This window comes from Croceitalea sp. W27 (assembly GCF_055693185.1).
In genome coordinates this window covers 1881029-1938699 of the sequence record NZ_CM146327.1, presented here as the reverse complement: position 1 = coordinate 1938699, position 57671 = coordinate 1881029, and the positions used below count along the sequence as shown (strand labels likewise).

General features: G+C 36.7%; 55 protein-coding genes (2 of these 55 running past the window's edge). 33 read left to right on the top strand and 22 right to left on the bottom strand.

Translation table 11 applies throughout. The features are described 5' to 3' along the window. Positions 1 to 215, bottom strand: the 5' portion of a protein-coding gene (locus ACZ1GR_RS08765; protein ID WP_472611751.1) for a PAS domain-containing sensor histidine kinase. Its footprint begins 1990 nt before the window's first position; only the first 215 of its 2205 coding nucleotides appear in the window; its start codon is at positions 213 to 215; its stop codon lies off the left edge, out of view. 187 nt (positions 216 to 402) lie between these two features. Here ACZ1GR_RS08765 and ACZ1GR_RS08760 point away from each other — a divergent pair, with 187 nt between their 5' ends. After that, positions 403 to 882, top strand: a complete 480-nt coding sequence (locus ACZ1GR_RS08760) for an ankyrin repeat domain-containing protein (RefSeq protein WP_472611750.1) — start codon at positions 403 to 405, stop codon at positions 880 to 882. Between the two features lie 3 nt (positions 883 to 885). Beyond that, the gene (locus tag ACZ1GR_RS08755; protein ID WP_472611749.1) at positions 886 to 1662 is read left to right on the top strand and encodes an amidohydrolase; all 777 of its coding nucleotides are present in this window, start codon (positions 886 to 888) and stop codon (positions 1660 to 1662) included. Here the strand turns inward: ACZ1GR_RS08755 and ACZ1GR_RS08750 are convergent. After that, entirely contained in the window at positions 1649 to 3268 is a 1620-nt protein-coding gene (locus tag ACZ1GR_RS08750) for an Ig-like domain-containing domain (protein ID WP_472611748.1), read from the bottom strand. The two genes, ACZ1GR_RS08755 and ACZ1GR_RS08750, sit on opposite strands and share 14 nt — an antisense overlap. Before the next feature lie 88 nt (positions 3269 to 3356). Next, positions 3357 to 4019, bottom strand: a complete 663-nt coding sequence (locus tag ACZ1GR_RS08745; protein WP_472611747.1) for a ComF family protein — start codon at positions 4017 to 4019, stop codon at positions 3357 to 3359. Between the two features lie 83 nt (positions 4020 to 4102). Here ACZ1GR_RS08745 and ACZ1GR_RS08740 point away from each other — a divergent pair, with 83 nt between their 5' ends. The 4 genes from ACZ1GR_RS08740 to katG all read left to right on the top strand — a co-directional run bounded on the left by ACZ1GR_RS08740 (position 4103) and on the right by katG (position 10075). Continuing rightward, on the top strand, positions 4103 to 5005 hold the full coding sequence (locus ACZ1GR_RS08740) for a prefoldin domain-containing protein (RefSeq protein ID WP_377766151.1): 903 nt from the start codon (positions 4103 to 4105) through the stop codon (positions 5003 to 5005). A 37-nt stretch (positions 5006 to 5042) separates the two neighbouring features. After that, positions 5043 to 6584: a glycine--tRNA ligase gene (locus tag ACZ1GR_RS08735; RefSeq protein WP_472611746.1), complete on the top strand. Its 1542-nt coding sequence runs from the start codon at positions 5043 to 5045 to the stop codon at positions 6582 to 6584. Positions 6585 to 6601: 17 nt separating this feature from the next. After that, on the top strand, positions 6602 to 7249 hold the full coding sequence (locus tag ACZ1GR_RS08730) for a class I SAM-dependent methyltransferase (protein WP_472611745.1): 648 nt from the start codon (positions 6602 to 6604) through the stop codon (positions 7247 to 7249). 630 nt (positions 7250 to 7879) lie between these two features. Continuing rightward, positions 7880 to 10075: a catalase/peroxidase HPI gene (gene katG, locus ACZ1GR_RS08725; protein ID WP_472611744.1), complete on the top strand. Its 2196-nt coding sequence runs from the start codon at positions 7880 to 7882 to the stop codon at positions 10073 to 10075. A 255-nt stretch (positions 10076 to 10330) separates the two neighbouring features. Here the strand turns inward: katG and ACZ1GR_RS08720 are convergent, their stop codons facing one another. Continuing rightward, positions 10331 to 10471, bottom strand: coding sequence for a VOC family protein (locus ACZ1GR_RS08720; RefSeq protein WP_472611743.1), 141 nt, complete (start codon positions 10469 to 10471; stop codon positions 10331 to 10333). A 5-nt stretch (positions 10472 to 10476) separates the two neighbouring features. After that, positions 10477 to 12531: a TonB-dependent receptor domain-containing protein gene (locus ACZ1GR_RS08715; RefSeq protein WP_472611742.1), complete on the bottom strand. Its 2055-nt coding sequence runs from the start codon at positions 12529 to 12531 to the stop codon at positions 10477 to 10479. 51 nt (positions 12532 to 12582) lie between these two features. Here ACZ1GR_RS08715 and ACZ1GR_RS08710 point away from each other — a divergent pair, with 51 nt between their 5' ends. Then, complete coding sequence (locus ACZ1GR_RS08710; RefSeq protein ID WP_377766145.1) at positions 12583 to 13344, top strand: exodeoxyribonuclease III; 762 nt, start codon at positions 12583 to 12585, stop codon at positions 13342 to 13344. A 61-nt stretch (positions 13345 to 13405) separates the two neighbouring features. Next, entirely contained in the window at positions 13406 to 14446 is a 1041-nt protein-coding gene (locus ACZ1GR_RS08705; RefSeq protein WP_472611741.1) for an NADP(H)-dependent aldo-keto reductase, read from the top strand. A gap of 7 nt (positions 14447 to 14453) precedes the next feature. On the opposite strand, the gene radA is transcribed toward ACZ1GR_RS08705, so the two are convergent. Genes radA through panC form a run of 5 tightly spaced genes read right to left on the bottom strand, consistent with a single transcriptional unit; the run spans position 14454 to position 19210 of the window. Then, on the bottom strand, positions 14454 to 15815 hold the full coding sequence (gene radA / locus ACZ1GR_RS08700) for a DNA repair protein RadA (RefSeq protein ID WP_472611740.1): 1362 nt from the start codon (positions 15813 to 15815) through the stop codon (positions 14454 to 14456). A gap of 46 nt (positions 15816 to 15861) precedes the next feature. Then, complete coding sequence (locus ACZ1GR_RS08695; protein WP_472611739.1) at positions 15862 to 17004, bottom strand: alpha/beta hydrolase; 1143 nt, start codon at positions 17002 to 17004, stop codon at positions 15862 to 15864. Positions 17005 to 17028: 24 nt separating this feature from the next. Beyond that, positions 17029 to 17994 carry a lysylphosphatidylglycerol synthase transmembrane domain-containing protein gene (locus ACZ1GR_RS08690; RefSeq protein WP_472611738.1) on the bottom strand — a complete coding sequence of 322 codons (966 nt, stop codon included), beginning with the start codon at positions 17992 to 17994 and terminating at the stop codon, positions 17029 to 17031. Positions 17995 to 17996: 2 nt separating this feature from the next. Further along, the gene (panD, locus tag ACZ1GR_RS08685; RefSeq protein ID WP_472611737.1) at positions 17997 to 18347 is read right to left on the bottom strand and encodes an aspartate 1-decarboxylase; all 351 of its coding nucleotides are present in this window, start codon (positions 18345 to 18347) and stop codon (positions 17997 to 17999) included. Between the two features lie 17 nt (positions 18348 to 18364). Next, positions 18365 to 19210, bottom strand: a complete 846-nt coding sequence (panC, locus tag ACZ1GR_RS08680; RefSeq protein ID WP_472611736.1) for a pantoate--beta-alanine ligase — start codon at positions 19208 to 19210, stop codon at positions 18365 to 18367. Between the two features lie 102 nt (positions 19211 to 19312). Here panC and ACZ1GR_RS08675 point away from each other — a divergent pair, with 102 nt between their 5' ends. The 9 genes from ACZ1GR_RS08675 (at position 19313) to bioD (ending at position 31256) form a co-directional block, all read left to right on the top strand. Next, positions 19313 to 20122 carry a glycogen/starch synthase gene (locus ACZ1GR_RS08675; RefSeq protein WP_472611735.1) on the top strand — a complete coding sequence of 270 codons (810 nt, stop codon included), beginning with the start codon at positions 19313 to 19315 and terminating at the stop codon, positions 20120 to 20122. Between the two features lie 5 nt (positions 20123 to 20127). Then, a complete protein-coding gene (locus tag ACZ1GR_RS08670; RefSeq protein ID WP_472611734.1) occupies positions 20128 to 21981 on the top strand; it encodes a DUF4270 family protein in 1854 nt (617 codons plus the stop codon). Between the two features lie 126 nt (positions 21982 to 22107). Next, positions 22108 to 23955 (top strand): glutamine--fructose-6-phosphate transaminase (isomerizing), encoded by a 1848-nt coding sequence (gene glmS / locus ACZ1GR_RS08665; RefSeq protein WP_472611733.1) that lies wholly within the window; start codon positions 22108 to 22110, stop codon positions 23953 to 23955. A 208-nt stretch (positions 23956 to 24163) separates the two neighbouring features. After that, entirely contained in the window at positions 24164 to 26914 is a 2751-nt protein-coding gene (locus ACZ1GR_RS08660) for a TonB-dependent receptor (RefSeq protein WP_472611732.1), read from the top strand. Positions 26915 to 27080: 166 nt separating this feature from the next. Beyond that, the gene (atpD, locus tag ACZ1GR_RS08655) at positions 27081 to 28589 is read left to right on the top strand and encodes a F0F1 ATP synthase subunit beta (RefSeq protein ID WP_472611807.1); all 1509 of its coding nucleotides are present in this window, start codon (positions 27081 to 27083) and stop codon (positions 28587 to 28589) included. An 87-nt stretch (positions 28590 to 28676) separates the two neighbouring features. Further along, positions 28677 to 28955 carry a F0F1 ATP synthase subunit delta/epsilon gene (locus ACZ1GR_RS08650; protein ID WP_472611731.1) on the top strand — a complete coding sequence of 93 codons (279 nt, stop codon included), beginning with the start codon at positions 28677 to 28679 and terminating at the stop codon, positions 28953 to 28955. Between the two features lie 148 nt (positions 28956 to 29103). Then, the gene (locus tag ACZ1GR_RS08645; protein WP_472611730.1) at positions 29104 to 30258 is read left to right on the top strand and encodes an aminotransferase class I/II-fold pyridoxal phosphate-dependent enzyme; all 1155 of its coding nucleotides are present in this window, start codon (positions 29104 to 29106) and stop codon (positions 30256 to 30258) included. Continuing rightward, entirely contained in the window at positions 30259 to 30645 is a 387-nt protein-coding gene (locus ACZ1GR_RS08640) for a putative signal transducing protein (protein WP_472611729.1), read from the top strand. Further along, complete coding sequence (gene bioD / locus ACZ1GR_RS08635; RefSeq protein WP_472611728.1) at positions 30642 to 31256, top strand: dethiobiotin synthase; 615 nt, start codon at positions 30642 to 30644, stop codon at positions 31254 to 31256. The genes ACZ1GR_RS08640 and bioD overlap by 4 nt, the downstream gene beginning before the upstream one ends. On the opposite strand, the gene ACZ1GR_RS08630 is transcribed toward bioD, so the two are convergent. Further along, on the bottom strand, positions 31242 to 32720 hold the full coding sequence (locus ACZ1GR_RS08630) for an ArnT family glycosyltransferase (RefSeq protein ID WP_472611727.1): 1479 nt from the start codon (positions 32718 to 32720) through the stop codon (positions 31242 to 31244). The genes bioD and ACZ1GR_RS08630 overlap by 15 nt on opposite strands. Before the next feature lies 1 nt (position 32721). Beyond that, positions 32722 to 33462 carry a glycosyltransferase gene (locus ACZ1GR_RS08625; RefSeq protein ID WP_472611726.1) on the bottom strand — a complete coding sequence of 247 codons (741 nt, stop codon included), beginning with the start codon at positions 33460 to 33462 and terminating at the stop codon, positions 32722 to 32724. Positions 33463 to 33576: 114 nt separating this feature from the next. Between ACZ1GR_RS08625 and bioA the strand changes: the two genes are divergently transcribed. Continuing rightward, complete coding sequence (bioA, locus tag ACZ1GR_RS08620) at positions 33577 to 34860, top strand: adenosylmethionine--8-amino-7-oxononanoate transaminase (protein ID WP_472611725.1); 1284 nt, start codon at positions 33577 to 33579, stop codon at positions 34858 to 34860. Here bioA and ACZ1GR_RS08615 read toward each other — a convergent pair. Beyond that, positions 34857 to 35288, bottom strand: a complete 432-nt coding sequence (locus ACZ1GR_RS08615; RefSeq protein ID WP_472611724.1) for a cytochrome c oxidase assembly factor Coa1 family protein — start codon at positions 35286 to 35288, stop codon at positions 34857 to 34859. The genes bioA and ACZ1GR_RS08615 overlap by 4 nt on opposite strands. 67 nt (positions 35289 to 35355) lie before the next feature. Here ACZ1GR_RS08615 and ACZ1GR_RS08610 point away from each other — a divergent pair, with 67 nt between their 5' ends. The 3 genes from ACZ1GR_RS08610 to ACZ1GR_RS08600 all read left to right on the top strand — a co-directional run bounded on the left by ACZ1GR_RS08610 (position 35356) and on the right by ACZ1GR_RS08600 (position 38998). Then, positions 35356 to 36540 carry a beta-ketoacyl synthase N-terminal-like domain-containing protein gene (locus ACZ1GR_RS08610; protein ID WP_472611806.1) on the top strand — a complete coding sequence of 395 codons (1185 nt, stop codon included), beginning with the start codon at positions 35356 to 35358 and terminating at the stop codon, positions 36538 to 36540. Positions 36541 to 36976: 436 nt separating this feature from the next. Then, positions 36977 to 38077 carry a biotin synthase BioB gene (gene bioB / locus ACZ1GR_RS08605; RefSeq protein ID WP_472611723.1) on the top strand — a complete coding sequence of 367 codons (1101 nt, stop codon included), beginning with the start codon at positions 36977 to 36979 and terminating at the stop codon, positions 38075 to 38077. A gap of 54 nt (positions 38078 to 38131) precedes the next feature. After that, on the top strand, positions 38132 to 38998 hold the full coding sequence (locus tag ACZ1GR_RS08600) for a cupin-like domain-containing protein (RefSeq protein ID WP_472611722.1): 867 nt from the start codon (positions 38132 to 38134) through the stop codon (positions 38996 to 38998). Positions 38999 to 39065: 67 nt separating this feature from the next. On the opposite strand, the gene ACZ1GR_RS08595 is transcribed toward ACZ1GR_RS08600, so the two are convergent. From ACZ1GR_RS08595 to ACZ1GR_RS08580, 4 genes are all read right to left on the bottom strand, one after another. Beyond that, positions 39066 to 39542: a regulatory protein RecX gene (locus tag ACZ1GR_RS08595; protein ID WP_472611721.1), complete on the bottom strand. Its 477-nt coding sequence runs from the start codon at positions 39540 to 39542 to the stop codon at positions 39066 to 39068. A 2-nt stretch (positions 39543 to 39544) separates the two neighbouring features. Beyond that, positions 39545 to 40321, bottom strand: a complete 777-nt coding sequence (locus tag ACZ1GR_RS08590; RefSeq protein WP_472611720.1) for a DUF3667 domain-containing protein — start codon at positions 40319 to 40321, stop codon at positions 39545 to 39547. Between the two features lie 90 nt (positions 40322 to 40411). Continuing rightward, complete coding sequence (locus ACZ1GR_RS08585) at positions 40412 to 41959, bottom strand: Rne/Rng family ribonuclease (RefSeq protein ID WP_472611719.1); 1548 nt, start codon at positions 41957 to 41959, stop codon at positions 40412 to 40414. Between the two features lie 251 nt (positions 41960 to 42210). Next, the gene (locus ACZ1GR_RS08580) at positions 42211 to 42501 is read right to left on the bottom strand and encodes an HU family DNA-binding protein (protein ID WP_010516435.1); all 291 of its coding nucleotides are present in this window, start codon (positions 42499 to 42501) and stop codon (positions 42211 to 42213) included. Positions 42502 to 42612: 111 nt separating this feature from the next. Here ACZ1GR_RS08580 and mutY point away from each other — a divergent pair, with 111 nt between their 5' ends. From mutY to gldD, 4 genes are read left to right on the top strand one after another with little or no spacing between them, the layout of a single operon-like run. Continuing rightward, positions 42613 to 43650 (top strand): A/G-specific adenine glycosylase, encoded by a 1038-nt coding sequence (gene mutY, locus ACZ1GR_RS08575; RefSeq protein ID WP_472611718.1) that lies wholly within the window; start codon positions 42613 to 42615, stop codon positions 43648 to 43650. Between the two features lie 23 nt (positions 43651 to 43673). Further along, positions 43674 to 44138 carry a single-stranded DNA-binding protein gene (locus ACZ1GR_RS08570; RefSeq protein ID WP_472611717.1) on the top strand — a complete coding sequence of 155 codons (465 nt, stop codon included), beginning with the start codon at positions 43674 to 43676 and terminating at the stop codon, positions 44136 to 44138. 19 nt (positions 44139 to 44157) lie between these two features. Then, a complete protein-coding gene (locus tag ACZ1GR_RS08565; RefSeq protein WP_472611716.1) occupies positions 44158 to 45486 on the top strand; it encodes a gliding motility-associated protein GldE in 1329 nt (442 codons plus the stop codon). Then, on the top strand, positions 45476 to 46033 hold the full coding sequence (gene gldD / locus ACZ1GR_RS08560; RefSeq protein WP_472611715.1) for a gliding motility lipoprotein GldD: 558 nt from the start codon (positions 45476 to 45478) through the stop codon (positions 46031 to 46033). Before ACZ1GR_RS08565 ends, gldD begins: the two co-directional genes overlap by 11 nt. A gap of 1 nt (position 46034) precedes the next feature. On the opposite strand, the gene ACZ1GR_RS08555 is transcribed toward gldD, so the two are convergent. Next, a complete protein-coding gene (locus ACZ1GR_RS08555) occupies positions 46035 to 46454 on the bottom strand; it encodes a hypothetical protein (protein WP_472611714.1) in 420 nt (139 codons plus the stop codon). A 95-nt stretch (positions 46455 to 46549) separates the two neighbouring features. Between ACZ1GR_RS08555 and ACZ1GR_RS08550 the strand changes: the two genes are divergently transcribed. Continuing rightward, entirely contained in the window at positions 46550 to 47437 is an 888-nt protein-coding gene (locus tag ACZ1GR_RS08550) for a DMT family transporter (RefSeq protein ID WP_472611713.1), read from the top strand. A 25-nt stretch (positions 47438 to 47462) separates the two neighbouring features. Here ACZ1GR_RS08550 and ACZ1GR_RS08545 read toward each other — a convergent pair whose 3' ends face one another. After that, complete coding sequence (locus ACZ1GR_RS08545; RefSeq protein WP_472611712.1) at positions 47463 to 49535, bottom strand: M16 family metallopeptidase; 2073 nt, start codon at positions 49533 to 49535, stop codon at positions 47463 to 47465. A gap of 12 nt (positions 49536 to 49547) precedes the next feature. Continuing rightward, positions 49548 to 50870 carry a M16 family metallopeptidase gene (locus ACZ1GR_RS08540; protein WP_472611711.1) on the bottom strand — a complete coding sequence of 441 codons (1323 nt, stop codon included), beginning with the start codon at positions 50868 to 50870 and terminating at the stop codon, positions 49548 to 49550. A 166-nt stretch (positions 50871 to 51036) separates the two neighbouring features. Between ACZ1GR_RS08540 and ACZ1GR_RS08535 the strand changes: the two genes are divergently transcribed. From ACZ1GR_RS08535 to rpmA, 3 genes are all read left to right on the top strand, one after another. Then, a complete protein-coding gene (locus ACZ1GR_RS08535; protein WP_472611710.1) occupies positions 51037 to 51483 on the top strand; it encodes a DUF4199 domain-containing protein in 447 nt (148 codons plus the stop codon). 103 nt (positions 51484 to 51586) lie between these two features. Continuing rightward, a complete protein-coding gene (gene rplU, locus ACZ1GR_RS08530) occupies positions 51587 to 52261 on the top strand; it encodes a 50S ribosomal protein L21 (protein WP_472611709.1) in 675 nt (224 codons plus the stop codon). A 43-nt stretch (positions 52262 to 52304) separates the two neighbouring features. Beyond that, positions 52305 to 52565: a 50S ribosomal protein L27 gene (gene rpmA, locus ACZ1GR_RS08525; protein WP_377766105.1), complete on the top strand. Its 261-nt coding sequence runs from the start codon at positions 52305 to 52307 to the stop codon at positions 52563 to 52565. 71 nt (positions 52566 to 52636) lie between these two features. Here the strand turns inward: rpmA and ACZ1GR_RS08520 are convergent, their stop codons facing one another. Both ACZ1GR_RS08520 and ahcY read right to left on the bottom strand, forming a co-directional pair. Continuing rightward, positions 52637 to 53740 carry an SDR family oxidoreductase gene (locus ACZ1GR_RS08520; protein WP_472611708.1) on the bottom strand — a complete coding sequence of 368 codons (1104 nt, stop codon included), beginning with the start codon at positions 53738 to 53740 and terminating at the stop codon, positions 52637 to 52639. Between the two features lie 80 nt (positions 53741 to 53820). Further along, positions 53821 to 55137, bottom strand: a complete 1317-nt coding sequence (gene ahcY, locus ACZ1GR_RS08515; protein ID WP_472611707.1) for an adenosylhomocysteinase — start codon at positions 55135 to 55137, stop codon at positions 53821 to 53823. Between the two features lie 69 nt (positions 55138 to 55206). Between ahcY and ACZ1GR_RS08510 the strand changes: the two genes are divergently transcribed. The 4 genes in view from ACZ1GR_RS08510 to ACZ1GR_RS08495 are tightly spaced (at most 3 nt apart) and all read left to right on the top strand, a layout consistent with a single transcriptional unit that may run on beyond the window. Beyond that, a complete protein-coding gene (locus ACZ1GR_RS08510; protein ID WP_472611706.1) occupies positions 55207 to 55839 on the top strand; it encodes a 4'-phosphopantetheinyl transferase family protein in 633 nt (210 codons plus the stop codon). Between the two features lie 3 nt (positions 55840 to 55842). Continuing rightward, positions 55843 to 56103 carry a thiamine-binding protein gene (locus ACZ1GR_RS08505; RefSeq protein ID WP_472611705.1) on the top strand — a complete coding sequence of 87 codons (261 nt, stop codon included), beginning with the start codon at positions 55843 to 55845 and terminating at the stop codon, positions 56101 to 56103. Beyond that, positions 56087 to 56725 carry a nicotinamide riboside transporter PnuC gene (gene pnuC / locus ACZ1GR_RS08500; protein ID WP_472611704.1) on the top strand — a complete coding sequence of 213 codons (639 nt, stop codon included), beginning with the start codon at positions 56087 to 56089 and terminating at the stop codon, positions 56723 to 56725. Before ACZ1GR_RS08505 ends, pnuC begins: the two co-directional genes overlap by 17 nt. After that, positions 56680 to 57671, top strand: the start of a protein-coding gene (locus tag ACZ1GR_RS08495; RefSeq protein ID WP_472611703.1) for a DUF4301 family protein. Its footprint extends 1108 nt past the window's final position; only the first 992 of its 2100 coding nucleotides appear in the window; it begins with the start codon at positions 56680 to 56682; its stop codon lies off the right edge, out of view. Before pnuC ends, ACZ1GR_RS08495 begins: the two co-directional genes overlap by 46 nt.

The following is a 57671-nucleotide window of genomic DNA, read 5'->3' as shown; positions in this document are numbered from 1 at the left end:
CTTACCTTTCTGTCAAGTGCTCTTGAAATTTTATCTTTAAGAAGAGGAAGTACCTCAAAAATATTTTTACCCAGTAGTGTGCCTTTTTTCTTTCCAAATAGTTTTACCCATTTATCGGAACAATCAATGAAACAGTTTCTATCATCGAGCAATGCTACCGAGTGTGGTAAAAAAGGAATTAAAGAGGTATAGATATTAGATTCAGATTTTATCATAGGCCAAAAACTACGTGAATTTAAGAAAATTTCAATTAGTAGGAAATTACTTATACCTAAGACCTAAACGGCTTTTGGGCTTTAAATAGTATTGAGATTCACTTATTAGTCAATATTATGTTGAAAAGAAGGTAAAGTTGAATAAAATCGACAGTCATTATTTAGTTTTGTATAACTTTCGAAGAAGATGGATATTAAAGAAACATTTTTTAGCAATATACGAGAGGGTAATTTAAAGGCGGTCGAAGAACTCCTTGAAAGAAACCCCGAAGTTATAAATAGTAGAGACTCTAGAGGTTCGACCCCACTTATTTTGGCTTCATACTACAACCATGGGTCTTTGGTCGATTTTTTTCTTAGCAGAGGTACAGATGTAAACGAAAAAGATAGTTCTGGTAATACTGCCCTGATGGGAGTCTGTTTTAAAGGCTATTCAGGTATTGCGGAAAGCCTGATCAAAGCTGGTGCAGACATCAATTATAAAAACACTATGGGCGGCACCTGCCTTATTTATGCCGCGACCTTTAACCGTTTAGAGATAGCAGAACTATTACTAAAAAAAGGGGCAGATGTAACTGCTAAAGATGCTAGGGGCAGTAGTGCGTTGGACCACGCCAGAATTAAGGAATCAGAACCGATGATACAACTTCTCAAAAAATACATTTAGTCTATGGTTATGGATAAACTTGAGGTAGCGGTTGTGCAAGCACATTTATTTTGGGAAAATCCAGAGGCTAACAGAAAAGCTTTTTCTGAAAAATTCGATTCGATTTCTTCTGAAACCGATATCATCGTATTACCTGAGATGTTTACAACCGGGTTTACCATGAATCCAAAAAATATTGATGAACGCGAAGGAGAAAAAACCTTGGCGTGGATGAAGTTCGAAGCTTCAAAGCGAGAAGTAGTAATTGTTGGCAGTGTTGTTTTTAAAGAGGGCGCGCATTTTTATAACCGGCTATTTTTTGTTCAGCCAAACGGAAAAGTTCATAGGTACGACAAGAAGCACACATTTACATTGGCAGGGGAGCATAAGGTTTATAAAGCGGGAGAAAAAAAATTAATAGTGGATTACAAAGGATTTAAAATTTGCCCCCTAATTTGCTACGATCTTCGTTTTCCTGTTTGGGCAAGAAATACGGAAGACTATGATGTTTTGATCTATGTTGCCAACTGGCCCAAACCTAGAGTAGAAGCTTGGGACACCTTATTAAAAGCAAGGGCAATCGAAAACATGAGTTATTCTATTGGTGTCAATAGAATAGGTTTAGATGGTTTGGGGCATGAATATTCAGGCCATTCGAGTGCTTATGATGCATTGGGCAAGCAATTGGCGTTTTCCGAAAGGGAAGAAATTTTATATGTATCACTTTCAAAAGAACATTTAAAAACTAACCGGGATAAGTTAAAATTCCTTCAAGATAGGGATGACTTTAATTTGTTATAACAAAGGTTTCGTTCTTCTCCCAGTTTGCCCTTATTTCAATTAAATCAGGGTAGTATTTCACTACTTCTGGTTGCAACTTTTGCAGGTAGCTTCCGGTATCCCATTTGCCATTACCATTGTTATCAAGAATAATTCTGATTCGGTAATTTTTTGGTTCTAGATTATTAAACTCGAAGATTTGGGGTTGTTCGGCAAAAATTGACCGTTCTAACCCTCCTTTTTCATCGGTAAGTTCAACAATTAAGGGGTAAGTCGCCTCTCCAGAAAGATTTAATGTTAAATTACCATAGTCCGCATATCCTCCAGTGGAAAGATTGGTCACCAAAGTGTCGTTTTGCATACCAAAAAAATCTTCAATTGCACCAGGCAATAAAACGACGCTATATTTTTGATTGTCCACAATTTCAAAGTTAAATTCCAACTTGTTCTTTATGGTATCCAGTTTTAGCCTAAAAGGTGTCTGTATAGTGTCTTTATCTAAAATACCAATTTTACTTGTGTCAATCTTTATAATTGGGGTATTTGCCAAAACATGAAATTTATCGTAAAAATTCAGTTTGCCACTTTGGCTCGGCGTAATTTTTAGTGAATCTAGTCCGAGTTTCCTTGTTTTTACTGTAAAAGTGTCAATGAGGCCGATATTCTCATTTGTAACCGTGAAAATAATAGAGTCTAAATCTGTGGGCGTTAACCAGTAGTCGATAGTATCTTTTTCCCTATCCTTGGTCATTAAGGTTCTTACAGAATCAGGCAAAACGGTCAATGGTTTAATTTTAAAATCCCTTCTCAGACCTTGATAGCCAAAAATAATATGGTTTTTGGCCACATAACTGGGCACGGATATACTGTAGTCGGGAATTTCCTTAAACAGATTAAGTAAATAAATGCTATCGGTCGGTAGACTTATGGTATCTGTGACAAAACCAATTTTATCGCTTCGCTGATCAAAAACATTATTCTTTCCTTCATCTTTAATGGCCACCAATGCGTATTCGCCAGATTTTAGGTTTTTTAAAGAAAAAAGTGGTAGACTGTCTAGCGTATTGGTAATATAATTTGGCGGGTATTTGTATATGGTCGAATCGTTATAGATACTGTCTATTTCATAGAGCATAACACTTACAAATTGTTCTGCAGTGCGTTTATAAGCGTCTTTAATTGCACCTGAAAGCGAGAGCGAATCAATATAATCTCCTGTAGAAAACACATAGGTTAAAAAACTATTTGGGTTGCCTTCGTTATTATCGACTATGCTTTGCCCAAAATTGATGGTGTACGTAGTGTTTTCTCTTAAAGTGTCTTTAAAAGTTATCTCGATGAATTTGCTGGCAACACCTTGAGGCTTAATCTCGGGCACATTTTTTAATGGAGGGGAAACAACAAGTTGATTTTGAACATCTTCTAACTTAATATACTCATCAAAATAAAGTCGAATGCTCTTTTTCTTAAAGTTTATACTAAGGTTTTCTGGGTCTGAACGTAACAGTTTTGGTGGGGTAATATCTTTATCACCACCAGAAGGAGTTCCACGTCGGGCGCAGTGCCAAAGTGCCGTTGCTAGTAAAAGCAGAAAAAGGAAACTTAAAGTCTTTTTCAAAAAAAGCATAAACTCGTATTGATAGACAAATAAACAACATCTTGCAGTATTATAGAATTTAAGTCTTTCAATTTTAGAAAACTTTGGTATTTCATATTTAGGAATATTTTGGTACTACAGCCATTGTCGCTACATAAAGTTCGAGACCTTCAATTTTCAGAAGGGCCGAACCGCAAGCTTCTATAGTGGCACCTGTTGTAATAACGTCATCGATCAATAGCACCTTTTTATTTTTTAAAGATTCATAATCTGATATCTTATAGAGTTCTTTTGTGGTTTGCCATCGGTTAAAGCGATTCTTTTTGGTCAAAGTCTTGGTGTTGGCGGTTTTTATTAGAACGGATTTTAAAAAAGGTGCATTTAGATAATGTGATAAACGCTCACCAAAAAGGGCCACCTGATTATAGCCTCTTTTTTTAAGTTTTTTGTGGTGTAAGGGAACTGGTATTATGGCATCAATATCTTCTAGTCCGCCTTGTTCTTTTAAGATTTCGCCATACCAATCACCTAAAAATTCACCAATTTGTTCTTGATTTTTATATTTTAAATGGTGTAAAAGTTGTTTTACGATACCATTTTGTGAGAAGAAAAGGAGGGAACTTGCTTTTTTAACAGGAATTCTCCCATAAAAAATTCGGTCTACTGCGTTCTCTTTTAGGAAGTTATAATCGGTAATCGGCAAATCATTTCGACAAACGGTACACAGAATGTGCTCTCCTCCGTATAATTGTGTATTACATCCAAAACAGACCTGTGGCAATAGGACGTAGTTAATATCGTTTATTATCTTTGAAAGCCTGTAGTTTGTCAAATCTTATTACCTGCTGAATTTGCCTCTTATTGATGGAATCTCAAGATACTAAATTCAATTATAAAATAATTTCAACGGCATTAGTTGCGGTCATTATCGCTATTCTAATAGCCTTCTACTACAGCTATGCCCAATCTCAAACGCAATTAAGTTATCTAGAAGACCAAAAAGAGTTGCTTGTTAAAGACGTAACCTTAATGAAGGTCGAGGTCGATAGATTGTCTGGTCTTAATGAGATAAACGATATTGAATTACAAACTTCACAAACGCAAGTTCAAAAATTATTGGATTCTGTTGGCCGATTAAATTTCAGTATTACCAAGCTAAAAGAAAGTCAAAAAGTGCTAAGGGCGTTGGAATTGAAGTTTGATAGTTTGAAGGTTAAGAACAACTTTTTACGCTATAACAATAGCCTTTTGGCAGATAAATACGAAAAGACGCGTAAAGAAATACAAGAGTTAAGAGGTAAAACCAATAGTCTGGAAAGAGCCGAATCTCTTGTAAGACAAAAAAACAAGGAGCTTAGTAAAGAGCTGAAAGTGAAAAGCTATTTGCAAATGAGCGAAAATAGTGCAGAAGGTTCTGGGTTTCGCTTACGCGCCGGAAGACCCATACAAACCAATAAGGCTTCTATCATAGAAAAACTTAGAGGTTGTGTCACCATTTTAGGTAATCCGAACGAAAGAGGAAACATTAAAGTTATCTACCTTCAGTTTCTGAATCCAGACATGAAAGTTATAGAAGATAATGCAAATACTATTTCTGTTGGGGGTAATACCTACAGTAAACGTGTAGAGCTCGTTTATCTTGGCAAAGAGCTTAGCGTTTGCGATGCCATTACGGTGCCAGAGGGTTCTTTGGAAGAAGGTATTTATACTTTAAATATATTTGAAGACGAACGCCTTTTATCTTCTACGGAATTTCAGTTAAAATAAACTTCACTCTTTTTAGTCATTGTACTATTTTTGCCCAATGGCAAATCAAGAAGACATTTTCAAGAAGGTAATCTCACATGCTAAGGAATACGGTTATGTATTTCAGTCAAGTGAAATCTACGATGGGTTAAGCGCAGTTTATGACTACGCCCAAAATGGAGTTGAGCTCAAAAAAAATATACGCGAATATTGGTGGCAGGCCATGGTGCAGCTAAATGATAATATTGTGGGTCTTGACGCTGCCATTTTCATGCATCCCACCACATGGAAAGCCTCTGGCCATGTTGATGCTTTTAATGACCCTCTAATAGATAATAAAGATTCTAAGAAAAGGTATCGCGCAGATGTTTTGGTAGAAGATTATGTAGCCAAAATTGAAGCTAAGATTGATAAAGAAGTTGCTAAAGCTGCAAAGCGTTTTGGTGATAGTTTTGACAAAAAACAGTTTTTAGAAACTAACGGTCGAGTAGTTGATTATCAGGCCAAGGCTGATGGTATATTGAAACGTTTAGGTAAATCTCTTGAAAATGAAGATTTAGCAGATGTGAAAGCTTTGATTGAAGAACTTGAAATCGCTTGCCCGCTTTCTGGTTCTAAGAATTGGACCGATGTAAAGCAGTTTAATTTAATGTTTGGCACCAAGCTCGGGGCTTCGGCAGATTCTGCGATGGATTTATACCTGCGGCCTGAAACAGCACAAGGTATTTTTGTAAACTTTTTGAATGTTCAAAAGACAGGCAGAATGAAAATTCCGTTTGGTATCGCCCAAACCGGTAAAGCGTTTCGAAATGAGATCGTCGCACGTCAATTTATCTTTAGAATGCGTGAGTTCGAGCAGATGGAAATGCAATTTTTTATAAAACCCGGCACGCAACAAGAATGGTACGACACCTGGAAAGAAAAGCGAATGAATTGGCATTTGTCTTTGGGTATGGGTGAACACAATTACCGTTTTCATGACCATGAAAAATTGGCACATTATGCAGATGCGGCGGCGGATATCGAATTTAAATTTCCATTCGGATTTAAAGAATTGGAAGGGATTCACTCTAGAACCGATTTTGATTTAGGCCAGCACGAAAAGCACTCGGGTAAAAAACTCCAATATTTTGATCCTGAAGAAAATAAAAGCTATGTGCCTTACGTATTGGAAACTTCTATTGGTCTAGATAGAATGTTTTTAGCTGTTTTTAGTAATTCTTTGCAAGAAGAAGAACTTGAAAACAATACTACGAGAACAGTTTTAAAATTGCCAGCGGTTTTGGCACCGACCAAAGCAGCCATTCTGCCACTTTTAAAGCGCGATGGTCTACCCGAAGTGGCCAAAAAATTAATTGATGAGCTAAAGTGGGACTTCAATGTGGCCTATGATGAAAAGGATGCCGTGGGCCGTCGCTACCGTAGGCAAGATGCCAATGGAACCCCCTTTTGTATCACTGTGGATCACCAAACTCTGGAAGATGAAACTGTTACCATTCGTCATCGAGATACTATGGAACAGCAACGTGTTAAACTCTCGGAGGTAAAAAGCATTATTGCCAAAGAAGTGGATATGCGAAAATGGTTGAAAAAGATTTAAAAGTCTCTGCTAAAAAGATGAAGCAACCTTGGCCGACAAAAGAGGTCATGGAGCAGATTTATAAAATGAAGCTTTGGGGTGATAATAGCACTGAGTTTTATTCGGGTGCAGGCTCACACAATCCAGAGATTATACATCCCTATATAGAAGCTGTAACATCATTTTTAACTTCTTTTAAAGAACCAATTACAGTATGTGACTTAGGTTGTGGAGATTTTAATATTGGTAAAAGTTTATTCAGAAATACAAAAAAGTATACCGCAGTAGATATTGTACCTGAACTTATCGAACATAACAGTAAATTTTTTCAGGAAGAAAATTTAGAATTCAAATGTCTTGATATTTCCATTGATGATTTACCCGAGGCCGATTGTGTTATTTTGAGGCAGGTACTTCAACATTTATCAAATGCGGAGGTCCATCGTATTGTAGGTAAATTGAACAAGTTTAAATATCTGATTTTAACTGAACATATACCGGTGGGTGATTTTAAACCCAACAAGGACATTATCTCGGGTCAAGGAATTCGGTTAAAAAAGGAAAGTGGTGTTAATCTTTTGGCGCCTCCTTTCAACTTAAAAATAACAGAAGAACAACTATTATCTGAAGTTGTTTTAAAAGAATTCAAAGGGCGATTACAAACAACGCTTTATAGAATTTCATAAAGTTTTAAATACTTGTATTCTTGGCTAAATAGATTTTCTTTATTCTCAAAATTCTAATAAAAGTTATTATTGAAATTATTCCGCCAAACAATAATGTCAATGGAAAAATAAAAAAGCCAATAATATTTCCTTCCAAAGGGGAAGTCCATATTAGAAAAGAGAACAAACCAATTACTTGAAAGAGGTGTCTCTCGCAAAAAATATATAAAAAACTTGTATTCCCTGTTATTGTAAACGGATACTTCTTAGATGTAAAAATTAGGGCATAGGTAAAAAGACGCACTATAAAAATCAATAGAAGAATTAGAATAAACGCGTATGAGTAAACCTGATAAACATTCGTCGATTTGTATGTTTTTAAATTTAGTTCATCACAAATAATATACGCTATCATTTGATAAATAGGGTTTCCTAGAATACTAATTATTATGAAGAATAAATATTTCAGCTGATTCACGGAGTTTTGATTAAAGAACATGTACTAAGATAACCAAAAACAATACTTTACAGCTCCCAGTATAAACATTACCAATAGTCACATAACTCAAAAAAATAAATTGAGAAATATTCTTTAACAGAAGAAGCTTATTTTTAAGACTTTCAACTAAGTAAAATAAAAATCTAAATATTATGAGCGATCCGCACAACGGAAACGGAGACATCAACAAATGTCCCTTTTTTGCTGGTACAACTAAAAAAACGGCAGGTCAAGGTGTCAAAAACCGCGATTGGTGGCCCAACGAGCTAAAGTTGAATATTCTTCGTCAACATTCAGCTGCTTCTAATCCTATGGATGAAGATTTTGATTACGCAGCAGCGTTTAACAGTCTCGATTATGAAACATTGAAAAAAGAAGTCACCGATTTGATGACCAATTCTCAAGACTGGTGGCCGGCAGATTACGGGCATTATGGTGGTTTTATGATTCGTATGGCTTGGCATAGTGCAGGTACCTATCGTGTTGGTGATGGTCGCGGTGGTGCCGGTGGTGGCAATCAAAGATTTGCCCCGATCAATAGCTGGCCAGATAATGGCAATCTAGATAAAGCTCGTTTACTTTTATGGCCAATTAAAAAGAAATATGGTCGTAGTATTTCTTGGGCAGATTTGATGATTTTAGCAGGTAACTGTGCTCTAGAATCAATGGGCTTTCCGACTTTTGGTTTTGCCGGAGGCAGAGAAGATATTTGGGAGCCTGAGCAAGATGTATATTGGGGTAGTGAGACCGAATGGGGCGCAAATGAAGAGCGTTATGAAGATGGAGAGCTAGAAGGTCATCTCGGCGCCGTAATGATGGGCTGGATATACGTAAACCCAGAAGGCCCTAACGGAAACCCTGACCCTATGGGTTCGGCAGCCGACGTCAGGGAAACTTTTGGTCGTATGGCCATGAACGATGAAGAAACCGTAGCTCTTGTAGCAGGCGGTCATACTTTTGGTAAAGCACATGGTGCTGCAGATCCTAACAAATATGTTGGTGCAGAACCTCATGGTGCCTCTATTGAAGAGATGAGTACCGGATGGAAAAATTCGTATAAATCTGGAGTTCTAGAAGATACCATTACAAGTGGAATTGAAGGTGCCTGGACTCCAAACCCTACACAATGGGATGCAGATTATTTTGATGTGCTATTAAACTACGATTGGGAACTTACAAAAAGTCCTGCAGGGGCACATCAGTGGACACCTACAGCTGAATCAAAGGCCAAAATGGCACCGTCTGCTGGCGGAAATGGAACGCAAGCTTTAATGATGACTACTGCCGATATTGCATTAAAAACAGACCCGGCTTATTTAAAAATTTCACAACGTTTTCATGAAGACCACAAGGCATTTGAAGATGCATTTGCACGTGCTTGGTACAAGTTAACGCATAGAGATATGGGCCCTATTGCCCGTTATTTAGGTCCTGAAGTACCTAGCGAAGAGCTATTATGGCAAGACCCCATTCCTACCGTAGATTATAAACTAAGTGATACCGATATCGAATCATTGAAAAAGATGATTGCTGCTTCAGGCTTGAGTGTTTCACAAATGGTAACTACGGCTTGGGCTTCGGCTTCTACGTTTAGAGGTTCCGATAAACGTGGTGGTGCTAACGGAGGTCGTATTCGACTAGAACCACAACGCAGTTGGGAAGTCAATAACCCTGCAGAGTTAAATAAAGTACTCACTGTTTTAGAAGAAATTCAAAATGAATTTAGCGGAGACGTTTCTATTGCTGATTTAATCGTTTTGGCCGGTAATGTTGGTGTTGAAGAAGCTGCAAAGAATGCCGGTCATAATATTGAAGTGCCTTTTACCCAAGGTAGAGGTGATGCAAGTCAAGAACAAACAGATATAAAGTCGTTTAACTATTTGGAGCCTTTGGCGGATGGATTTAGAAACTATATAAAAGCTGATTTACAAGTTGCTGCTGAAGACCTATTAGTAGACAAGGCTAATTTATTGACCTTGACTGTACCAGAAATGACTGTTTTAGTTGGTGGTCTTCGCGTATTGGGAGCGAACTTCGATGGTTCCAATCATGGTGTTTTTACCGATAATGTAGGCAGCCTTACAAATGATTTCTTTACCAATCTTTTAGATATGACCTATACTTGGAAAGCAACTTCTGAAGACGATAGGTACTTTGAAGGTAGCCATAGAATTACGGGTAAGGTGGAGTTTACAGGAACCCGTGCAGATTTGATTTTTGGTTCAAATTCAGAGCTAAGGGCTATTGCCGAGGTTTACGGTACCGATGATGCAAAAGACAAATTCGTAAAAGACTTTGTTGCAGCATGGACTAAGGTAATGAACCTTGATCGTTTTGATTTAAAATAACAGCTCATACTGCTATGAAAAAAGAGAGCATCCTAATCTTCATTAGGATGCTTTTTTTTCTTCACACCAAATCGCAAGCTCGTTGCCAGAAGTGTCTAAAAAATGAAAACGTTGGCCTCCGGGAAATGAAAAAATATCCAAAGAGATTGTTCCCCCTAAGTCAATGACCTTTTCTTTAATGGCCTTTAAATCATTATGGTGTAAAACTATTAGTGCACCGTTTACAATTGATTCTTTTGTAAGTTCAAAACCACCTTAAACACCACTATCTGTAAAGGCAGTATAACCATCTCCATAATCTGTAAAAGACCAGCCAAAAGCATGAGAATAAAATGTTTTGGTCGCTTTAAGGTCAGTAGACTTTAATTCGATATAATTAATAGGTGTAGTCTTCATTTTTTTTAAAGCATATAATTTAAACGTAGTCCAGCAAAATAATTTCTGCCATTTCCTGGATTGAAAAAGCGAGGTGGAGCGCTAGTAAAACTCCGCTGGTTAATCAATACCGATTGTGCGTATGTGGTATCAAAGATATTGTTTGAACCAACATTTAATTCAAACCGTAATTTATTAAAAAGCATAGCCCGGTAGCGTAACTGCATATTGAAAACATTAAAAGCTTCACTAAATTCGGTATTGGCATCTGTAAGTGAGATTTCATCGACAAATTGGTGGGTAAGATTAAAGGTAAATGCTTTGGTTTGCTTTAAAGTTAAACCTGAGTAAACAAGATGTTTAGGTACACCTGTTAATTCATTACCTGAAAAGTTATTATCGCCATCAATAAAATCCACAAAAACATGGTCGTTAAAGGTATAGCTAATACGGGGGCTAACCGACCATTTATCAGATATCTTCCATAGATAATTTGCATCGAATTCAAAACCTTGATGCCTGGTACTACCAGCATTTCTTCCAATAAACCGTACTTCGTCAAGCCGTTCAGATACCAACAAATCATTAATGTTCATGCGGTAAACAGAAGTATTTAGGTTGAATGTGTTTTTAAACAAAGAAAAAGAGCTACCAACTTCATAACTAATACCTTTTTCTTGATTTATATTAGGATTTAGTACTCGGTCTGAATTCAAGGTTTCTCGAATACCAGGGTTAGAGAAGCCTCTACCGATATTGGCAAAAAATCGTCCGTTATTGATGGTGTATTGAAGATTAAGGTTTGGCAGAACAATAGGGTTAAAATTACGCTCAGCAGAAGTATTGGCATTACCTGTATTAAACTGATCAAAGAAATGGTACTTGGTATTGTTTAAATTAATACCAATTTGTGCCAAAAGTCTTTTTGATATAGAAAACCCATAGGTGGCAAAAATATTGAGTTGCGACCTTATTTCTTTATTATCTAATTCTTGAGCGCCCCGTAAATATCCTTTTCCTTCATTTTCTCGAAATAGATTTTCAAAAGTTTTCCAGTAATAATTGTCGCGATAAAGTTCACCGCCAAATGTAAAATCACCTTTAAATAGGCGACCTTTTGTCACTGACCTAAAACCATATCCATGGGTAAATTCACCTAAGATTTCAAACGGGCTGGGTTCAAAACGGTCAATATAGCTGTAGAAAATACTATTGGTAGTTTTTAAGTGCTGATTAAACTGATGTTGGTATGATACTCCTGTCAAGCTATAGTTGTTGGTCTCAAAACCTTTGGCAGCTAACCAAATAGAAGCGGCTCTTCGCGGGTCTTCTCTAAAATCGATTTCGTCGATTGCACTGGGTATACCTGCAGTATAATCAATATGGTTAATTAAAAAATCTATTTTGTTTTTGGTATTTATTCGTAAAGAAGAAGTCAGTAAAAAGCCATCACGTTCAAAGTGGTTGTTCTGGCGAAAACCATTAGTCTCTAAATAATTGTAATTTATATTGATATTGAAGTTTTTTTCTGAATGCCGAAAAGCCAAATTATTTTTAATGAGGTTATAAGAACCAATGGTGAAGTTATTTTGCAAAAAGGTCTCCCCCACTACTGGAGGTCTGGTATTCAAAAGTAATGCGCCACCAAGATTAGTGCCAAGTGAGGTAGCTTTTGGTCCTTTCACTACTTCAATGCGCCCCATATTTTCAAAGTCGTAAGCTTCAATTGTAGAAATTCCAGTTCCATCAGTAACCGGAATGCCATTAAAATACATACGTACTTCATCAGTTTCAAAACGAGACCTTGACCCTACACCTCTAATGGTAATACGGTTAGTATTCAAAGCCCCAGAAAGCAGGTATACCCCTGAAATTTGATTGATACCCCCTGCAAAATCTATCGGGCTAAATTGTTCTAAATTATCGGTATCAATGCTTGATGATTCTGTAATGCCGATGGCTTTTTTGGCAATAAACTCTTCGATAAGAGTTACTTCGTCAAGATTGGTGATAGAATCATTTTGGGCAATTAAAACATAAGAATAACAAAAGGCAACTACAATAATAAAAACATGTTTCATTAAGCGGAAAGTAAGGGTTAAATTTAGCTATTTTTAAGCAAAATTAGGTAGATGAAAATAGTATCTTATAATGTTAATGGCATTAGAGCAGCCTTGAACAAAGGCTTTATAGAATGGTTGCAGTCCGTTAACCCAGATGTAGTTTGCATACAAGAAACCAAGGCCATGAAAGAGCAGGTAGATGTTTCGCTTTTTGAGGCAGCCGGCTATAACTATAATTACTGGTTCAGTGCCCAAAAAAAAGGGTATAGTGGTGTAGCGTTACTTTGTAAGCAAGAGCCAGACCATGTTGAATATGGCACTGGTATTGACTATATGGATTTTGAAGGAAGAAATATTAGGGCTGATTTCGGGGATGTTTCAGTAATGAGCATGTATTTGCCTTCAGGTAGTAACATGGATAGGTTAGAATTTAAATTGACCTACATGGCAGATTTTCAAAAATATGCTAATGAGCTTCGAAAGATTAGACCAAACCTAATTGTTTGCGGAGATTATAACATTTGCCATGAAGCCATAGACATCCATAATCCCGTAGGGCTTAAAAATGTATCGGGGTTCTTACCAGTAGAGCGAGAATGGATAGGTAATTTTATCGAAAGTGGTTTTATTGATAGTTTCAGACATTTTAACAAAGAACCTCATAATTATACCTGGTGGAGCTACCGAGCAAATGCTCGAAATAATAATAAAGGATGGCGTTTAGATTATGGCATGGTAAACAATTCTTTGAAAGATAGGTTAAAACGTTCTGTAATTCTTAACGAAGCAAAACATAGTGATCATTGCCCTATCCTTATTGAAATAGATTAGAGTTTTCTTAAGAAAACAGTAGTGTAAAACGATTATTTTTGCGTTCAAAATTGCTTTGTTCATGAAATATACCAGAATACCCAATACTGATATTAGAGTTAGTAAAATTTGTTTAGGTACGATGACCTGGGGACGCCAGAATTCTGAGGAACAAGGTCATGAGCAAATGGACTATGCTCTAGAGCAAGGGGTAAACTTTTTTGATACGGCAGAATTATATCCTGTTCCGGCAAAGAAAGAATTGTACGCGGTTACAGAAGAGATAATTGGCAACTGGTTCAAAAAAAATGGGAATAGGGATAAGATAGTTTTGGCATCAAAAATTGTTGGTCCTGGAGATTACACAAAGTTTATCAGAACCACCGGTTTCAGTAAAGATTCAATTATTACTGCAGTAGAAGGAAGTTTAAAAAGACTACAGACCGATTATATTGATTTATATCAGTTACATTGGCCAGAACGAAACACAAACTATTTTGGGCAAAGAGGTTTTAACGCCGGTGAACCTGATTTTTGGGAGGATAATATCCATCAGATTTTAGAAACTCTTCGCGATCTGGTCAAAGAAGGTAAAATTAGACAGGTAGGCATATCTAATGAAACACCTTGGGGCACGATGCGCTTTCTTGAAGAGGCCAAAGTACATCAAGATTTGCCAAGAATGGTCACCATACAAAACCCTTATAATCTTTTAAATAGATTATTTGAAGTAGGGCTCTCTGAGATTTCGATAAGAGAAAAGATAGGCTTAATTCCGTATTCTCCTTTGGGTTTTGGTGTTTTGAGCGGAAAGTATTTAGGAGGTCAAAAACCTAGAAAAGGAAGAGTAACCTTATTTCCTAACTATAACAGATATAGCGGAGAAAATGCTATGACCGCTACACAAAAGTATTTTGATCTCGCTGAAAGTAACGGTCTTTCGTTAACGCAAATGGCATTGGCTTTCGTAAATACTAGGGCTTTTGTAACCAGTAATATTATTGGGGCCACAACTATGGAGCAATTGAAGGAAAATATAGATAGTATTAATATCGATTTATCGGATGAAGTTTTAGAAGGTATTGAAGCGATTCATGAAGAAATTCCTAATCCAGCGCCTTAGAGCTAAATTATTTAAATAGGGTACTTACGACATCTTCAATTTTTGAAACTAAACGCACCCTGATTTTGGTATCTTTCAATGTAATCTTATTGTTTTTGGAAACATAGATAGATGTAAAGCCGAGTTTTTCAGCTTCCAATATGCGTTGATCTGTTCGTTGAACTGATCTTATTTCACCAGATAGGCCAACTTCTGCCGCAAAGCATACCCCTTTTGGAATAGGAGTGTCAAAATTACTTGACAATATAGAGGCTATTACGGCTAGATCTATCGCTGGATCGTCTACAGATATACCTCCAGTGATATTTAAGAATACATCTTTCGCGGCAAGTTTAAACCCGGCCCTCTTTTCCAATACAGCTAAAAGCATATTTAATCTTTTAGCATTAAACCCGGTAGCAGAGCGTTGCGGGGTTCCGTAAACAGCGGTGCTTACTAGCGCTTGAATTTCAATAAGCAACGGTCTTATACCTTCTACGGTAGCAGCAACGGCGGCACCACTTAAATTTTCATCATTCTTTGAAATCAAAACCTCTGAAGGATTGTTTACTTCTCTAAGTCCACTACCCTGCATTTCATAGATCCCCAACTCGGCGGTAGAACCAAAACGATTTTTAAGAGATCTAAGAATACGATATACATAGTTTTGGTCACCTTCAAACTGAAGTACGGTATCCACCATATGCTCTAAAATCTTAGGCCCGGCAATAGTTCCATCTTTGGTAATGTGCCCAACAAGAATAACAGGAGTGTTGCTCTCTTTGGCAAATTTTATAAGCTCGGCGGTGCACTCACGAATTTGAGAAATACTACCCGCGGCTGACTCGATATAATCTGAATGTAGTGTTTGTATAGAATCAATGACAACCAAATCGGGCTCTAATGCCACAATCTGTTGAAAGATGTTTTGTGTTTTTGTTTCAGTAAGGATAAAGCAATTTTCAGAACTGGGATGAATACGTTCTGCCCTCATCTTTATCTGTTTTTGGCTTTCTTCGCCAGAAACGTAAAGTGTTTTATAAGCTAATTTTAAGGCAATTTGTAGTAAGAGTGTACTCTTACCAATTCCAGGTTCACCACCAAGAAGCGTTAAAGAACCGGGCACAAGCCCTCCTCCTAAAACGCGGTTAAACTCGATATCTTGAGTGTTAAATCGAATTTCTTTGTCACTGTTTATTTCGTTGACCCGAAGTGGTTTCGAAGCTTTTTGAAGTGTACTTGAACTAGTCTTCCAAGTTTTTTTTTCTTCTTTTTGCACGATTTCTTCAACAATGGTATTCCATTGTTTACAAGAAGTACATTGCCCGATCCATTTGGCATACTGGGTACCGCAATTTTGGCAAAAGAAAGCTGTTTTGGTTTTGGCCATAAACCTAAAAGGAATTTGGCTAAAGATAAGTTTAAAGTTCTAGATTTTAAAAGCCAAAATCAGCTTTAAGGGCATCCAATTTTTCAATGGCAAGGTCTTTTGTCAAGAAATCTATCTCTTCCATCTGGTACGCTTTCTCAAATGCCTTTTTTGCCTTTTTGGGCTCTCCTAGCAGTTCAAGATATTCGCCCTCAAAATAGAAGCCCATCATAGTTTCTGGGTAGAATTTCTTACAGACCTGAGAAAGTTCTTTTAAAGACTCATAATCTTCTTTTTTTACACAACCAGCATAAATTGCCATGATATCATTGAGCTCAACTTGTTTTTCAAAACCTAGAAGGTCTTCAATGCGACTATATTTTTCCTCTAGATATTTAAATACAGGTTCTTCTGATTTAAGTATTTGCTCTTTGTATTCTTTAGGGCTTATAGGCCTGAATAATTTAAAGACATTGTCAAATGCCTTACTTACGCCATAAGCGGCTATTGAAATATGATCCGGTTCGTCGTATTGATCAAAGAAGTAATGAATATTTTCTTTAGAAATCGATTTTATGGCATTATCCATTTGAAGCATACGCTGGCGATCTTCTGTCTTTTCTTTTTCTAAAACCACATTATAAAATATTTCTTGGTCTAAATCTAATAACCTAGAGGGCACCCTACTCTCCATTTCTGTGGCCAGCACAGGAGATATTGTCAAGTAAGAGTTGAACAATGATTTATCTTTAAATAAGAAGTAGTTGCCAAAATTGGCAGTGATATCATAACCGATAAACATCTTAAACGGTGCAATCTTATAGTTAGTTTCAAGATATGGTATAAGCTCGGTTCCTAAAAATTCGTAGAACAGTTTCCCCTTTTCTGTGGGTAAGCCTGTGGTTTGTTCGAAATCGCAATCTTCCCATCTAAGGTCGTTCTTACTTTGATGAACTCCTACAACAACGGCCTCGGGCATACGGTTGTGTTTGCTATAGAATTTGGCATTGGCTACAACTAAGTCAAAAAGGTAATCGGCATCTAAAACTAGAATTAAAGGATATTTTTTGTCTTCTGTATAATCTTCTGGAAAGTAATAGGAAACGTCTCTTCTCTCTTGTAGTTTAAACGATTCAAAAATCTCTTTTTGTACTTGGGCGTTAACACTAAAGCAAAATAATGCCAATATTGGCAAAAACAACTTCTTCATTTGTTAGGCTTTTGATAATCAGTATTATCGGTTTCGGTTCAATAACGGAAGTAGTGCAAAAGATATTGCCCCAAAAACCACAACCATAAGGGTCTGTGCAATCCACATTATCCAACCAAAAGCATCTCCCGCAACTGAAGAAATCCCAAAAATTGCCAACGAGGTACTTACAGCAATTGGGTAAAGACCTATACCGCCATTTGTAGTAGACATTGCAAAAGCGCCTCCAACAAATGCAATCAGTAATTCTGAAAGTGTAAGATTTACGGTTTCTGGAACAGTGTATTTAATGACCCAGAACATGGCAATATAACATGCCCAAATAAATAGTGTATGAAAAACAAATGCCCATTTATTTTTCATTTTTAAGATACTGGAAATTCCATCCAACAATCCACCTAAAAAGTTTTTAAGCTTTAGAGCAAACCCTGCATTGGACTTTTTAATAACCTTTACAGCAACTAGTAAACCAATAATACCAACAAATAGAATGCCAGCAGCACCGATTAGATTAACACCTTTTTCGTTTAGTACCTCAAGTATAATATCTGTTTGTAAGATCAAGGCGATTGTAATTATCACTAAAAGCATGATAAGGTCTATGACTCTTTCGGTCACTATAGTTCCAAAACCTTTTTCAAATGGAACACCTTCGTATGTGGTTAGGGCAGTCGCTCTTAAGAACTCTCCTGATCTTGGAATTCCAAGATTTGCAAAATATGCCATCAAAATGATAAATACATTATTGCTTAGTTTTGGGCTGTATCCCAAAGGTTTGAGCATATAATTCCATCTAATGGCTCTTGAGATATGGCTTAGAATTCCAATAACAACCGAAAGTCCAACCCAAAACGGACTCGCATTAGAGATATAATGCATAATCTGTTTTCTTTCTTCAGGTGAGGTAGACGTATAAGAATACCAAATTAGAAAGATTCCCAATGCAATGGGAATGAAGGTCTTTAGAAATTTTTTGGCAGAATCACTCAAAACTAGTTGAGTAAGTTAGTGTCCTCATTTGGGAAAACTAGGGCTGGCATAAAGCTTTTAGCCGACTCAATGTCCATACTACCATAGGTAATTAAAATTAAAACATCGCCAACGGCCACTCTTCTTGATGCAGCACCATTTAAGGTGATTTCACCTGAACCTCTTGGTCCGGGAATTGCATAGGTTTCAAGTCGTTCACCATTGTTGTTATTTACAATTTGAACTTTTTCGCCACGAATAATATTTGCAGCATCCATCAAATCTTCATCAATTGTAATACTACCAATATAGTTCAGGTCTGCACCAGTAACTTTTACTCGATGAATCTTTGATTTTACAACTTCTATTTGCATGATACAAATTTAAGAATTTACAGAGCTATATTGTCTATCAAGCGAATACCTTCTGCATAGACGGCAATAAAAGCTCGGTATTTTACATTTTTTTGTTTTTTTAAAATGGGTGTTAATGTATTAATATCTGCAATTTGAAAATACTCTAGTGTAAAAACAGCGTTTCTTGCAAACTCTGACACTACCCATTCTTCAATAGAATTAGCACTTTCCGTGCCAAATTTTAATTTGGCAGTTTTCAAGGTTTTGTAAATAAAACCACCTTTTTCTCGTGTAGACAACGACAGACGTTCATTACGTGAACTTCTTGCCAGACCATTGGCTTCTCTTTCAATGGGGCAGCCTATAATTTTAAACGGAAAACCCTTAAGTTCCACAAGTTTTTTAATGATTTGAAGCTGCTGAAAATCTTTTTCTCCAAAATAGGCCCGAGTAGGATTTACAGTTAGAAGTAAAAGTTCAACAATTGTAGCTACACCATTGAAATGTCCCGCCCTAAATTCACCTTCCATTACTTTTTCCAAGCCATTGAAATCGAATTTTTTGGAGTCAATTTTTTCATCATATATTTCTTTGGCCGATGGAGCAAAAATCAGAATGTCATTAGATATCGTTTTTAGCAAAACCATATCTTCTTCAAGATTTGCAGGATATTTTTCAAGATCTTCTTTATTGTCGAATTGTGTGGGATTAATAAAAATACTCACTACAGTGATATCATTTTCATTGACGGCCCTGTTTACCAGTGAAAGATGTCCTTTATGCAGAGCACCCATGGTGGGCACAAACCCTATGGTATGGTTTTTGCCGTCTTTGGATAATAAAATGTCCCGCAACTCTTTTTTGTAGTGTAATACCTGCATGAATGAGCATAAAAGCTCGCAAAAATACTATAAATACTGCATATCTACATTATTTTTGTACTTTTGCAGCTACGTTTTTTCAGATACATAAAAATTGCGTTTATGAATGGTAAAAAGATATTGTTTGTATCTTCTGAATTAGTGCCTTACCTCCCAGAGAATCCTGTTTCTTTAATGTCATACGAAGCCCCAAGAATGGTGAACAGTAGTGGAGGACAGATACGTATTTTCATGCCTAGGTATGGAAATATTAATGAAAGAAGACATCAATTACATGAGGTTATTCGTCTTTCAGGGATGAATTTAGTGATTAACGACATGGATATGCCTCTTATTATAAAAGTGGCCTCTATTCCAAAAGAACGTATTCAAGTATACTTTATCGATAACGAAGAATACTTCAAAAGAAAAGGAACTTTTACTGATAAGGAAGGAAATTTATTTCCTGACAATGATGAACGGGCAATTTTCTTTGCGAAAGGAGTAGTTGAAACAGTCAAAAAATTAAATTGGACCCCTGATATTATTCATGTGCAAGGGTGGATGGCTTCATTATTACCGCTATATCTTCGAGAGTACTATGCGGATGAACCTATTTTTGCAGATAGTAAGATTGTGACCTCGGTTTATGATCAAGGCTTTGAAGGGGCCCTTAATGCAGATATGGATAAGAAAATTGCTTTTGATGGTATCGATGAAAGCAAAATAGCGTCGCTTAGTACACCTGACTATAATAATTTGTTAAAGGTTGCCGTAGATTATTCAGATGCGATTATTTTAGCCTCAGAAGGGGTTTCTAAAGATTTACAGCAATATATTGAAAGTCTGCAAAAACCTGTTTTGCCTTATGTTTCAGTCCAAGAATCTGAAGAGGCTTATTCTAATTTCTATAAAACAGAGGTTCTAAAATAAATTGCATGAGCTTTTTTGGTAAAAATTTATTTCCAGCTTTTGTTGGGGCATTTTTGGTGGTACTTGTTGCTTCCTGTGAAGAAGAATTGAATACAATTGGTGAAGGGGTAGTCGCAGGCGAACCCTTTACTACTGGAAAAGCGGAATATGATGTTTTTGCTTTTAACAAAAACATTGAGGCCGTTCAGACAAATCGCCTTCCTATTTATCAGTTAGGCACATACAATGACCCTGTTTTTGGAAGAACTGAGGCTAGCATTACTACTCAGCTTAGGCTTCCTGTAAATCAAAATACCGGAGCTACAACAAACTCTTTTGGCGACTTATCTCAGGCCACTGAAGACCTAGCGGAAAATGATGATGAGGATTCGACTATTCCAGAAAATGAAACAGTAAAAGAAGTTGTACTTTATTTACCATACTTAATTTCACCAAATGGGGCCCGTGATTCTGACAATGATGGCGTTGCAGATGCTTTTGATAAAAATCCAAATGACCCTAACTCAGATTCTGATAATGATGGAGTTAGTGATATAGATGAGAGGACGGCTCAATCAGATCCACTAAACCCAAATGAGGATGGAACAGAAGAAGGTTTTGCAGGTAATACTTTTCCACGAAAGTTTGATTTAGATAGTATTTTTGGAAGTCGGACTACGTCTCTAAGACTGAAAGTGGAACAGTCCACGTTTTTCCTTAGAGATTTAGATCCTAATAGTAATTTTGAGGAGGCACAGGAATATTTTTCGAATCAGCAATTCTCACCTGCGTTCACCGCCGACGTATTGGCCGATACCTTGGTAACCATCAGTGATTTGGAATATATCTTTTTTGCAGATGATGACCCAGAAACCGATGATGTAGATGAATCATTAACAGTAGAATCACGTCTCAATCCGGGAATAAGAATAAATTTAGATACTCAATTTTTTCAAGAGAACCTTATTGATAAAGAAGGAGGTTCTGAGCTTTTAAGTCAATCGAACTTCAACAATTTTTTACGCGGGCTGCATATTTCGGTTGAATCATCAGAAATGGACAAAGATATTATGTTGTTGCTAGATTTGACCCAAGCCAATCTTACTATAACTTATGAGTATGATAATTTTGTTATTGATGATTCAGGTGATAATACAGTTAACACTTCTGAAAGAATAGAAAGAGACTTTGTGTTGACTTTTTTACAGGCTGCCAATAATTCGATTTCAGGTAACGCAGTAAATACGTTAAATAATGAGCCTTATCCGGCTAATATTACTGCTAGCTTGAACAGTGGAGAAAATGCAGCGCGAATTTTCTTAAAGGGAGGTGCGGGAACTATAGCCGAAATAGTGCTATTTGATGAAGTTGACGGCTCTGAAATAATTAATGAAATTAAACGGAACAACTGGATTATTAACGAGGCCAATTTAGTATTTTCCATTGACAGGGATGTCGTAGCAAACGGTATTGAACCGCCCAGAATTTATCTTTTTAATGCTGAAACCAATCAACCCCTTTATAATCCGGCTACCGAAGTTAGTTTGTCAGATGCTCCTCTGGACATTTTTTTAAATTATGATGGAATTATAGAAAAAGAAGGTGATTTAGGTACAAGCTATACTGTTAGAATTACCGAGCATATAAATAATATTATTGTAAGAGATTCTACCAATGCTAAATTGGCATTGGCGCTCACTTCGAATATTGCAATATCAAATGTTGCCGAAGCAATTGGTGCAGGTTCAGTTAGTGATATCAATGTGCCGATTATGTCCACTGTAAATCCGTTGGGTACCGTTCTTTTTGGGAGTAATGTTTCTCCAGAGAACGAATCAAAAAAACTTAAGCTTCAAATTTTCTATACAGAGGCGAATTAGTGGAAGGCCGTTGATACGACTTAAAGGTTTTTTACGTTAGTTATCTATGTTTTCAGCAGATTTCATTGCTCATAGTTTAAATTTGCAAACATTAAGAGTTTGTAACCCCTTAAAAATTATTTACTTATGTGTGGTATTGTAGGGTATATAGGTCATCGAGATGCCTATCCAATCGTAATAAAAGGCCTTCAAAGATTAGAGTATCGAGGGTACGATAGTGCTGGGGTAGTACTGTTCGATGGAGAAGACACCCATTTGGCAAAAACAAAAGGAAAAGTAGAAGATTTAAAGCATAAAGCAGAGATTACTATTTCTACAAATGGAAAACTGGGTCTTGGCCATACGCGCTGGGCAACACATGGTGTACCCAATGATGTGAATTCACACCCACATTATTCCAATTCCGGAGATTTAGTCATTATACATAATGGAATTATAGAAAACTATGAATCACTTAAAAAAGCTCTAATTAAGAGAGGTTACTCTTTTGAGTCGGATACAGATACAGAGGTCCTGATTAACTTAATTGAAGAAGTTAAGAAGAAAGAAGGCGTTAAACTTGGGAAAGCTGTTCAAATTGCACTGAATCAGGTGGTTGGTGCTTATGCAATAGCAGTATTTGATAAAAATAAACCCGATGAAATAGTTGTTGCAAAATTAGGTAGTCCACTTGCTATTGGTATTGGAGAGAATGAATATTTTATTGCTTCCGATGCATCTCCCTTCATAGAATTTACTAATAATGCTGTTTATCTCGAAGATGAAGAAATGGCAATTATTAGAATTGGCAAAGAAATAAAACTCCGTAAGATTAAGGATGACGCAATAGCGTATCCAAATATTTTGGAACTTCAATTAAATCTCGAAGAGATAGAAAAAGGAGGTTATGATCACTTTATGCTTAAGGAAATCTATGAGCAGCCAAGAGCTATTTTAGACACCTATAGAGGAAGACTACTTGCGGATCAAGGTTTAATTCGAATGGCTGGAATAGATCAAAATCTTGAAAAGTTCATTAACGCAAATAGAATTATAATTGTAGCGTGCGGAACGTCATGGCATGCCGGCCTTGTTGCAGAGTATATTTTTGAGGATTTGGCAAGAATACCGGTTGAGGTAGAATATGCTTCTGAATTTAGATACCGTAATCCTGTTATTACCGATAAGGATGTATTAATTGCAATTTCCCAATCTGGAGAAACTGCTGATACTTTAGCTGCAATAAAAATGGCTAAGGAAAAAGGTGCTTTTGTTTTTGGAGTGTGTAATGTTGTTGGTTCTTCGATTGCGCGTGAAACTCATGCGGGAGCATATACCCATGCTGGTCCAGAGATTGGAGTGGCTTCAACAAAGGCTTTTACCACTCAGATTACAGTGTTATCGCTAATTGCTTTAAAACTTGCGAAAGAGAAGGGTGCCATGTCAGAATCTAAGTTTCATGAATATTTAACGGAACTTGAGGGTATACCCACTAAAGTAGAGAAGACCTTGAAGTCTAATAAGTTGATTGAAGAAATTGCCGAGGTATATAAAGATTCAACCAATTGTTTATACTTAGGTAGAGGTTATAATTTTCCAGTTGCTTTAGAAGGCGCACTGAAATTAAAAGAAATTAGCTATATCCATGCTGAAGGTTATCCGGCCGCTGAGATGAAGCACGGGCCCATAGCACTTATAGATGAAGAAATGCCCGTGGTTGTAATTGCAACCAAAAAGGGTCATTATGAAAAGGTTGTTAGTAACATACAGGAAATTAAATCTAGAAGCGGAAAAATCATAGCAATAGTTACCGAAGGAGATAAGAGCGTTAAAGAAATAGCGGATCACGTAATAGAAGTCCCAGAAACTTCTGAACCTATGACACCTCTTTTGACTACTATTCCACTACAGTTGTTGTCCTATCATATTGCATTAATGAGAGGATGTAACGTGGATCAGCCTAGAAATTTAGCAAAGTCGGTTACCGTAGAGTAACTAATAAAAAATTCATTTAATATTAAAAACGGCCTAATTAGGCCGTTTTTTTGTTAATTTAATACTAGGAAAGGGCTTTTTATTAGAAAAAAGTACTATGCATGCATAATTTTTTTGTTTTTATTAAGACAAAAGTCAAAAAAAATGTATATTCCGCTTCGTTTAATTAATGCGTAATTTAAACTGACTTAACTCAAATTCAAGACTAATGAAAAAATTATTTTTTGTCTTTACCTTTTTGTTCGGAGCAACACTAATTGCTCAAACTACTGTTACAGGAAAAGTAGTAGATCAAAACGGAGAACCAGTACCAAGTGCGAATGTTTTGCTTCTTGGAAAAGCAGAGGGTACCGTGGCGGATTTTGATGGAAATTTCACATTTTCTACCAGTGAAACACCACCTTTTAAGCTTAAAATATCGAGTATTGGTTACACCGATACTACAGTTGATGTAACTTCTAATAATGAGGTTTTATCAATAACGCTTAATGAGGCATCGACGCTACTTGATGAAATAGTGATATCCGCTTCTAGAACACCGGAGCGTATTTTTGAGTCACCAGTTTCTGTAGAACGTTTCGGACTAAAAGAGATTAAGAACACTACTGCTGAATCTTTTTATGGAGGTCTTCAGAATTTGAAGGGTGTCGATATCAATACCAACAGTTTAACTTTTCAATCAGTAAACACCAGAGGTTTTGCAACTTTTGCAAATACACGTTTTTTACAATTAGTTGATGGAATGGACAATACTGCACCAGGATTGAATTTCGTACTGGGTAATTTAGTAGGTATGAATGAGCTCGATGTGCAAAGTGTAGAAATTCTACCAGGTGCATCTTCAGCACTTTATGGAGCAGGGGCCTTTAATGGTATTCTTTTTATGAGAAGTAAAAATCCATGGGATTTTCAAGGCATAAGCGCCTATGTGAAAACAGGTTTAACATCGCAAGATGCAGCTGGTGATAACCCTTACTATGATGTTGGTATCCGCGCAGCACACGCATTTAGCGATAAATTTGCCGGAAAAGTTAGTTTCTCTTATCTACAGGGTGAAGACTGGCATGCAAATAGAACAGATGATTTAAGTAATCCTGGAGCGGATAGATCCGACCCGAATTATAATGGGTTGAATGTTTACGGCGATGAGGTGTCTACCTTATTAAATTTTGATGCCGCTGCTGGTTTGCCAACCGGTACTGTAGGTTCTGCTCGAGTAAGCAGAACTGGGTACAACGAAGTAGATTTATTCAATTATGATGCGCAAAGCGTTAAAGCCGACTGGTCCTTGCACTATAAGCCTTTTGCCAATGACTTGGAATTGATATACAATGGTAGAATAGGTCGAGGAAATACTATTTATCAAGGTGCAAACAGATATGCTGTAGACGGGTTTAAAATGCAGCAGCACAAATTGGAATTGAAAAATGACAATTTTTTTATTCGAGCCTACATTGTTGCTGAAAATTCTGGAGATGCTTATGATACCAGATTTGCAGCTATAAATACTAATAGCGCTTGGAAATCTAATACGCAGTGGTTTACGGAATATGCGCAAACCTTTATTGGAGCGAAGTTAGGAGTAGGGACAGGAGTTCCTGCAACTGATGAGCAAGCTCACGCGGCCGCAAGGGTCGTTGCCGATACGGGTAGATTGATACCAGGTACCGCGGCATTTGAAAATGCTTTTAATCGAGTTATTTCAGATGGAGATTTAACTACGGGGGCAAAATTTATCGATAACACAAAGTTTCGCCACGTAAATGGTAATTACAACTTGGCCCACCTAATAGATGACTGGGCAGACATTCAAGTTGGGGGTTCTTGGAGAGAATATGAGTTAAATTCTCAGGGAACCATTTTTACAGATTTTGATGGACCTATCACATACCAAGAATATGGTGGGTATATGCAACTTCAAAAGAAATTAATGGACGATAGGTTAAAGCTTACTTTGTCAGGAAGATATGATAAGAATGAATTTTTTGATGGCTTCTTTTCTCCAAGAGCTGGTATTTCGGCTACTTTGGGCGAGAACAGAAATCATAATGTTAGAGCTTCAGTTCAACAAGGCTTTAGAAACCCGACAACACAAGATTTGTTTATAGGCTTAAATGTCGGAGCGGCAATACTTGTAGGTTCTGCGCCGGATAACCTAGATAGAGATGTGAGAACGTTCGATGTAAGTCAACAAGGTCAGGCTTTTTCAGGTTCACCAACTGTTGATGTGGTAGGTAGAGCAGCATATGAAAACGCTTTTTCTTTAAGTTCTGTGCAGGCAGGTAACCCTACTGCAGTGAACATTCCGCTTGTTCAGCCTGAAGAAATAACAGCTTTTGAATTGGGTTATAGATCTCAGCTAGGAAAATTTACAATCGATTTAAGTGGATATTACAATATTTATGACCAGTTTGTATCGCAAACACAAACACTGGTTCCTTTGTATGGTGAAGCCGGAGATGGTGGCTTATCATTATTGGCACTACAGAATGGAGATTTTGAAGTATATCAGGTGTATACGAATTCGCAGGAGCAAATTACATCTTATGGTGGAACTATAGGAGTTGATACCAAGATTGCTGGTTTTGACTTAGGGGTTAATTATACTTATACCCTCTTAGAAGATGCCGAGGACCTAAGAGCTAGAGGTATTCGAACGAACTTCAATAGTCCAGAACATAAGGTTAAAGCTTCTTTCGGCAAGACAGATTTATTTAAAAACTTTGGCTTTGGAGTGAATTACCGCTGGAGTGATGATTTCTTCTGGGAAGCATCTTTTGCTGATGGTGATGTGCCAGCTTATTCAGTTTTAGATGCACAAATAAACTATTCGGTGCCAAGTATTAAATCAGTATTCAAAGCAGGTGGTTCAAACTTATTGGCAGACGAATACTTTCAAGCTATAGGCTCTGGATTAATAGGTTCGATCTATTATGTTTCTTGGACCATAAATCCTTAAGCAACAATTTCATAAGACGTACAAAAGGCATCTTTATTAGATGCCTTTTTTTATGGAAAAAAAGAATTCAGAAGTTTCTATTTCAAATAGTAATAACATATCTTTGCAGCCGGAAAAAACAGGGTTTTTTCTATCCAAAAAATCGAATAACAGAAATAAGCAAGTAATGTCGAAAGTTACAGGTAAAGTTGCACAAATCATTGGACCGGTTATTGACGTTGAGTTTGAGTCAGGTACGGTAATCCCAAAAATTTATGATTCATTAGAAATCGATAAGGCAGATGGCTCTAAGCTAGTGCTCGAGGTACAATCACATATTGGTGAAAATACCGTTAGAACAATCTCGATGGATTCTACTGATGGATTAAGCAGAGGTGTTGAAGCTGTTGCCACAGGAAGCTCTATTCAGATGCCAATCGGAGAGGATGTTTATGGACGTCTTTTTAATGTAATCGGAGATGCAATTGATGGACTTGAGGAACTGCCTAAAAGTGGAGACAATGGACTTCCAATTCACCGTGAAGCTCCAAAATTTGAAGATTTATCCACTTCTACAGAGGTTTTGTTTACAGGTATCAAAGTAATCGATTTGATTGAGCCTTATGCAAAAGGAGGTAAAATTGGATTGTTCGGTGGTGCTGGTGTTGGTAAAACGGTACTGATACAAGAGTTGATCAACAATATTGCTAAAGGTCACGGTGGTCTTTCGGTATTTGCTGGTGTTGGTGAACGCACAAGAGAAGGTAATGACTTGCTTCGTGAGATGTTAGAGTCAGGTATTATAAAGTATGGTGACGACTTCTTACATTCTATGGAAGAAGGTGGCTGGGATTTGTCTAAAGTAGATAAGAAAGCAATGAAAGAATCAAAAGCGACTTTCGTTTTTGGTCAAATGAACGAACCACCTGGGGCTCGTGCCCGTGTGGCATTATCAGGATTAACAATTGCTGAGTATTTCCGTGATGGTGCTGGTGATGGTCAAGGCAAAGACGTACTGTTCTTCGTAGATAATATCTTTCGTTTTACACAAGCGGGTTCAGAAGTATCTGCACTTTTAGGAAGGATGCCATCTGCAGTTGGTTATCAGCCTACGCTAGCAACAGAGATGGGTGCAATGCAAGAGCGTATTACTTCAACTAAAAGAGGCTCTATTACATCGGTACAGGCGGTTTACGTACCTGCAGATGATTTAACGGATCCGGCGCCCGCTACTACTTTTGCTCACTTAGATGCAACAACTGTACTTTCTCGTAAAATTGCAGAACTTGGTATTTACCCTGCGGTTGATCCTTTAGATTCTACGTCAAGAATTCTAACAGCGGATATATTAGGGGATGACCATTATGGTTGTGCGCAGCGTGTGAAAGAGTTGTTACAACGTTACAAAGAACTACAAGATATCATTGCCATTCTTGGTATGGAAGAACTATCTGAGGAGGATAAATTAGCTGTAGGGCGTGCAAGACGTGTGCAGCGTTTCTTATCTCAGCCTTTCCATGTTGCTGAGCAATTTACAGGTATCCCAGGAGTATTGGTAGACATTAAAGAAACTATTAAAGGATTTAATATGATTATGGATGGTGAATTAGATCACCTACCAGAATCTGCCTTTAACTTAAAAGGAACAATCGAGGAAGCTATTGAAGCTGGTGAGAAAATGTTAGCCGAAGCTTAAAATGGCAATTAGATATTAGTGCTTGGTATGGAGAAATCAACTACTGACCACTGACCACTGACCACTAACTACTAACTACTATTGAATATGTATTTAGAAATTGTATCCCCAGAAGCAACATTATTCACAGGCGAAGTAACATCGGTTACAGTTCCTGGAATAAATGGTGAATTCCAGATGTTACAGAATCATGCTCCAATTTTATCGTTATTACAAGAAGGTGAAGTTAAAGTACAAGGCGATATTACAATAGAAGAAGAGGTTCAAGATAAGTTCACCAAGGGCGCTAACGGAGAAACTGTTTTAGCAATTTCAAGCGGAACTATTGAATTGAAAGATAATAAAGTTATTGTACTGGCGGATTAAGCCAATACGTTTTAAATGAAAAAAGCCGCTCTAATCTAGAGTGGCTTTTGTTTTTTAATTGATATTATTTTTCTATCCTGAAGAGCATCATTTCTAATGGTTAGTTTACTTTTATACGTAATATCAATAAAGGGACTATTTTTGATTTATGACGAATTTCCCAAAGAAATTAACCCAAAAACTAGAAAAAAGAGTAGCAGAGAATGCCTATCGCAAATTGCCAAGTGCCGGCAGATTGGTTGATTTTTCTTCAAATGATTATCTAGGTTTTTCAAGAGAGCTTTGGATTAAGGAAAGAACAAAAGAAATTTTAAATCAGGGTAATTCTAAAAACGGAGCTACAGGATCCCGATTGATTTCTGGAAACCATCAATTATATCAAAAATTAGAAGAACAACTTACTAGCATTTATAGTTGTGAAGCTGCTTTAGTGTTTAATTCTGGCTACGATGCCAATCTTGGTTTTTTCGCTTCGATGCCGCAGCGCGGAGATATGATTTTTTATGATGAACTGGCCCATGCCAGTATTAGAGATGGAATTCAATTAAGTAACGCAAAAAACTATAAGTTTAAGCATAACGATTTGTCCGACTTAAAATCTAAAGTTGAACTGTTAGTTGGAACAAATCCGAGTACTTTAGATTCAGAGATTTATGTAGTGACCGAATCTGTATTTTCTATGGATGGAGATAGTTCAGACTTGAAAGCCTTCTCTGAATTTTGCACCAAAAATGGATATTATTTAATTGTAGATGAAGCGCATGCTGTTGGAATATTTGGTAATGGAAAGGGCTTATGTCTTGAAAGAGAAATTGAAACTGCTATTTTTGCCAGAATTATCACTTTTGGTAAAGCTTTAGGTTCTCATGGTGCAGCAATACTAGGAAGTGGCCAGCTAAAGAATTATCTGGTGAATTTTTCAAGAAGCTTTATTTATACCACTGCTTTACCGCCTCATACGATTGCGACCAACTTAGCCGCGTATGATTTTCTAAAATCAGAAAAGGGTAGATCTTTTAAAGATAGCTTATTGAAAAACATTGTCTATTTTAAACAAGAATTGGCTAGACAAGGGTTACAAAAAAGCTTTATAGAAAGTAATTCTGCAATTCAATGTATGTTCGTTAGAGGCAATATAGAAGCTAAAACGATTTCTGAGAACCTTAGAGAGAACGGCTTTGATATTAAGGCTATTCTTTCACCAACAGTGCCAAAGGGAAAAGAACGGCTTCGTTTTTGCCTTCATGCGTTCAATACAAAAGACGAGATAAAACAGCTAGTATCATTATTAAAAGAACTATAAATGGGCAAGGACTTAGTTACATTAGGCAGTTTTGAATTTTTAGCCGATGTACAGATAATAAAGGGAAAATTAGAATCTGAAGGTATAACGGTTACCCTAAAAGATGAAAACACCGTAGGTGTAGAACCCTTTGCTAGTAATGCAATAGGTGGTATTAAGTTACAAGTTTATGCGGCCGATAAAGAGAAAGCACAAGACATTTATAATGAACTAAGAAAATATGCGGTTGATGAAAATGGAAATTTGGTTCAATGCCCAAATTGTAAGGCACAGAAGTCTGAAGTTCATTATTTGCGCAATACACTGTTCTATAAACTCTTTCCATTTTTTGAACCTAAAAAATACCGTTGTACCAATTGTGAATTTATTACCAAGGCAGAAGTATGAAATTATTTATTACCGGTATTTCTACAGAAGTTGGTAAAACCATTGCTTCGGCAATAGTTACTGAAGCTTTAGAAGCCGACTACTGGAAACCAATTCAGGCTGGGGATTTAGAGAACTCTGATAGCCACAAGGTCAAGAATTTGATTTCCAATACCAAATCCATTATTCATCAGAACAGCTATGCGCTAAACACCCCTATGAGTCCACATGCCGCTGCAGAAATTGATGGTATTCAGATTGATTTAGATGCAATTAGAGAACCCCGTACAGAAAATCATTTGGTTATCGAGGGGGCCGGTGGTTTATTGGTTCCTTTAAATGACTCAGATACAATTTTAGACTTGATTCAGTCAGATTACAAAGTTATAGTTGTTTCAAGGCATTATTTGGGCAGTATTAATCATAGCTTACTTACGATAGAAGCACTTCAACAAAGAAATTTTAGAGTAGGATTAATTTTTAGTGGAGATGAATACCCGACGACTGAAAGCATTATTTTGAATAAAACGGATGCTTCTTTTTTAGGGAGGATTAATGAGGAGGAGTTAATTGACAAAAAAGTAGTTAAGCACTATGCTAAAGAATTTAGAAAAGCACTACTGGAGTTTTAAACGTTTGTGAATTACCGCATTTTCAATGGTGTCTAAAGGGATATAATTCTTCGATAATTGTATATTCATATAAAAGTTTGCGGCAACCTCTTTTTTACCAAATATCTTTCTATTTTTTCGAGTGACGATATAATCGGGTCTAATTCGTTCCATGATATGCTTCAATTCCTCTTCTTCCTTTTTCCTTGGATTATCGTAAGCAAAGAACATTTCATCCTTTAAAAGATTGCTAGGCTGCGTGGTTGATTTTGTTAGGGGATTAATTCCCAGTACCCAGTACCCGATATGGTATTCCATAAATAACACCTTATTGGTTGGGAGATTATGAGTTTCAAAATAAGCTGGAACTGTAATTCCTTCTCCATTAAAATAAGAACCATTTTTACTATGATTCTTTATTATTGCACTATATTCTATATAAGATTCTACGGGTATTAATAAGAATACTATAGCGGCGGCTGAGCCAATTTTTTTAGATTTTACTCGTACTTGTTTTGAAAGAATAAGTGCCAATAAAGGGAGAATTATAGGATAAATCAAAATCAAATAATGGCCATTTACTCTTCCACTTTTTACAAAGGCAAGTAGGGTTCCCAAAGTTGCAATGACCAGAAATAGGATAGTAGGATTTTTAAGATCAAATATTTTTTTTCTCCATCCAAAAACCAGAATTCCAATAAACGGAAGAAGATAACTTATTAACTTATAGGGGGAATCTTGGCGAGCGCCTGCATAGGCTAGCGGTGCTTCGATAACAGATTTCCACCAAAGCATTCCGTTATCACTGAAATAGTAGGGCATAAAAGTGGTAAAAATCAGAAATAGAATGCCAATGCCATAAAGTAAGGGCTTTGTAACTACGGCCAGCGATTTAAACTTCACATACTCTAGATAGACAATTGAAATGCCCAATAAAAGTGCTACATATGCAAGGTTTAATTTTACCATTAAAGCACATCCCGTAAGTAATCCGGCAAACAAAATGTTCTGGGAAGAACGTTGTTTTTTAATGAGCATCCAAATTACCGGCGTGACAAATGCCATTGCGATGTGTTCTGACATTACCCCTTGTAAACTACCAAATAGACTTTGTACGGCTACTGTAATAAATGATACTATAATCGCCACTCTTTTGTTGCATAGCTCGCGAGTAATTCTATAAGTAAAAAAAGAGGAAATAGTTACTAGCAGTACACCAAAAAGTCTTATTGCGATAAAACTTTTCCCGAATATCGAGATGATTATAGCGAAAAAAAGAAAAGTAAGAGGTGGTTTAATATCCCATAATTGGGTAAAGGGGAGGTAACCATCAACCCAAGATTGTCCCATAAGAATAAAAGTGCTTTCATCTCGGTCTATATAATCTCTAAAAAAGAAGGGAAATCTTATGAGCAAACCGTAAATAAAAAGCGTAAAAAAAATGCTTCTTTCAGAATGTAGCAGTTTTTTAAGGAATGTAATCAAACTAAGGTTTTTTGGTTAAGTGGGCTTTTCTAATTTTATACAAATCTACCCAAAGACGAAAAAAATATGATATTTTAACTTTTGAATCACCAATGTCTATCCATTTTTTAACCGGTATTTCATCCATAATGTCTAGGGCCTTTTCCTTTCCATAATACCGTAAAAGCCTACTAAAAAGTTCGACATCAAAAAGCCATTTAGAAATAAAAGGCTTCGAAAAAGTAATTATCGCTACGTCTCTAGTGAATACCTTGCACCCGCATTGAGTATCATACACTTTTATATCTAGGATATTGGAAATAATGGTTGCTATGATTCTTCCAAAGAAAAATCTCGAAAACTTTCTTTCTACTGTAGAGCCTATTTTTAGAATCCTAGATGCAAAAACAAATTCTTTATTATTTAACAAAAAGGTTTTATAAGAGTAACATTCTTCCAAAGATGTGGCCAGGTCTGCGTCTAGGTAGGCAAATAGTTTTCCGATGTTATTTTCTAAACAGTAGAGGACCCCATTTCTAATACTACCCGCTTTCCCTTTGTTTTCTTTATTTTCTAGAATTTGTATTTGTTTTGGATGGCGGTTCTGCAGTTTTCTTAGTGCTTCTAAAGTATCGTCAGTTGAAGCGTCATCTATAAAAATGATAGAAACCTTTTTTTCAGTATCCAAAAAACAATGAAAGCTTTCGATAGGTAATCTGTTGGCTTCATTATAGCACGGCACTAAAATGATAAAATCGTTCAAATCATTGATATTTAGGCATTATACCTCTAGGGAGAGATATCGTAAAATAACATAAAGCGACAATAAACTTTTTGGTTTTATTGCCATCTTTGCAAGGTAGCCAAATTGAGTGATTTGAAAGATTCAGCACAGACAAAAAATTTAATCCAACGAGATAAGAAATACTTGTGGCATCCCTTAACGCAACACAAAACCGCAGTAGACGCCTTGCCTATTGTAAAAGCCAAAGGGGCATTGTTATGGGATGAAAATGGCAAAGAATATATAGACGGTATAGCTTCTTGGTACACTGCCATGTATGGTCATTGCAGTGATTATATTGTAGAAGCGATTACTGCTCAAATGAAAGAACTTGACTTTGTTATGTTCAGCGGTTTTACGCACAAACCAGCGATTGAGTTATCTGAGAAGCTGATGAAGCTATTGCCTAAAAATCAGGCTAAGATTTTCTTTAACGATAATGGTTCTACAGCTGTGGAAGCAGCTATAAAAATGGCCTTACAATACTACCATAATAAAGGTAAAAAGCGAGATACGCTAATAGCTTTTGAAGAGGGATTTCACGGAGATACCTTTGGAGCCATGAGCGCCTCAGGTTTGTCATCATACAATGGCCCTTTTGAAGATTTCTTGCTTAAGGTTAAACGCATTCCGGCGCCACAAGATGATACCATTGATGAGGTGCTTGCAAGACTAGAGGAGATCATTGAGAAAAACAATTGTGCAGCATTTGTTTTTGAACCCCTAGCTCAAGGTGCGGCAGGAATGAAATTTCATTCTGCTAAAGGGTTGGATGCTCTTATTCAAAAGTGTAAATCTTTGGATGTCTTATGTATTGCCGATGAGATAATGACCGGTTTTGGCAAAACAGGTAAAAATTTTGCATCTGATTATTTAGAACATAAACCAGATATTATATGTCTAAGTAAAGCCTTAACTGCAGGCATGTTTCCTTTAAGTATTACGAGTTGTTCGCAACATATTTTCGATGCTTTTTTAAGCGATAAGGTAGCAAAAGGGTTCTTTCATGCCCATACATTTAGTGCGCATCCTATAGGTTGCGCAGCGGCAATAGCGGGTCTCGATTTGTTAGAATCAAAAACGGTCTTGGAGCGCAGGAAGTATATTGAAGATGCGCATGAGAGGTTCGTTCTAAAAATTAAAAAACATCCAAAAGTAGAAGATGCCCGTAGTCTTGGAGTAATTCTGGCGGTTGATTTAAATGTAAAAATGGATCGCTATGGAAAATCGCGAGACGAACTGTATCAGTTCTTTATGTCTAGAGGGGTAAACCTTCGCCCTTTAGGTAATACGGTTTATGTATTGCCGCCATATGTAATAACTAATGAGCAGCTAGAAAAGATTTATAATGTTATATTAGAATTACTGGAAACCTAGTGCTGTGAGTTGATTTCGTCTATAAAATCAAACTCTTGATCATTGACCTCAACGCGAATTTCATGATAGTTCCATTCATCTCCTTCCCCAGTAGCATCAATATATAGTTTGCCATCGCCTTTTGAGCCAGTAATGGGAATAACCATTTTTGCACTTTTATTTCCATTGGTCCAGTTGATATTTCCTTGAATCATACCATCTTTTTCGATAGGGGAGCCTAAAATATCCAACAGCTGTTCGTCTTTATTAATGAGCTCAAAAGCATATTCATAGGGTTGAGAGCCTTCCATAATATTGGTTACCCCAAAATAAATGGAAGAGAATAAAATAATCGCTCCAATAATCAGTGTGAAACAACCTCCAACCGGAACGACCCATTTCCAATTTCTTTTCCACCAACTAGGTTGAGGTACGAGTTCATTATTCATGCTTTCTTAAATTTAATATGCCAGATGAAGATAAGAACTTTTACTTTTGTTTTAATTATAAAATATGTTGAAAGAACCTGTTTACATTACTGCAATTTCTTCAATTTCCCCATTGGGAAATTCTCTTGAACAAGCTTGGGAAAATTATAAAAATGACGATACGCAGCTCAAAGAAATAGAAATTGGTGATAAAAAAGTATGGGCAGGTACACTTCCTGAAAAGGTAAGTGATGAGATTACGGCGCTCAAAAACTCTGATAATAAATACACGAATCTTGATGAATCTGTATTGTATGCCATGTATGCCTCTAGAAAGGCGATAGAAAAAGCAGGTTGGTCAATAGAATCTAAAGATGTAGATTTCGGGGTGAACATAGGTTCATCTCGGGGAGCAACGGCTCTGTTTGAAAAATTCCATAAAGAATTTTTAAAGGATGATAGCACATCTACTTTGGCATCGCCAACTACAACGCTCGGCAATATCTCTTCTTGGGTGGCCCATGACCTAAAAACAAAAGGGCCAGAGATCTCACATTCCATAACCTGCTCTACTGCCCTGCACGCAATGTTGAACGGTATTGCATGGATACAAAGCGGAATGGCAACTAAATTTTTGGTAGGTGGCAGTGAAGCACCATTGACCCCATTTACCATTGCGCAGATGAAGGCATTAAAAATCTACTCGAACAACAAAAATAGTCACCCTGAGCCTGTCGAAGGGTTCCCGTGCCGTGCTTTCGATTTAGATAAAAAACAAAACACGATGGTACTGGGAGAAGCAGCTTCCGTGGCTTGTTTAGAAAAAGAGAGTTCTGGAGAAGCCCTGGCTAAAATTATAGGAATAGGATATGCTACAGAACCGCTAACACATAATGTTTCCATATCTGCCGATGCAAAGTGTTTTCAAGATGCTATGGCAATGGCTTTAGGGGACAAATACCGTAATAGTGTAGATGTTGTGGTGATGCATGCCCCGGGCACCATAAAGGGCGATTTATCAGAATTTAAGGCTATCAAAAAAATATTTTGTAACAAAAAACCTTTTTTGACTACAAATAAATGGAAAGTAGGCCACACCTTTGGGGCATCGGGAATGCTAAGTGTAGAAATGGCGATACTGATGCTTCAAAATAATAAAGCGATTTCCGTTCCCTTTGCAGAAAAACAGCAGAATCCCAAATCGATTAAAACTGTTTTGGTAAACGCAGTAGGTTTTGGAGGAAATGCGGTATCCATCTTGCTTTCAAAATAAGCTTCCTATATTCTCGGCAATGTCTTATCTTAAATGATTTATTAACCAACATTTTATGGCCGGTATGCAATTGCCTGAGTATTTAAAGGGTAAGGACGTCGCTGAGGGAGAAGCAGAAACTGAAACCAAAAAATCTACAACGCCTAAGAAAAAAGAGGAATAGGTCTCATAGATAAATTAATACAATTCAGGTCATTTCGAACCGAATAAAATGAGCGTGAGAAATCTAAGGAGTTTAGATTTCTCAATCGTCGCTGCAATCCTCATATCGAAATGACCCGTGGGTATTTTTTACGAATACAATGTTATTCTGAGCTGTCATGTTGAGCTTGTCGAAGTAGATAGCGAAAAATCTTAAGTTGAGATTCTTTATTTCATTTAGAACGACATTTTTTTTGATTAGGGATTTTGTATTGGAAATCCCTATTTTTGATTTATGAGCGAGACAAGACACAATTGGACCAAGGAGGAAATATTAGCAATTTACAATAAGCCTTTAATGGAGTTGCTTTATGATGCGGCAACTATGCACCGTAAATATCACGACCCAAACACGGTTCAGGTTTCCACCTTACTTTCTATAAAAACTGGCGGTTGCCCAGAAGATTGTGGCTATTGCCCACAGGCAGCTCGTTACCATACCGATATCGAGGGCAATGACCTCATGTCCGTACAACAGGTAAAAGCTCAGGCATTACGTGCTAAATCATCCGGCAGTTCGCGTGTTTGTATGGGTGCGGCCTGGCGTAATGTTAAAGATGGTCCTGAATTTGATCAGGTTTTAGAAATGGTTCGTACCATTAATAAATTAGATATGGAGGTTTGCTGCACACTTGGTATGATTACCGAAAACCAAGCAAAACGTTTAGCAGAAGCTGGGCTTTATGCTTACAATCATAATTTAGATACCTCAGAAGATTATTATAAAGATGTCATTTCTACAAGGGCTTTTGAAGACCGTTTAGAAACTATTGATAATGTTCGTAAAACCAATGTTACGGTTTGTAGTGGAGGAATTATAGGAATGGGTGAGAAAGTTGAAGACCGTGCCGGAATGCTTGTTGCTTTGGCGTCTTTAAGCCCACAACCTGAATCAGTACCCATTAATGCTTTAGTTGCTGTAGAAGGTACGCCCATGGAAGATATTGAGCCTGTTGCAATTTGGGAAATGATTCGTATGGTCGCAACTACACGTATTGTAATGCCAAAAACACAAGTGCGTTTATCGGCAGGAAGAACTGAAATCAGTAGAGAGGGTCAGGCCATGTGCTTCTTTGCAGGAGCAAATTCCATTTTTGCAGGCGATAAGTTATTGACCACTCCTAATCCTGATGTAAATGAGGATATGGAAATGTTCAAATTGTTAGGGCTCAATCCACAGAAAGCCTTTGTAAAAGCTCCACAGCCAGAAACAATTGAGGCTACAGCATCTAAGATCGAGCCACTAGGTGAAAAACCGAAGTGGACGCGCCCTGGCCATAAAATCGAGCGTAACGAGAATGCTAAAGCGAATTCTAAATTGGTAGAGAAAGAGTAAGTTTTATTTTTTTAGGATGCTTTTATTAATTTAGATAGTTCGTAAAACTATATTTTGGAACTTAACCTTCAAGAAATTCCTAGGGTAAAGACACTCTCTAAAGAAGAATTTATCCGAGACTATTTTAGACCACAGAGGCCTGTGGTTATTGAAGAATTTATTGAAGATTGGCCAGCCTATTCTAAATGGAGCTTGGAGTATATTAAAGAGGTTGCGGGTGAAAAAGAAGTGCCTTTATATGATGATAGGCCCGTAAAACATGATGAAGGTTTTAATCAGCCACACGCCAAAATGAAAATGGCTGATTACGTCGATTTATTGAAAAAAGGGCCAACTAAATTCCGTATTTTTTTGTGGAATGTTTTAAAAGAAGTGCCACAACTTCAAAAAGACTTTTGCTATCCTGATTTCGGAATCAAATTGATGAAAAACCTTCCGATGCTCTTCTTTGGAGGTGCCGATTCACATACATTTATGCATTATGACATCGATTTGGCCAATATCTTTCATTTTCATTTTGAAGGGCAGAAACAGTGTATTTTGTTTCCCCAGTCAGAAACAAAGTATTTATACAAAATACCACATTCTTTAATTGTAAGGGAGGATATCGACTTTTCCAATCCTGATTTGCAAAAATGGCCGGCACTAAAACATGCAAAAGGCTATATGGCAAATTTGGAGCATGGTAATGTAATTTACATTCCTGAAGGCTATTGGCATCATATGAAATATGTAACGCCTGGTTTTTCGATGAGCTTAAGGGCAATAGCCAGAAAACCCAAGAATTTTGGTAAAGCCGTTTATAATATTATGGTAATGCGCCATTTTGATAATCTAATGCGACGATTAAAAGGTCAAAAATGGATAGACTGGAAAAATGAACGGGCAATTGTCAATACCGATAAAGTATTGTCCCCTTGAGGGTACTTTAGGGGTGTTTAGTAATAAATTAGATATCGCACTAAGCTTAATCGAAGTATGTTTTGGGTTAAGTATTTGGAATCAACTCTTTAAGTTTTTCATACACCAAATGACTTTCCCAACCTCTATATAAAAGATAATCAGCTAATTTTTTTCTTCTTTTTTGAAGGTTGGTTGCGCTAATTTGAGAAAGTCTTTTTTTTGAAAGCGCATCTAAAGTTTCAAGATAAGCATCCTCATCAATTTCCTTGAGGGCGGTTTTAATATTGAATCTAGAGATATCACGTTTTTTTAGCTCATTTACAATGCGGTTTTTACCCCATTTTTTAATATTGAATTTACCCCTAGCAAAACTTTGTGCAAAGCGCTCTTCATTCAAAAAATTATGTGCTATAAGATGAGTAACTATCTGATCGATCGCATCAGGAATCATACGCATATCCCTAAGCTTTTGAACTACTTCTTTATGACAACGTTCTTGGTAGGCACAATAGCTTTCAAGTTTTCTAGTAGCTTCGGTTATGGAATAGGCTTTTAAGTGCATCGTTAACCATTAAGATATGTGATTAAAATGCTAATAAGGACGATAAGTGTAACTAAGATAATTATGAAAGCTATGAACATGACATTAAATAGTAATAACTTTAAAATGGACATTCCGATACTTAGTCGATATAACTTTCCAAATATATATGCATGGAGAAACAAAGTTATAAAGGTGGTAATAGAATATACTAGGGGATGAGTGATTAAGCTTATGTAAAAGAAAGTTAAGGCAACAATAAAACCAGTCCCCTGAATATATGAATTGAATACGAGATGTTCGGCATAGTTAAAGGTCTTTCGATAGATTATAAAGGTAAAAAGAGAATATAGAGGAATGAGTAAAAGTGTAACTATGTTAAAATATTTTAAAATCTCACCCTGTATTTTATCTGTGCCTTGTAAATCTAGATTCTTGATGCCAATATTTTGATAATTCTCAGCTAATTTTATATTGAAGTCAGTAAGATGCTCCATAAAATTATCGAGAAAAAAAGTAAAAGTGAACAAAACCAAAGTTGCACCAATAATTAGATATGTAAAGGGATGCACATATCTTTTTCTTACACCTTTTACATAATCTTCTAGAACTAATTGAGGTCTTATAATAAGTGATTTCAGCGTATAAAAGTACTTATTATCCCATCCAAAAATAGTCTCAGCAACATCTGATAGAATACGTTTTAAAGTAATCCTTTCAGTAATAACTTTAGCGCCACAATTTGGACAAAACGATGCTTCTTTAGCTACTTTATTATTACAATTAAGGCAGTTGGTCATTAAATGGGATTTCCAAGAGGGAATGAATGTACGAAAAAGTAGAAGCAGCTCAAACAAAAAAAGCGACCCCGTTATTGAGGTCGCTTTTGTTTATTTCAGCGTTTTACCATCTTTATCTTTAAAACGATATTCAAGATAGGTATAGGCATCTCTGGGCTGTACTTTAACCCATTTTTTATGCTCTAAAAACCATTTTTGACGAATAGAAGGAGTCCCCTTGGTCAAATAAGCTGCAATAAAAGGATGTATGTTTAATACAATACTTTTCTTCTTATTCGGGCCTTTTAGAATTCGTTCTAAATCGAAATTGATTTTATCTATCAAAACGATTGGCGCTTCTACCTCTTGGCCACTGCCATTGGGGTTTTCTTCACTGGTTTTGATATTCATTTCTGGTCGTACACGTTGTCTTGTTATTTGAACAAGGCCAAATTTACTAGGAGGCAAAATCTTATGTTTTGCGCGATCATCTTTCATCTCGTCCCTTAAGTGGTCAAAGAGTTTTTTACGATGGTCGCCTCTTACCATATCAATAAAATCAACAACGATAATTCCGCCCATATCACGAAGCCTTAATTGTCTTGCAATTTCTGAGGCTGCAAGCATGTTTACTTCTAAAGCGGTGTCTTCTTGATTTTTGGCTTTGTTAGAACGGTTACCGCTGTTTACATCTATCACATGTAAAGCTTCGGTATGTTCTATGACCAGGTAAGCACCTTTGCTCATTGTGGCGGTACGCCCAAATGATGTTTTTATTTGGCGCTCAATCCCAAATTTTTCAAATATTGGGGCTGGAGCATTATAATGTTTAACAATGGACTCCTTCTGCGGAGCTATTTCGTGCACATAATCCTTTATGTTTTCATAAAGCGCTTCATCATCAACATGTATTCCGGTAAAGGAATCGTTGAATACATCTCTAAGTATTGAAGAGGCTCTATTGAGTTCTACCAATACTTTAGATGGATGCTCTGCTCTATGTAAGGTTTTGCACATTGCTGTCCATTTATCCAGCAAGTTTTGGAGGTCTTTGTCAAGTTCTGCGACTTTTTTGCCTTCTGCAACAGTACGGATGATTACACCAAATCCTTTAGGTTTAATGCTTGTAACAAGTCTTTTTAACCTACTTTTTTCTTCGTTGCTTTCAATTTTCTGAGAAACTGAAACCCTGTCCGAAAAAGGAACCATGACCAAATAACGTCCAGCAATTGATAATTCTGAACTAATTCTTGGCCCCTTGGTTGATATGGGTTCTTTTACAATCTGTACTAATAATGACTGATTGGCTTTGATAACTTCGTTAATACTGCCATTCTTGTCTATATCTTTTTCAAATGGAAAGTCTTTCAAGGAAAAATCTCTTAGTTTTCCTGTTCTTGCTTGTTTTATGAACTTTAACATAGAAGATAACTGCGGGCCAAGGTCATGATAATGCAGAAAAGCATCTTTTTCATAACCCACATTTACGAAGGCTGCGTTTAGGCCAGTAACCGGTTTTCTTATTTTGGCGAGAAATACATCGCCCACCGAAAAGCTATTATTATCTTCTTCTTTATGAAGTTCAACTAGTTTTCCATCTTTTAATAAGGCAAAATCGACTGCGTCAGAACTAGATCTTACGATTAATTCTCTATTCATGTATCGATTTTTATCCGCCTATGGCGAATGATTAAAAAATATTTATAACGGCTTTTGTAGCCGTAATTTTATGCTAATTTGTGAACCGTGATGTCAATGAACGTATGATTAAAAATGAAAAAGTAGTCTAACAGACTACTTTTTCTTGTGTCGGTTTGCTCTCCGGCGCTTCTTGCGCTTGTGGGTAGCTACCTTATGTCTTTTTCTCTTTTTTCCACTCGGCATATAGTGTTGCTTTAGACGTTAGTATTTTATTTAACTTGTACGTTACTTTTTACTCCTTCTACAAAAACCTTCGCAGGCTTAAATGCAGGAATATTGTGCGCAGGAATTTTAATCGTAGTATTCTTCGAAATATTTCTTCCTGTTTTTTCAGCTCTTGTTTTAATGATGAAGCTGCCAAAACCTCTTAAGTACACATTATCACCATTCTCCAAAGATGTCTTCACTTCTTCCATAAAAGATTCAACAGTCGCTTGTACATCTCCTTTTTCAATACCCAGTTTCTCTGAGATTTTAGATACAATATCCGCTTTCGTCATTTCGTATTTATATTTTCGTTTTTTTAGGCTTGCAAATATATAAATGTTTTATATAAAGCCCTAAATTTTAAGTATATAAACTGTTACTTTGCGCGGATAGTATTTTAAGCGATGGATTTTTCTGAAAAAATACTGGCGTGGTACGCTGAAAACAAGCGCGAATTGCCTTGGCGGAACACCAGAGACCCCTACAAAATATGGTTGTCTGAAATTATGTTACAACAAACACGTGTTGCGCAGGGTTTACCCTATTATAATAAGTTTGTTTCAGAGTTCCCCAGTGTTTATGATTTGGCAGATGCTACTGAGGAAAAAGTATTGAAATTATGGCAAGGACTCGGGTATTATTCCAGGGCTAGAAATATGCATGGCACTGCCAAGACCATTGTTAAGGATTATAACGGGGATTTTCCTAAAACCTACAAAGAGTTACTAAGGTTAAAAGGAGTTGGCGACTACACTGCCAGTGCCATAGCATCAATAAGTTTTGATGAGCCAGAACCTGTAGTAGATGGCAATGTGTACAGGGTATTGGCGCGATATTTCGGTATTGACCTAGCAATTAATTCTTCGGAAGGGATAAAACACTTTAAAGATTTAGCTAGAGAGGTAATGCATGTTGGTGATGTAAGGGATTATAATCAAGGCATTATGGAATTTGGGGCAATCCAATGTGCGCCAAAAAAACCATATTGTTTACATTGTCCATTAAATGAAAGCTGTGTTGCCCTAAAAGAAAATCGAGTACATGAGTTGCCTGTCAAGTTGAAGAAAACAAAGATCAAGAATAGGTATTTTAATTATTTGGTAGTTTTTGACAATCAGAGCAATACGCTTTTAGAGCAAAGAACAGGTAAAGGAATTTGGCAAAACTTATATCAGTTTCCGTTAGTCGAAAGTGAAACAATTTTAGCTAAAGAGAAGCTAAAAGAACTCGCGACACAACATTTAGCTGCTAAAAAAATTACTGGAATCTACCTTTACAATGATAAACCTATTATTCACAAACTATCGCACCAACATTTACATACTAATTTTTGGATTGTACAGTTTGGCGAAGAAATAAAAGATGGTTTGCCATGGAAAGAAGTCATTAATTTTCCCGTTCCAGTTTTGATAGCCGACTTCATCAAAACCTTTAAAATTTAGTACTTTTGACATAATATAAAGTTATGAGCGGAACATTAAATAAAGTGATGCTAATCGGGCATCTAGGTGACGAAGTAAAAATGCATTATTTTGAAGGTGGTGGCTGTATTGGCCGTTTTCCTATTGCTACCAATGAAACTTATACCAATAAGCAAACAGGTGAAAAAGTGACCAATACAGATTGGCATAATGTTGTCGTGCGAAATAAAGCAGCTGAAATATGTGAAAAATACTTGAGCAAAGGCGATAAAGTATATGTGGAAGGGCGTTTAAAAAACAGGCAGTGGCAAGGTGAAGATGGTAATACCCGATATACTACGGAAGTACATGTTCAAGATTTTACGTTTTTGACCACAAAAAATGAAAGCGGAACTTCTGCACAACAATCACCACAGAATGCTAATGTTCAACCTTCGACTTCAAATACTCCCGCGAGTGCCGCGGCACCGGTTCAGAATGTTGAAGAAGAAGATGATTTACCATTCTAGTTAATTAAATTGTAACCATTTGGACCCAGAGCCTTATTGTTTACTAGTACTATTTCTTTCTTTTAACGGAGTCTTTGTGGCCAAGGTAGTTGTACTGGTGCTACTTTTAATCTGTTCTGCCTTAATTTCTGGGGCAGAGGTGGCTTTGTTCGGGCTATCGCAAACAGATTTAAATGCGATTGAGGAAGAAAGTACTTCTCGGGGAAAATTGATTATCAAACTCTTAGACCGACCTAAAAAGTTATTGGCTACTATTTTAATAGCGAACAATGCCATTAACATTGGTATTGTGTTATTGTTCAGCGCTATCGGTAACACCTTATTTTCGGAAATAGACCAAGTTTTGTTCGAGGTAATTTCGGTTCGGTTCGTTTTAGAGGTAATAGTAGCTACATTTTTAATTTTAATGTTCGGGGAGATTCTTCCAAAGATTTACGCCAATAGAAACAGAATTCAGTTTTCTAGTTTTATGGCCATACCGCTTAAGGTTTTTGATTTTGTACTTACACCTTTAAGTATGCCAATGCGTTCTGCGACCTTATTTCTTCAAGAAAAATTAGGAAAACAAAAATCTAATCTTAGCGTAGACCATCTTTCTCAAGCTTTAGAACTTACTTCTGAGGGTGATACCACAAAAGAGGAACAAAAAATATTGGAGGGCATTGTTTCATTTGGCAATACAGATACCAAACAGGTGATGCGACCGCGCATAGACATTTTTGCCCTAAATGAAGAGATGAAATTTCCTGAGGTAATGCAGGAAATAAAGAAAAATGGATATTCAAGAATTCCTGTGTTTGCCGAAAATATGGATAATGTTCTAGGCGTATTGTATGTAAAAGACTTGCTCCCTTACATCGACAGAAAGACTTTTAATTGGATGTCTTTGATTCGAGAGCCCTACTTTGTTCCCGAGAATAAAAAGTTGGATGACCTTTTGTTAGAATTTCAAGAACAGAAAAAGCATTTGGCCGTGGTAGTAGATGAGTATGGTGGAACCTCAGGTATAGTTACCTTAGAAGACATTATTGAAGAGATAGTTGGTGATATTAGTGATGAGTTCGATGACGAAGACTTGATATTTTCTAAATTGGATGACTATACTTATGTTTTTGAAGGAAAAACAACCCTAAAAGATTTTTATCGGGTTGTTAAAATTGAAAATGAAGAAGAATTTGAACTAAAAAAAGGAGAGTCGGAAACCATAGCCGGTTTTGTTCTAGAAATTTCTGGAAGTTTTCCAAAAAGGGGCGAGAAAGTGCTATTTAACGATTATCAGTTTATAGTTGAAAGCATGGATAAAAAAAGACTAAAACAAATTAAAGTAACCTTACCACATGAGAAATAGAATTTCAATCTTACTAACAGTGGTTGTATTACTTGTAAGCTGCAAAGATGAGGTGCTACCCAAACCTAAGGCTATGCTCCGATTGGATTTTCCTAAAGCGGAGTATATAGATTTTATCAGCGATTGCAACTATAAATTAGAGCTAAATGCGATAGCCAATGTAAAACAGAAATCAGACTGTTCTATGGTAATTGATTACCCGAATATAAAAGGCTCGGTTTATATTACTTATAAAGAAGTCGGCGATAATTTGAATACCCTTCTAAGAGACACTCAAAAACTATCTTACGAGCATGCGGTCAAGGCCGACAACATAGTTGAACAACCTTTTGTAAACCCTGAAAAAAAGGTATACGGCATGTTCTATGAAGTTACGGGTAATGCTGCTTCTCAGGCACAGTTTTATGTGACCGATAGTACTAATCATTTTGTAACAGGGTCACTCTATTTTTATGCCAAGCCGAATTACGATTCTATTTATCCTGCAGCCAACTATTTGCAAAGAGATATTCGCAGAATCATGGAGAGTATGGAGTGGAAAGACTAAATCAATCTTTATTTAGTAAGACTTCTGCCCTTTCAATACTAGAATTTATCTGTTCTTTAAGTGCTTTAACTTTCTCTTCTTCATCATTAAGCCATTCTTGCTTTTCCGGAGAAAGTTCTTTGCCCTCTAAAATTTCATCAGAATCAAAACGGTTGCCAAAGCCCATCATCCAATCCATCATTGATTTGTTGGCTTCCTGTAAATCTTTCATAGCGACTTCATATTGTTTTCCAGTGGCTGTAGTATCAACTTTGGCCTTTAGCTCTGCAACCAGTTTTGCCAATGTTCCCATTTTTGGCATGACCTCGTCATGAATCATCATTACCTCTTCCATCTGGGTAGTTTCTTTTTCTACTTTTTTTTCTTGCTTGCAAGATGCGGTTATTAACAAGAGAAGTAATACAACTATTTTGATTTTCATGTGAAATGATTTTATACTAACAAAATTAATGAACATAGTGCGAACACTCTCGAATAAAAGCGGACTTTTGTGGCTTACTTAAAAAAGGATAAAAAGTGCGGAGCAATAAATGGTTCTATCTTATAGTTTTATCGGTAATATGGGGTACTTCCTATATTTTAATTAAGAAGGGATTAGATGGGTTCACAGCGATTCAGCTTGGTGCGGTACGTATCGTAATTGCCGGGTTATTCCTTTTTTTAATAGGTTTTAAATCCTTAAAAACTATTTCTAAAGAAGAATGGAAATGGGTTGCCGTTTCCGGATTTATTGGAAGCTTTTTTCCGATGTTCTTATTTGCTTTTGCAGAAACGGAAATCGATAGCAGTATAGCATCGGTTTTAAATTCTTTGGTGCCTTTGTTCACCTTGTTTTTAGGATTACTTGTTTTCGGAGTTTCCTTTACTAAAAATCAATTTTTAGGGGTTCTGGTCGGGCTTATTGGGGCAGGATTTTTAATACTCTTCGGTCATAATGTTAATCCAAATCAAAACTATTGGTATGCAGGCTTTGTGATTATAGCTGCGATAGGGTATGCAGGTAACGCGAATATTATTAAAAGCAAATTACAGAACGTTTCCCCAATGGCCATTGCAGTGGGTAATTTTGCAACGATCATTGTACCTGCACTTGTAATACTTCCGCTGTCGGGATTCTTTAGTAATGAGGTCACTTCTGGTAAGTTCTTTTGGAGTTCTTTGGGCTATGTAATCGTTCTTTGTGCCGTAGGCACATGCGTGGCTAAGATTATGTTCAATAAATTGATACAACTATCTTCTGCGGTATTCTCGGTTTCCGTTACTTATTTGATTCCCATTGTTGGGATTTTTTGGGGATTATTAGATGGAGAGAATTTTAGTTTGCAGCAATTTTTTGCTACACTCTTGATTTTATTGGGGGTATACCTCGTAAACAAAAAAAAGACGCCTAAAAAGGCGTCTTAATTTTATAAAGTATGGGCTTAAAAGCTTACTCGAAATCGGCAGCATTTACGCCATCGTTAACTTTGATTTCCTTTACTATAAAATCAAACTTTTGTGGCCCCATCGTTTGAGTTAACGTGAAAGGGAACATAATTCCTGACACTTCTTTGTAATCTCCATAAGTAAGTGTTTGTTGCATTTGTTGCCCGCCAGCTTCTATATTGTTTACTTCTTGTAACTTCAATCCAGTTTCAAGATCATAGAAAACTGTTTTTTCATCGGTTACTTTAAGCTTGTAAGCTTTTTTATCACCAACTGCTTCAATACCATCAATGGTGATGCCGCCTGCAAGAAGGTAGTTTAATTCTGGAAAAGCAGCTGACTCCTCTTTTAACTTCTTCAACTCCTCATCAGATAAGTCTTTGCGTTGACCCTGAGCCATCATATAACCTTTGTCACCGTCGATAACCTGCTTCTGCATAGAATTGCCCATAACTCTTACATCTTGTAAAAATTGGTCTTTAGAAGTCTTTTTCATTTCAAGCTCTAATTTCATGCCTTGCATTTCTGCTTCGGCGAGCATTGCATAGGACTCAACACCATCTAATTTAGCTTTTCCGCCTATAGCATCAATGTACTTTTCAAGTACACTAGCTGCAGTAACCCCTTCTGGAATTGCCGCGTTGTAATCAGGCTTTTCGGTTTTTTCCGCTTTTTTATCGTAGTAAAGTACTGGAACTTTTTTTCCGTTGAATTCGATTTTTTCAAGATTTTCAGCAACATCGCTTCCCTTACCGGTAACTACGATACGGGCATTGTCAATTGAAAAATATTTTTCAGCAGCAGCCTTAACTTCTTCAACAGTAATAGCATTTATGCGCTCTAAATAGGTTTTGTAAAAATCTTTTGGCAAACCTTCTTTTTCAATATTAAGCGCATAGTTTGCGATGGTCTGTGGTCTTTCCAATGCTCTTACAAACCTACCGGAATACTTGGCTTTCGTATTTTTAAGCTCTTCTGCACTAACGGGTTCTTTGATGATTCTATTTATTTCACTCAGAATTTGAACGACTGAACTATCTGTCACCTGATTTCTCACCTGTGCATACGCGTTGAAACGAACGGGCTGATATTTGTCATTTCCAATCGAAGAATAAGAACCATAAGTATAGCCTTTATCTTCACGAAGATTTAAAAATAAACGGCCTTCACCACCACCACCTAAAATCTGGTTGGCAACAAGAGCCGGAAGATAATCCTCGTCCTTCATTTTTAGTTCAACTATATTTTGAACCGCAACTTCTGATTGAACTGCGTTGGGCATATCGACAAAGTTGATTTGTGTATACTGCGCATCTTTAGGTTTAGTATAACTTAATGATGGGGGAGTAGCCTTTGTCCACGGTGTAAAAGCTTCGGTAATCAACTTTTTTGAGCTTTCAAAATCTACATCACCGATAACCACTAGATAAGCATTTTCTGGAACAAAGTAATCTCTGTAAAATCCTTCGACATCTAGCAAAGTAACGTTATTGACCGTTTCTTCCGAGGTTATTTCACCATATGGGTGATTTTTACCGTAGGCCAATGCGCGTTGTACCTGAGATGCGATTGACGAAACATCGTTCTCTTGTGATTTTATACCCGTAATAAGTTTTGCTTTTTCCTTTTCAAACTCTTCTTGGGTGAAATTCGGATTAATAGCTGCATCTGCCATTAACTCCAATATTCTTGGGAAGTATTTCGAAAGTGAGCTTGCAAAAGCACTTTGAGAACCAAAATTGATTCTAGCACCTAAAAAATCAACTTCTTCATTGAATTCATCTTTCGGAATAGAAGTAGAACCATTACCCAAAAGACTAGCGGTTAGGTCTGAAACCCCAGCTTTATCACCTTCTAAAACCGGAGGGTTGTCAATGGTCAATTGAATGGAGACTCTAGGTAGCTTATGATTTTCAACTACCATTACCTTTAACCCATTTTTAAGCTGAAAAGAGTTAGGTTCATCTAAATTTATTTTTGGGGCAGGACCAGGTTCTGGCTGCTTAGTTCTATCTATTTGTGCGGTAACGTTAAAGGCAATAACTGCCATTACCAATGTTGTGAATAGTTTTTTCATTGCGATTTTTTCTTAAAATTCTGTTTTTTCTCCTGGCAGATAGTTAATAATAACACTCTGATTTGGTTTCAAATACTTAGTTGCTACCTCTTTTATCTCTTCTCGTGTAATCGAACGATAAATTTCTATCTCTTTATTGATAAGACTTGTGTCACCATAAAGCATATGATAGGTTGCCAAAGAACCAGCAATACCTTCTACGCTTGAGTTTGAGTTTACAAAGTTATTTTCAAACTTGTTTTGCAGTTTTTGGTAGTCTTTTTCAGAAATGAGATTATCTCTAACCAGTGCGACCTCTTCTTCCATTTCTTCTTGAAGAACTTCTAAGCTTGTTTCACCAACAGGTAAGGCAAAAACAAGGTACATACCATAATCTTGTTGGGCTATATTAAATGCCCCTACCTGTAAGGCTTGTTTTTGATCGTCTACAATCTTTTTGTATAATTTAGAACTCTTACCATCACTGAGATAGGTCGATATCATCTCTAATACATAAGCATCACGCTCAGCGAAACCGGGTGTTCTATAAGCCATGCCAATTGCTGGTATTTGAATGTTGGCATCATAGGCAGTAGCTATCTTTTGTTCTGTAATCGGTTGTTCTTTAGGATAATTACGAACAACATCTTCGCCTCTTGGGATATCTCCGAAATAATCTGAAACCAATTTTTTTGTTTCAGCAATATCAATATCACCCGCAACTACTAAAACTGCGTTGTTTGGTACATAATACTTCTTATTGTACGCTTTTACATCTTCAAGAGTAGCAGCATCTAAGTCCTTCATGTACCCAATGTTAGGGTCTTTGTATGGATGTACTTCGAACAAATTTTTACCCAAAACAGGTAATAATTGGCCATAAGGTGAATTATCATATCGCAGTCTTTTTTCTTCTTTCACCACTTCTTGCTGTGTATCTACACCTTTTTGGTCTATTACTGGGTGAAGCATACGTTCAGACTCTAGCCATAAACCTAACTTTAAGTTGTTAGAAGGAAAAACTTCATAATAATAGGTTCTGTCTTGTGAAGTGTTCGCATTATTTGTTCCTCCATTCGAAGAAACTATTTCAAACCACTTGCCTCGTTCAATGTTTTTAGTACCCTCAAAAAGTAAGTGTTCAAAGAAGTGGGCAAAACCCGTTCTACCTTCGGTTCTGTCTTTACCGCCAACGTGGTACATTACCGAAGTAGTTACAACCGGGGCTCCGTTGTCTTGATGCAATATTACATGCAAACCATTGTCTAGATCATACTCTTCATAGGCAACTTCCTGAGCGGAAAGTAGCCCTATTGAAGCAAGCACAAAAAAGGATAAAAAGGAAAATTTCTTCATTTTCTAGTGTTTAGAATTTAATGTTACCGTGAATTAGTCTACTGATATTCAAAAGTGTTACACGAATATAAATTTTTTAAAAGTTAGGATCGAAAAGGACAATCGTTTTAACAAGAATTTTTGCAATAATTCCGTAACTTATTACTCCATCCAAAAAATTTGAGAAATGAAAAATTTAACATTACCCATCCGTTTTGGTATAGTCACCAGTGCCGTTCTAATCGCTTACTTTTTGATACTCTCTTTGTTAGGAAAGCATACTAACGTTTTTTTTAGCCTATTTAATGGGGTAATTACTGGATTTGGTATTTATGAGACCCTTAAGATTGTGAAGCTACAAGAGGGTAATGGTTTTAATTACGGTAGTGGTTTTAAGGCCGGAGTTACTACCGGGGCTGTGGCGACTGCTCTTTTCACTATTTTCTTCGCATTCTATTCAACGGAATTGAATAGTTCTTTTTTAGAGGAATTATCTCAAGTTTGGAACAAGGATTATGGCAATTTTAAGGGAATAGTATTCTTTACCGTTGCAATAATGGGAGTGGCTACTTCTATTGTGCTTACCCTCACTTTTATGCAACTTTTTAAAACATCTAATAATTTAAAAAAATAATTGCGCAATTGCTTAAAAAAACCTTGTAGATTAATGAATTAGAAGTATATTTGCACCCGCTATTTGTGAAAATAGTGGTTAAAATAATTTAATTCAACGCATTATGTACGCAATTGTAGAGATGGCAGGGCAGCAATTTAAGGTTGCAAAAGACCAGAAAGTGTACGTTCACCGCATACAAACAGAAGAAGGTAAGAAAGTTACTTTTGACAAAGTCCTTCTTTTAGATGATAACGGTAACGTAACTGTTGGCGCCCCAGTCATAGACGGTGCGGCTGTAGAAGCCAAAGTCGTAAAGCACCTTAGAGGTGATAAAGTAATCGTTTTTAAAAAGAAAAGACGTAAAGGTTACAGAGTAAAGAATGGTCACAGACAGTCTTTAACAGAAATTATTGTTGAGAGCATTGTTGCCAAAGGAGCGAAAAAAGCAGCTCCGGCAAAAGCTAAGGCTGAGGCGCCAAAGAAAGCAGCGGCCCCTAAAAAGGAAGCAGCACCAAAAGCAGCTCCGGCTAAAAAGGCACCTGCAAAAGCTAAAGCTGATGATTTAAAGAAAATTGAAGGTATAGGCCCTAAGATTGCTTCAACTTTAATTCAAGCAGGTATCGCCACTTTCGCTGACTTGGCAAAAGCTAAACCGGCAAAAATTTCTGAAATCATCGCCGAAGTTCGTGGAAATCACGTAACCGATACTTGGCCAGCACAAGCAAAATTAGCTGCTGATGGTAAGTGGGACGAGTTAAAGAAATGGCAAGACGAATTAGACGGTGGTAAGGCGTAATTGCATTACCATTAATTATATAAAAAATTAAAACCTTATAATTATGGCACATAAAAAAGGTGTAGGTAGTTCTAAAAACGGTAGAGAATCAGAATCGAAACGCTTAGGCGTTAAGATTTTTGGTGGCCAAGCTGCCATTGCTGGTAACATTATTGTTAGACAGCGTGGAACAAAACACAACCCAGGTGAAAATGTGTATGCTGGTAAAGATCACACATTACATGCTAGAGTTGATGGCCTTGTAAAGTTTGAGAAAAAAGCTGGCGGAAAATCTTTCGTCTCGATAGAGCCTTTTGAGGCTTAGATTTTACGGTCTATAAAATTATTAAACCCTCACTTTTCAGTGGGGGTTTTATTTTTTTAAGAAATATTTATTTACCACCGTTGGTTACGAAATCCATTAGTTTTTGCAAACTCAACGGTAGCCACTAAATAATCTTCTAAGTTATATTTTGGAATTGGTAAAATACTTTCTAATAAAGTTGTGTCCCATTGTTGAGGCAGTGAAGTTAAATATGGGGTTAAATGCACTCCAATGGTTTCATAATAGAACTTTTCTAAAGTGTTTTCAAATTCAGAAGCAGTAGTTACAAGCTCTTGGGTTAGCTTAAAATTTCTAAAGTCGACCGTTTCTAAAATCTTGGTAATACCATTAAAAATGTTTGTACCGGCTGAGTTTACAATATTTAATTGTTGTACTGTAGTATCAAAAACCTTGGCAATTACTTTGGCGGCGTAATCAGTTGGAATAATGTTCAACAGACTATCCTTATTGGCTTGAATCCGAATAGAATCTGATGAGGTATTTCTATGAAAAAACTTTGCGAACAGATAGAAAACCATATACTTCGAGATAAAGAAATTCGGATTGCCCATAATATTGCCACCAAGAACACTTGGTCTTAATATTTGAATAGGTATTTCTGTTTCTTCACCAGCTTTTACCAAATACTTTTCTGCCGCATGTTTTGATGCTTCGTAAAAATTGCGATACTCGTTTTGTTCGGTATCAACGTAATTGTTGCTTAAAAAGCCCTCTAATTTACCTATAGAAAACGCGGTACTTATGTAAATAAATTTAGAAAGGTAGCTCTTGTATGCCGAGAAAATGCGTTTGGTGAGCGTAAGATTTTCCTTAAAAATTTCTTCTTTGCTATTTGGGTCCACAGAAAGGTTTACGAAACCTGCAGAATGAATAAAATGATACTTCTTGGTTTCATTAATAAAAGTCTGCGGTTCTAAAAACTTCTCCGCATCAACAACTTCAACCTTTTTAGATATTGCTATTCTATGTTCTCGAATAAAATCTGAAACAACGGGACTCTTCAATATATTATTAATACGAGTTTGAGGGGAGCTTGAATTTTTCTTTCTGACAATCAGGTAAATTTTTTCCAGAGTATCAAATCTACTTTCAAGTATTGAAAAGAGAATTTGCGACCCTAAGGTTCCTGTAGCTCCGGTTAAAATAATGTGCATTCTTATGATTGGTTTGTAAAGTGTTTTCAAAAAATAAACCCTTACACTAAGTAAGGGCTTATCTTAAAATTTATACTGATTTAGTATCTGTAATATTCTGGTTTGTAAGGCCCCTCTACGGTTACCCCAATATATTCGGCCTGTTCTTGTTTTAATTCGGTCAACTCTGCTCCTAAACGAGCCAAGTGTAATTTAGCAACTTTTTCATCTAAATGCTTAGGTAGCATATAAACATCGTTCTCGTAATTTGCACTGTTTTTCCAAAGTTCTATTTGTGCCAGAGTTTGGTTCGTAAAAGAATTGCTCATTACAAAACTTGGGTGCCCCGTAGCGCAACCTAAGTTTACCAAACGCCCTTCTGCTAAAACAATAAGATCTTTACCATCAATGGTGTATTTGTCTACTTGAGGCTTAATTTCATCCTTTGTATTTCCATATGCCCCGTTAAGCCAAGCCATATCGATTTCGTTATCAAAATGACCGATATTACAAACAATGGCTTTGTCTTTAAGAGCCCTAAAATGCTCTTCTCTAATAATATCTTTATTCCCTGTTGTGGTGATTACAATATCAGCATTGCCAATTACAGTTTCTAATTTCTTAACCTCAAAACCATCCATACAAGCTTGTAAAGCACAGATTGGGTCTATCTCAGTGACTGTAACTATGGCCCCAGCTCCTTTGAAAGAAGCGGCTGTACCTTTACCTACGTCTCCATAGCCGCATACAGTTACACGCTTTCCTGCCAACATGGTATCTGTTGCTCTACGGATAGCATCCACGGCACTTTCTTTACAACCATATTTATTGTCAAATTTTGATTTGGTAACCGAGTCGTTTACGTTAATCGCGGGCATAGGCAATGTCCCTTTTTTCACCCTTTCATAAAGTCTATGAACACCTGTTGTGGTTTCTTCAGAAAGGCCTTTGATACCTGCCGCAAGCTCAGGATACTTATCTAGAACCATATTGGTCAAATCGCCACCATCATCTAAAATCATGTTCAATGGCTGTCTGTCTTCCCCAAAAAACAACGTTTGTTCAATACACCAATCAAACTCTTCTTCATTCATACCTTTCCAAGCATACACGGGTATGCCAGCAGCAGCTATCGCTGCGGCAGCTTGATCTTGGGTAGAGAATATATTACAAGAACTCCAAGTTACATCCGCTCCTAAAGCAACCAAGGTCTCTATAAGTACTGCGGTCTGTATGGTCATATGTAAACATCCGGCAATTCTAGCACCTTTTAAGGGTTGCTCATTTTTATATTCTTCACGTAAGGCCATTAAGCCTGGCATTTCTGCTTCGGCAAGTTCAATTTCTTTTCTTCCCCAGTCGGCAAGAGAAATATCCTTTACTTTGAATGGTACAAACGGAATTGTTTTTGTGCTCATAATTATTTTCTATTTACTTTCGTAGCTTATATTTAGTGTGCAAAGATACGAAATCACTTAACTTTAGTTGTGCCCATTTACAAAACCATAACAGTTTCACAAGCTACTCAAGTTTATATTTGGAAGGTCATTGAATCGGAGGCCGAACTTTCTAAAGACGTGGTGCTTACGAAGCACTGTCAAGAAAGAATGCTGAGCATGAAATCTGAAATGCACCGAAGGGCATTCTTAAGTATTAGGCACTTGCTCAAACTGGCAAATTATGAGGATAAAGACGTATTTTACAATGAGTTTGGAAAGCCTCATCTAGTTGATGGAAAGCATATTTCTATTACGCATTCACATAATTTTACCGCAATAATAATAAGTTCAGATAAAGAGGTAGGTATCGATATTGAAAAACAACGAGATAAAATACTTCGGATAGCCCACAAATTCACGCCTATTCAAGAATACAGTACACTGGCCAATTCGGAAGCAATTGTTAGAAAACTTACTACTGTTTGGGGAGCCAAAGAATCACTATACAAGATTTACGCCCAACCGGGGCTTAGTTTTTTAAATCACATTGATGTAAAAGATTTTTCACTTGATGATGAAAGAACTACAGCAGAAATTTTATACGATGGTAAAAAATCAGATTTTGAGGTGTTCTTTTTTGAATTGGAAAGTTTTACTTGTGTTTACGCTTTAAAAAAATAAAACATGAATATATCAGTCGAATTAACATTTTCACCGTTACAGGATGATTTTGAAAGCCATATCATTGATTTTATCAAAAGTCTTAGAGCTTCTGGGCTTACCATTCTTGAGAACCCTTTAAGTACACAAGTATTTGGTGAATTTTCGCAGGTCATGAAAGTGCTCAATAAAGAAATAGAGAAAGCCTTTGAATTAATGGATAAAGGGCTCTTGTACATGAAAATCGTAAAATCTGATCGTAGCGAATATGAACCACATTTTTGATTGGTTATTTGCGCAATACCAAAGCACGCCTACACATTTAATTGTCTTGGAAATGATAGGGGTTGTTTTTACAATTCTAAGTGTATATTATTCCAAACGAGAAAATATATTGGTATATCCTACAGGCTTAATAGCTACAGGGTTGTACGTTTATATTCTCATTTACTATGGTCTATTGGGGGATATGCTTATTAATGCCTACTATTTTACCATGAGTATTCTGGGTTGGTATTTTTGGACGCGAAAGGTTGACGATACACACTTTATACCAATAACAAAAACTACAGTTAAAGAAAAGAAATGGTCGGTCCTTCTATTTCTAGGAGCATTGCTCTTTGTCTTTTTGATTTACTACCTCACTGATAGATATAACACGTGGACGGCTTATGTAGATACTTTTACCACAGCAATTTTCTTTGTGGGTATGTGGCTAATGGCAAAAAAGAAAATAGAAAATTGGTTGTATTGGATTATTGGTGATATTATAACAGTGCCCTTATATTGGTATAAGGGTCTTATTTTTAGTTCAATCCTTTTTGCAGTTTTAACGGTTATTGCCATTTATGGCTATAAAGCATGGAAGAAAAACTTAAACAAGAGCCCTCAGATATTATTAAAGTAGTTCTTTTTGGTCCGGAATCTACGGGAAAGACTACATTGGCAAAACAATTGGCCGCTCATTACAAAACCGCTTGGGTGCCAGAATATGCCAGAGAGTATTTGCAAGATAAATGGAACAAAGAGCAAAAAACTTGTGAACCAAAAGATTTATTACCCATAGCAATAGGCCAGATTGAATTAGAGAATCAGTTGACCAAAGAGGCCGACACAGTGCTTTTTTGTGATACAGATTTACTGGAAACCAAAGTATATTCTGAAGCATATTATATTGGGGAGTGTGACCCGCTTTTGGAAAAATATGCTCTTAAAAATTCTTATAATTTATATCTACTGACCAATATTGATATACCTTGGGAAGCAGATGACTTAAGAGACAAGCCAGATGAGCGCGAGCAAATGTTTCGATATTTTCATGATACCTTAAAGAATTACCATCGAAATTTTATTATTTTAAGCGGAGGGAAGGAAGAACGATTAAAAATAGCAATCGAACATATAGATAAATTAATAAAGCCAATGATCGAGTTTAGTAAAAAGGATCTAGAACAGTTGAAGGATAAAGGCATTTCAAAAGAAAAAGTATTAACTCAAATAGAGACTTTTAAGGAAGGAATACCTTTTGTAAATCTCGAGAAAGCTGCAATTGTAGATGACGGTATTTCTAAATTTTCTGAAAGCGAGCAAAATGATCTGATTGCTAATTTCGAAGACTCAAGAAAAAGATTGTCGCTTTTAAAATTTGTGCCAGCCTCAGGTGCAGCCTCAAGAATGTTCAAAGCAATGTTCAATTTTATAGACTCTTATAAACCTTCAAAGGAAAGTCTGGATGTATACCTTGAACGAACTGGTGATAAAGATGTAAAACAGTTCACAGATGGCATGAAAAATCTGCCCTTTCACGACTTAATATTTGATAGAATTGCAGAAAAGGCCGATTCAGAAGGCGA

Coding starts and splice junctions, on each gene's coding strand:
- ACZ1GR_RS08760 (WP_472611750.1), top strand. CDS start 403: ATGGATATTAAAGAAACATTTTTTAGCAATATACGAGAGGGTAATTTA.
- ACZ1GR_RS08755 (WP_472611749.1), top strand. CDS start 886: ATGGTTATGGATAAACTTGAGGTAGCGGTTGTGCAAGCACATTTATTT.
- ACZ1GR_RS08750 (WP_472611748.1), bottom strand. CDS start 3,268: ATGCTTTTTTTGAAAAAGACTTTAAGTTTCCTTTTTCTGCTTTTACTA.
- ACZ1GR_RS08740 (WP_377766151.1), top strand. CDS start 4,103: ATGGAATCTCAAGATACTAAATTCAATTATAAAATAATTTCAACGGCA.
- ACZ1GR_RS08735 (WP_472611746.1), top strand. CDS start 5,043: ATGGCAAATCAAGAAGACATTTTCAAGAAGGTAATCTCACATGCTAAG.
- ACZ1GR_RS08730 (WP_472611745.1), top strand. CDS start 6,602: ATGAAGCAACCTTGGCCGACAAAAGAGGTCATGGAGCAGATTTATAAA.
- katG (WP_472611744.1), top strand. CDS start 7,880: ATGAGCGATCCGCACAACGGAAACGGAGACATCAACAAATGTCCCTTT.
- ACZ1GR_RS08720 (WP_472611743.1), bottom strand. CDS start 10,471: ATGAAGACTACACCTATTAATTATATCGAATTAAAGTCTACTGACCTT.
- ACZ1GR_RS08715 (WP_472611742.1), bottom strand. CDS start 12,531: ATGAAACATGTTTTTATTATTGTAGTTGCCTTTTGTTATTCTTATGTT.
- ACZ1GR_RS08710 (WP_377766145.1), top strand. CDS start 12,583: ATGAAAATAGTATCTTATAATGTTAATGGCATTAGAGCAGCCTTGAAC.
- ACZ1GR_RS08705 (WP_472611741.1), top strand. CDS start 13,406: ATGAAATATACCAGAATACCCAATACTGATATTAGAGTTAGTAAAATT.
- radA (WP_472611740.1), bottom strand. CDS start 15,815: ATGGCCAAAACCAAAACAGCTTTCTTTTGCCAAAATTGCGGTACCCAG.
- ACZ1GR_RS08695 (WP_472611739.1), bottom strand. CDS start 17,004: ATGAAGAAGTTGTTTTTGCCAATATTGGCATTATTTTGCTTTAGTGTT.
- panD (WP_472611737.1), bottom strand. CDS start 18,347: ATGCAAATAGAAGTTGTAAAATCAAAGATTCATCGAGTAAAAGTTACT.
- panC (WP_472611736.1), bottom strand. CDS start 19,210: ATGCAGGTATTACACTACAAAAAAGAGTTGCGGGACATTTTATTATCC.
- ACZ1GR_RS08675 (WP_472611735.1), top strand. CDS start 19,313: ATGAATGGTAAAAAGATATTGTTTGTATCTTCTGAATTAGTGCCTTAC.
- ACZ1GR_RS08670 (WP_472611734.1), top strand. CDS start 20,128: ATGAGCTTTTTTGGTAAAAATTTATTTCCAGCTTTTGTTGGGGCATTT.
- glmS (WP_472611733.1), top strand. CDS start 22,108: ATGTGTGGTATTGTAGGGTATATAGGTCATCGAGATGCCTATCCAATC.
- ACZ1GR_RS08660 (WP_472611732.1), top strand. CDS start 24,164: ATGAAAAAATTATTTTTTGTCTTTACCTTTTTGTTCGGAGCAACACTA.
- atpD (WP_472611807.1), top strand. CDS start 27,081: ATGTCGAAAGTTACAGGTAAAGTTGCACAAATCATTGGACCGGTTATT.
- ACZ1GR_RS08650 (WP_472611731.1), top strand. CDS start 28,677: ATGTATTTAGAAATTGTATCCCCAGAAGCAACATTATTCACAGGCGAA.
- ACZ1GR_RS08645 (WP_472611730.1), top strand. CDS start 29,104: ATGACGAATTTCCCAAAGAAATTAACCCAAAAACTAGAAAAAAGAGTA.
- ACZ1GR_RS08640 (WP_472611729.1), top strand. CDS start 30,259: ATGGGCAAGGACTTAGTTACATTAGGCAGTTTTGAATTTTTAGCCGAT.
- bioD (WP_472611728.1), top strand. CDS start 30,642: ATGAAATTATTTATTACCGGTATTTCTACAGAAGTTGGTAAAACCATT.
- ACZ1GR_RS08615 (WP_472611724.1), bottom strand. CDS start 35,288: ATGAATAATGAACTCGTACCTCAACCTAGTTGGTGGAAAAGAAATTGG.
- bioB (WP_472611723.1), top strand. CDS start 36,977: ATGAGCGAGACAAGACACAATTGGACCAAGGAGGAAATATTAGCAATT.
- ACZ1GR_RS08595 (WP_472611721.1), bottom strand. CDS start 39,542: ATGCACTTAAAAGCCTATTCCATAACCGAAGCTACTAGAAAACTTGAA.
- ACZ1GR_RS08590 (WP_472611720.1), bottom strand. CDS start 40,321: ATGACCAACTGCCTTAATTGTAATAATAAAGTAGCTAAAGAAGCATCG.
- ACZ1GR_RS08585 (WP_472611719.1), bottom strand. CDS start 41,959: ATGAATAGAGAATTAATCGTAAGATCTAGTTCTGACGCAGTCGATTTT.
- ACZ1GR_RS08580 (WP_010516435.1), bottom strand. CDS start 42,501: ATGACGAAAGCGGATATTGTATCTAAAATCTCAGAGAAACTGGGTATT.
- mutY (WP_472611718.1), top strand. CDS start 42,613: ATGGATTTTTCTGAAAAAATACTGGCGTGGTACGCTGAAAACAAGCGC.
- ACZ1GR_RS08570 (WP_472611717.1), top strand. CDS start 43,674: ATGAGCGGAACATTAAATAAAGTGATGCTAATCGGGCATCTAGGTGAC.
- gldD (WP_472611715.1), top strand. CDS start 45,476: ATGAGAAATAGAATTTCAATCTTACTAACAGTGGTTGTATTACTTGTA.
- ACZ1GR_RS08555 (WP_472611714.1), bottom strand. CDS start 46,454: ATGAAAATCAAAATAGTTGTATTACTTCTCTTGTTAATAACCGCATCT.
- ACZ1GR_RS08545 (WP_472611712.1), bottom strand. CDS start 49,535: ATGAAAAAACTATTCACAACATTGGTAATGGCAGTTATTGCCTTTAAC.
- ACZ1GR_RS08540 (WP_472611711.1), bottom strand. CDS start 50,870: ATGAAGAAATTTTCCTTTTTATCCTTTTTTGTGCTTGCTTCAATAGGG.
- ACZ1GR_RS08535 (WP_472611710.1), top strand. CDS start 51,037: ATGAAAAATTTAACATTACCCATCCGTTTTGGTATAGTCACCAGTGCC.
- rplU (WP_472611709.1), top strand. CDS start 51,587: ATGTACGCAATTGTAGAGATGGCAGGGCAGCAATTTAAGGTTGCAAAA.
- rpmA (WP_377766105.1), top strand. CDS start 52,305: ATGGCACATAAAAAAGGTGTAGGTAGTTCTAAAAACGGTAGAGAATCA.
- ACZ1GR_RS08520 (WP_472611708.1), bottom strand. CDS start 53,740: ATGCACATTATTTTAACCGGAGCTACAGGAACCTTAGGGTCGCAAATT.
- ahcY (WP_472611707.1), bottom strand. CDS start 55,137: ATGAGCACAAAAACAATTCCGTTTGTACCATTCAAAGTAAAGGATATT.
- ACZ1GR_RS08505 (WP_472611705.1), top strand. CDS start 55,843: ATGAATATATCAGTCGAATTAACATTTTCACCGTTACAGGATGATTTT.
- pnuC (WP_472611704.1), top strand. CDS start 56,087: ATGAACCACATTTTTGATTGGTTATTTGCGCAATACCAAAGCACGCCT.